This window comes from Phytobacter sp. V69, assembly GCF_965644215.1.
GTDB lineage: Bacteria > Pseudomonadota > Gammaproteobacteria > Enterobacterales > Enterobacteriaceae > Phytobacter.
Window position 1 is genome coordinate 1 of record NZ_CBFFRL010000001.1, and the last position, 55187, is coordinate 55187.

Annotated in this window: 55 protein-coding genes and 1 pseudogene (1 of these 56 running past the window's edge); 30 read left to right on the top strand and 26 right to left on the bottom strand. The window is 56.8% G+C overall.

The genetic code is table 11. The features are described 5' to 3' along the window. Positions 1-149: 149 nt before the first annotated feature. Positions 150-2102: a methyl-accepting chemotaxis protein gene (locus ACSZPU_RS00005; protein WP_498994195.1), complete on the top strand. Its 1953-nt coding sequence runs from the start codon at positions 150-152 to the stop codon at positions 2100-2102. 30 nt (positions 2103-2132) lie between these two features. On the opposite strand, the gene ACSZPU_RS00010 is transcribed toward ACSZPU_RS00005, so the two are convergent. Further along, entirely contained in the window at positions 2133-2264 is a 132-nt protein-coding gene (locus ACSZPU_RS00010; protein WP_498994197.1) for a hypothetical protein, read from the bottom strand. A gap of 16 nt (positions 2265-2280) precedes the next feature. On the opposite strand from ACSZPU_RS00010, the gene ACSZPU_RS00015 reads away from it, so the two are divergent. Next, positions 2281-2409 (top strand): hypothetical protein, encoded by a 129-nt coding sequence (locus ACSZPU_RS00015; protein ID WP_498994199.1) that lies wholly within the window; start codon positions 2281-2283, stop codon positions 2407-2409. A 184-nt stretch (positions 2410-2593) separates the two neighbouring features. After that, positions 2594-3568 carry an AEC family transporter gene (locus ACSZPU_RS00020; protein ID WP_498994200.1) on the top strand — a complete coding sequence of 325 codons (975 nt, stop codon included), beginning with the start codon at positions 2594-2596 and terminating at the stop codon, positions 3566-3568. Positions 3569-3613: 45 nt separating this feature from the next. On the opposite strand, the gene ACSZPU_RS00025 is transcribed toward ACSZPU_RS00020, so the two are convergent. Beyond that, positions 3614-4408 (bottom strand): SDR family NAD(P)-dependent oxidoreductase, encoded by a 795-nt coding sequence (locus ACSZPU_RS00025; RefSeq protein ID WP_498994202.1) that lies wholly within the window; start codon positions 4406-4408, stop codon positions 3614-3616. A 376-nt stretch (positions 4409-4784) separates the two neighbouring features. Here ACSZPU_RS00025 and ACSZPU_RS00030 point away from each other — a divergent pair, with 376 nt between their 5' ends. Genes ACSZPU_RS00030 through ACSZPU_RS00045 form a run of 4 tightly spaced genes read left to right on the top strand, consistent with a single transcriptional unit; the run spans position 4785 to position 9662 of the window. Then, on the top strand, positions 4785-5678 hold the full coding sequence (locus ACSZPU_RS00030; protein ID WP_498994204.1) for an ABC transporter substrate-binding protein: 894 nt from the start codon (positions 4785-4787) through the stop codon (positions 5676-5678). Beyond that, positions 5678-6604 carry an amino acid ABC transporter permease gene (locus tag ACSZPU_RS00035; RefSeq protein ID WP_498994206.1) on the top strand — a complete coding sequence of 309 codons (927 nt, stop codon included), beginning with the start codon at positions 5678-5680 and terminating at the stop codon, positions 6602-6604. Before ACSZPU_RS00030 ends, ACSZPU_RS00035 begins: the two co-directional genes overlap by 1 nt. Continuing rightward, positions 6597-7358, top strand: a complete 762-nt coding sequence (locus ACSZPU_RS00040; protein ID WP_498994208.1) for an amino acid ABC transporter ATP-binding protein — start codon at positions 6597-6599, stop codon at positions 7356-7358. The genes ACSZPU_RS00035 and ACSZPU_RS00040 overlap by 8 nt, the downstream gene beginning before the upstream one ends. Positions 7359-7361: 3 nt before the next feature. Continuing rightward, complete coding sequence (locus tag ACSZPU_RS00045; RefSeq protein WP_498994209.1) at positions 7362-9662, top strand: molybdopterin-dependent oxidoreductase; 2301 nt, start codon at positions 7362-7364, stop codon at positions 9660-9662. On the opposite strand, the gene ACSZPU_RS00050 is transcribed toward ACSZPU_RS00045, so the two are convergent. From ACSZPU_RS00050 to purB, 4 genes are read right to left on the bottom strand one after another with little or no spacing between them, the layout of a single operon-like run. Then, positions 9637-10947 carry an MmgE/PrpD family protein gene (locus ACSZPU_RS00050; protein WP_498994211.1) on the bottom strand — a complete coding sequence of 437 codons (1311 nt, stop codon included), beginning with the start codon at positions 10945-10947 and terminating at the stop codon, positions 9637-9639. The two genes, ACSZPU_RS00045 and ACSZPU_RS00050, sit on opposite strands and share 26 nt — an antisense overlap. Beyond that, on the bottom strand, positions 10944-12089 hold the full coding sequence (locus ACSZPU_RS00055; protein ID WP_498994213.1) for an amidohydrolase: 1146 nt from the start codon (positions 12087-12089) through the stop codon (positions 10944-10946). The genes ACSZPU_RS00050 and ACSZPU_RS00055 overlap by 4 nt, the downstream gene beginning before the upstream one ends. Positions 12090-12099: 10 nt before the next feature. Then, positions 12100-12627: a GNAT family N-acetyltransferase gene (locus ACSZPU_RS00060; protein WP_498994214.1), complete on the bottom strand. Its 528-nt coding sequence runs from the start codon at positions 12625-12627 to the stop codon at positions 12100-12102. Then, complete coding sequence (gene purB / locus ACSZPU_RS00065; RefSeq protein ID WP_498994216.1) at positions 12624-13991, bottom strand: adenylosuccinate lyase; 1368 nt, start codon at positions 13989-13991, stop codon at positions 12624-12626. The genes ACSZPU_RS00060 and purB overlap by 4 nt, the downstream gene beginning before the upstream one ends. 227 nt (positions 13992-14218) lie before the next feature. Here purB and ACSZPU_RS00070 point away from each other — a divergent pair, with 227 nt between their 5' ends. Beyond that, positions 14219-15325 (top strand): iron-containing alcohol dehydrogenase family protein, encoded by a 1107-nt coding sequence (locus tag ACSZPU_RS00070; protein ID WP_498994218.1) that lies wholly within the window; start codon positions 14219-14221, stop codon positions 15323-15325. Here ACSZPU_RS00070 and nikR read toward each other — a convergent pair. Genes nikR through nikA form a run of 6 tightly spaced genes read right to left on the bottom strand, consistent with a single transcriptional unit; the run spans position 15273 to position 20607 of the window. Next, positions 15273-15722 (bottom strand): nickel-responsive transcriptional regulator NikR, encoded by a 450-nt coding sequence (nikR, locus tag ACSZPU_RS00075; RefSeq protein WP_498994219.1) that lies wholly within the window; start codon positions 15720-15722, stop codon positions 15273-15275. The genes ACSZPU_RS00070 and nikR overlap by 53 nt on opposite strands. Continuing rightward, positions 15710-16498 (bottom strand): nickel import ATP-binding protein NikE, encoded by a 789-nt coding sequence (gene nikE, locus ACSZPU_RS00080; protein ID WP_498994221.1) that lies wholly within the window; start codon positions 16496-16498, stop codon positions 15710-15712. The genes nikR and nikE overlap by 13 nt, the downstream gene beginning before the upstream one ends. Beyond that, on the bottom strand, positions 16495-17259 hold the full coding sequence (gene nikD / locus ACSZPU_RS00085; RefSeq protein WP_498994223.1) for a nickel import ATP-binding protein NikD: 765 nt from the start codon (positions 17257-17259) through the stop codon (positions 16495-16497). The genes nikE and nikD overlap by 4 nt, the downstream gene beginning before the upstream one ends. Continuing rightward, positions 17259-18092, bottom strand: coding sequence for a nickel ABC transporter permease subunit NikC (gene nikC / locus ACSZPU_RS00090; RefSeq protein WP_498994226.1), 834 nt, complete (start codon positions 18090-18092; stop codon positions 17259-17261). The genes nikD and nikC overlap by 1 nt, the downstream gene beginning before the upstream one ends. Next, positions 18089-19033: a nickel ABC transporter permease subunit NikB gene (nikB, locus tag ACSZPU_RS00095; protein ID WP_498994232.1), complete on the bottom strand. Its 945-nt coding sequence runs from the start codon at positions 19031-19033 to the stop codon at positions 18089-18091. Before nikB ends, nikC begins: the two co-directional genes overlap by 4 nt. Further along, positions 19033-20607, bottom strand: a complete 1575-nt coding sequence (nikA, locus tag ACSZPU_RS00100; protein WP_498994235.1) for a nickel ABC transporter substrate-binding protein — start codon at positions 20605-20607, stop codon at positions 19033-19035. Before nikA ends, nikB begins: the two co-directional genes overlap by 1 nt. A gap of 186 nt (positions 20608-20793) precedes the next feature. Here nikA and ACSZPU_RS00105 point away from each other — a divergent pair, with 186 nt between their 5' ends. Further along, complete coding sequence (locus ACSZPU_RS00105) at positions 20794-21525, top strand: substrate-binding domain-containing protein (protein WP_498994237.1); 732 nt, start codon at positions 20794-20796, stop codon at positions 21523-21525. On the opposite strand, the gene ACSZPU_RS00110 is transcribed toward ACSZPU_RS00105, so the two are convergent. The 4 genes and pseudogenes from ACSZPU_RS00110 to ACSZPU_RS00125 form a co-directional block, all read right to left on the bottom strand. After that, positions 21505-22254 carry an ABC transporter ATP-binding protein gene (locus ACSZPU_RS00110; protein ID WP_498994240.1) on the bottom strand — a complete coding sequence of 250 codons (750 nt, stop codon included), beginning with the start codon at positions 22252-22254 and terminating at the stop codon, positions 21505-21507. The two genes, ACSZPU_RS00105 and ACSZPU_RS00110, sit on opposite strands and share 21 nt — an antisense overlap. Continuing rightward, positions 22254-23257 (bottom strand): annotated as a pseudogene (locus ACSZPU_RS00115) (FecCD family ABC transporter permease). Before ACSZPU_RS00115 ends, ACSZPU_RS00110 begins: the two are co-directional and overlap by 1 nt. Beyond that, a complete protein-coding gene (locus ACSZPU_RS00120) occupies positions 23244-24239 on the bottom strand; it encodes an ABC transporter substrate-binding protein (protein WP_498994387.1) in 996 nt (331 codons plus the stop codon). The pseudogene ACSZPU_RS00115 and the gene ACSZPU_RS00120 overlap by 14 nt, the downstream one beginning before the upstream one ends. Before the next feature lie 183 nt (positions 24240-24422). Continuing rightward, a complete protein-coding gene (locus ACSZPU_RS00125; RefSeq protein ID WP_498994242.1) occupies positions 24423-25283 on the bottom strand; it encodes a LysR family transcriptional regulator in 861 nt (286 codons plus the stop codon). Between the two features lie 99 nt (positions 25284-25382). On the opposite strand from ACSZPU_RS00125, the gene ACSZPU_RS00130 reads away from it, so the two are divergent. After that, positions 25383-25889 carry a phenolic acid decarboxylase gene (locus ACSZPU_RS00130; RefSeq protein ID WP_498994243.1) on the top strand — a complete coding sequence of 169 codons (507 nt, stop codon included), beginning with the start codon at positions 25383-25385 and terminating at the stop codon, positions 25887-25889. Positions 25890-25895: 6 nt separating this feature from the next. Here the strand turns inward: ACSZPU_RS00130 and ACSZPU_RS00135 are convergent, their stop codons facing one another. Beyond that, positions 25896-26945: an AI-2E family transporter gene (locus ACSZPU_RS00135; RefSeq protein WP_498994245.1), complete on the bottom strand. Its 1050-nt coding sequence runs from the start codon at positions 26943-26945 to the stop codon at positions 25896-25898. 156 nt (positions 26946-27101) lie between these two features. On the opposite strand from ACSZPU_RS00135, the gene ACSZPU_RS00140 reads away from it, so the two are divergent. Then, on the top strand, positions 27102-28304 hold the full coding sequence (locus ACSZPU_RS00140) for an MFS transporter (RefSeq protein WP_498994247.1): 1203 nt from the start codon (positions 27102-27104) through the stop codon (positions 28302-28304). On the opposite strand, the gene ACSZPU_RS00145 is transcribed toward ACSZPU_RS00140, so the two are convergent. Together ACSZPU_RS00145 and ACSZPU_RS00150 are read right to left on the bottom strand one after the other, a co-directional pair. Then, the gene (locus ACSZPU_RS00145) at positions 28305-28865 is read right to left on the bottom strand and encodes a DcrB family lipoprotein (protein WP_498994249.1); all 561 of its coding nucleotides are present in this window, start codon (positions 28863-28865) and stop codon (positions 28305-28307) included. It abuts the gene before it with no gap. Positions 28866-28938: 73 nt separating this feature from the next. Further along, the gene (locus tag ACSZPU_RS00150; RefSeq protein ID WP_498994251.1) at positions 28939-29604 is read right to left on the bottom strand and encodes a 7-cyano-7-deazaguanine/7-aminomethyl-7-deazaguanine transporter; all 666 of its coding nucleotides are present in this window, start codon (positions 29602-29604) and stop codon (positions 28939-28941) included. Positions 29605-29908: 304 nt separating this feature from the next. Between ACSZPU_RS00150 and tusA the strand changes: the two genes are divergently transcribed. Further along, on the top strand, positions 29909-30154 hold the full coding sequence (gene tusA, locus ACSZPU_RS00155; protein ID WP_498994254.1) for a sulfurtransferase TusA: 246 nt from the start codon (positions 29909-29911) through the stop codon (positions 30152-30154). Positions 30155-30394: 240 nt separating this feature from the next. On the opposite strand, the gene zntA is transcribed toward tusA, so the two are convergent. From zntA to rsmD, 4 genes are all read right to left on the bottom strand, one after another. Then, entirely contained in the window at positions 30395-32599 is a 2205-nt protein-coding gene (gene zntA / locus ACSZPU_RS00160; RefSeq protein ID WP_498994257.1) for a Zn(II)/Cd(II)/Pb(II) translocating P-type ATPase ZntA, read from the bottom strand. A 75-nt stretch (positions 32600-32674) separates the two neighbouring features. Further along, complete coding sequence (locus ACSZPU_RS00165) at positions 32675-33301, bottom strand: lysoplasmalogenase (protein WP_498994260.1); 627 nt, start codon at positions 33299-33301, stop codon at positions 32675-32677. Positions 33302-33425: 124 nt separating this feature from the next. Continuing rightward, positions 33426-33701 (bottom strand): DUF1145 family protein, encoded by a 276-nt coding sequence (locus ACSZPU_RS00170; protein WP_498994263.1) that lies wholly within the window; start codon positions 33699-33701, stop codon positions 33426-33428. Further along, complete coding sequence (rsmD, locus tag ACSZPU_RS00175; RefSeq protein ID WP_498994266.1) at positions 33685-34287, bottom strand: 16S rRNA (guanine(966)-N(2))-methyltransferase; 603 nt, start codon at positions 34285-34287, stop codon at positions 33685-33687. Before rsmD ends, ACSZPU_RS00170 begins: the two co-directional genes overlap by 17 nt. Positions 34288-34477: 190 nt before the next feature. Here rsmD and ftsY point away from each other — a divergent pair, with 190 nt between their 5' ends. From ftsY to rpoH, 4 genes are all read left to right on the top strand, one after another. Continuing rightward, positions 34478-35872, top strand: a complete 1395-nt coding sequence (gene ftsY, locus ACSZPU_RS00180; RefSeq protein ID WP_498994268.1) for a signal recognition particle-docking protein FtsY — start codon at positions 34478-34480, stop codon at positions 35870-35872. Between the two features lie 2 nt (positions 35873-35874). After that, positions 35875-36543 carry a cell division ATP-binding protein FtsE gene (gene ftsE, locus ACSZPU_RS00185; protein WP_498994271.1) on the top strand — a complete coding sequence of 223 codons (669 nt, stop codon included), beginning with the start codon at positions 35875-35877 and terminating at the stop codon, positions 36541-36543. Next, complete coding sequence (ftsX, locus tag ACSZPU_RS00190; protein ID WP_498994274.1) at positions 36536-37594, top strand: permease-like cell division protein FtsX; 1059 nt, start codon at positions 36536-36538, stop codon at positions 37592-37594. The genes ftsE and ftsX overlap by 8 nt, the downstream gene beginning before the upstream one ends. A gap of 268 nt (positions 37595-37862) precedes the next feature. Further along, entirely contained in the window at positions 37863-38720 is an 858-nt protein-coding gene (gene rpoH, locus ACSZPU_RS00195) for an RNA polymerase sigma factor RpoH (RefSeq protein WP_498994277.1), read from the top strand. A 62-nt stretch (positions 38721-38782) separates the two neighbouring features. Here rpoH and pdxR read toward each other — a convergent pair whose 3' ends face one another. Beyond that, positions 38783-40321, bottom strand: a complete 1539-nt coding sequence (gene pdxR / locus ACSZPU_RS00200; RefSeq protein WP_498994280.1) for a MocR-like pyridoxine biosynthesis transcription factor PdxR — start codon at positions 40319-40321, stop codon at positions 38783-38785. A gap of 107 nt (positions 40322-40428) precedes the next feature. On the opposite strand from pdxR, the gene ACSZPU_RS00205 reads away from it, so the two are divergent. Together ACSZPU_RS00205 and ACSZPU_RS00210 are read left to right on the top strand one after the other, a co-directional pair. Then, on the top strand, positions 40429-41694 hold the full coding sequence (locus ACSZPU_RS00205; RefSeq protein WP_498994282.1) for a 4-aminobutyrate--2-oxoglutarate transaminase: 1266 nt from the start codon (positions 40429-40431) through the stop codon (positions 41692-41694). Between the two features lie 252 nt (positions 41695-41946). Beyond that, positions 41947-43050 (top strand): branched-chain amino acid ABC transporter substrate-binding protein, encoded by a 1104-nt coding sequence (locus ACSZPU_RS00210; RefSeq protein ID WP_498994285.1) that lies wholly within the window; start codon positions 41947-41949, stop codon positions 43048-43050. A 275-nt stretch (positions 43051-43325) separates the two neighbouring features. Here ACSZPU_RS00210 and panM read toward each other — a convergent pair whose 3' ends face one another. Next, a complete protein-coding gene (gene panM, locus ACSZPU_RS00215; RefSeq protein WP_498994288.1) occupies positions 43326-43718 on the bottom strand; it encodes an aspartate 1-decarboxylase autocleavage activator PanM in 393 nt (130 codons plus the stop codon). Positions 43719-44145: 427 nt separating this feature from the next. Between panM and livK the strand changes: the two genes are divergently transcribed. The 12 genes from livK (at position 44146) to ugpQ (ending at position 54954) form a co-directional block, all read left to right on the top strand. Further along, on the top strand, positions 44146-45255 hold the full coding sequence (gene livK / locus ACSZPU_RS00220; RefSeq protein WP_498994291.1) for a high-affinity branched-chain amino acid ABC transporter substrate-binding protein LivK: 1110 nt from the start codon (positions 44146-44148) through the stop codon (positions 45253-45255). A gap of 173 nt (positions 45256-45428) precedes the next feature. Further along, positions 45429-46355, top strand: a complete 927-nt coding sequence (gene livH / locus ACSZPU_RS00225; RefSeq protein ID WP_498994294.1) for a high-affinity branched-chain amino acid ABC transporter permease LivH — start codon at positions 45429-45431, stop codon at positions 46353-46355. Beyond that, the gene (locus ACSZPU_RS00230; protein ID WP_498994297.1) at positions 46352-47629 is read left to right on the top strand and encodes a high-affinity branched-chain amino acid ABC transporter permease LivM; all 1278 of its coding nucleotides are present in this window, start codon (positions 46352-46354) and stop codon (positions 47627-47629) included. Before livH ends, ACSZPU_RS00230 begins: the two co-directional genes overlap by 4 nt. Next, positions 47626-48393, top strand: a complete 768-nt coding sequence (livG, locus tag ACSZPU_RS00235) for a high-affinity branched-chain amino acid ABC transporter ATP-binding protein LivG (RefSeq protein WP_090083923.1) — start codon at positions 47626-47628, stop codon at positions 48391-48393. The genes ACSZPU_RS00230 and livG overlap by 4 nt, the downstream gene beginning before the upstream one ends. 1 nt (position 48394) lies before the next feature. After that, positions 48395-49108 (top strand): high-affinity branched-chain amino acid ABC transporter ATP-binding protein LivF, encoded by a 714-nt coding sequence (livF, locus tag ACSZPU_RS00240; protein ID WP_354691532.1) that lies wholly within the window; start codon positions 48395-48397, stop codon positions 49106-49108. A gap of 144 nt (positions 49109-49252) precedes the next feature. Next, complete coding sequence (locus ACSZPU_RS00245; RefSeq protein WP_498994304.1) at positions 49253-49474, top strand: type II toxin-antitoxin system Phd/YefM family antitoxin; 222 nt, start codon at positions 49253-49255, stop codon at positions 49472-49474. Next, on the top strand, positions 49471-49839 hold the full coding sequence (locus ACSZPU_RS00250; RefSeq protein ID WP_498994306.1) for a type II toxin-antitoxin system death-on-curing family toxin: 369 nt from the start codon (positions 49471-49473) through the stop codon (positions 49837-49839). The genes ACSZPU_RS00245 and ACSZPU_RS00250 overlap by 4 nt, the downstream gene beginning before the upstream one ends. A gap of 176 nt (positions 49840-50015) precedes the next feature. Next, complete coding sequence (gene ugpB, locus ACSZPU_RS00255) at positions 50016-51332, top strand: sn-glycerol-3-phosphate ABC transporter substrate-binding protein UgpB (protein ID WP_498994309.1); 1317 nt, start codon at positions 50016-50018, stop codon at positions 51330-51332. Between the two features lie 80 nt (positions 51333-51412). Next, positions 51413-52300: a sn-glycerol-3-phosphate ABC transporter permease UgpA gene (gene ugpA / locus ACSZPU_RS00260; RefSeq protein ID WP_498994312.1), complete on the top strand. Its 888-nt coding sequence runs from the start codon at positions 51413-51415 to the stop codon at positions 52298-52300. Continuing rightward, on the top strand, positions 52297-53142 hold the full coding sequence (ugpE, locus tag ACSZPU_RS00265; protein ID WP_498994315.1) for a sn-glycerol-3-phosphate ABC transporter permease UgpE: 846 nt from the start codon (positions 52297-52299) through the stop codon (positions 53140-53142). The genes ugpA and ugpE overlap by 4 nt, the downstream gene beginning before the upstream one ends. A gap of 1 nt (position 53143) precedes the next feature. Next, the gene (locus ACSZPU_RS00270; RefSeq protein WP_498994319.1) at positions 53144-54217 is read left to right on the top strand and encodes a sn-glycerol-3-phosphate import ATP-binding protein UgpC; all 1074 of its coding nucleotides are present in this window, start codon (positions 53144-53146) and stop codon (positions 54215-54217) included. Continuing rightward, the gene (gene ugpQ, locus ACSZPU_RS00275) at positions 54214-54954 is read left to right on the top strand and encodes a glycerophosphodiester phosphodiesterase (RefSeq protein ID WP_498994322.1); all 741 of its coding nucleotides are present in this window, start codon (positions 54214-54216) and stop codon (positions 54952-54954) included. Before ACSZPU_RS00270 ends, ugpQ begins: the two co-directional genes overlap by 4 nt. On the opposite strand, the gene ACSZPU_RS00280 is transcribed toward ugpQ, so the two are convergent. Further along, a protein-coding gene (locus ACSZPU_RS00280; protein WP_498994389.1) for a DUF2756 family protein crosses the window boundary here: on the bottom strand, positions 54951-55187 show its 3' portion. 216 nt of this gene lie beyond the right edge of the window; only the last 237 of its 453 coding nucleotides appear in the window; its start codon lies off the right edge, out of view; the stop codon is at positions 54951-54953. The two genes, ugpQ and ACSZPU_RS00280, sit on opposite strands and share 4 nt — an antisense overlap.

Below are 55187 nucleotides of genomic sequence, written 5' to 3' on the forward strand. Positions count from 1 at the left end.
GGATTCAGGCAACCGTCTGTGGTGTTTGCAGAGCTAAGATTGGCGGCTTAGCGTTGCACTTCGGAGTTGAATCCGCCAAGTGTTAAACGTTTTTTACCGATATATGAAATATGGGTTGGCCGTATTAATCACTAACAGGGAGACGGTCTATGCGAGGCACTGTGCGCGTACGAAAGAAACTCACAGCCAGAACATTGATGCTGGCGTCTATTTTTATCACCATCACCGCCGGGTTCCTGGTCACCATTGGTCTGCTGCTTTGGCAGTCGATGGGACAACAGGAAACGGTCGCCAAAAAACATCTGCAGCAAATTGCCCTCACGGAATCATTACGCGTTCAGCAACAGCTGGACTCGGCGCTGAACGCCGCGCGCGATTTGGGGAATAGCGCCTGGTCACTGCATCAGGCAGGGCTGGCGGAACGCCGTGGCCTGGACCAACTGCTGAGCGATTATCTGCATCATCATCCTGATTTCCTGTCGATGTCGTTGGCCTTTGAAGCCAATACATTTGATGGCAAAGACGCGGAATTCGCCGGTAAAGCAGAGCAGGATCCGGCTGGTCGCTACGCGCGTTACGTTGACCGCGATAACGGCGGCAACACGGCGCTGCACAACCTGGTGGATTATGAAACGCCGGGCAGCGGCGACTACTATCTGCTGCCCCGTCAGCGCCAGAAAGAGGTGATTATCGAGCCGTATATTTACCCCTATAACGGCGTGGATGTGATGCTGACCTCCATCGCGGCACCGATTATCCGCGACGGAAAATTCCAGGGATCCGTGACCTCGGACTTCTCGCTGGAAACGCTGCAAAAAATGATTGGCGCAATCAAGCCGTGGGATGGCGCGGGGTACGCGGTACTGCTCTCGGCCGACAATAAAGTGGTTTCGAGCCCCGATAAGGCGGCAGCGGGTAAACCCTGGACGGGGACCATTGGCGGGGAAGCGGTGGTGCGCGCGGACGATGCAATATTAAAAGAACCGGCATTTGTCACCTGGCGCACCATCGAGATCGGTAACAGCCAGACGCCGTGGAAGCTGGCGATTGTGACGCCGGTGAGCGTGGTGATGGCCGAAGCCTGGCACTACCTGCGTAACGCCATCATCCTGATGATCCTGAGTATTATCGTTGTCAGCGTGGTGGTGGCAATGGTGTTCACCCGTAAGGTTGCGCGCCCGGTGGGCGGCGAGCCGACGGAGGCGTCAGAGATTGCGCTGTCGGTGGCGCGGGGGGATTTGAGCAATCAGATCCCGGTGCGTAGCGGCGATACCAGCAGCATCTTCTATGCCCTGCATACCATGCAAGGCCAGCTCCAGCGCATTGTCGGCAGCATTAACGATGCCAGCCACTCCGTGCGGGCGGGGAGCAGCGAAATCGCGGCGGGCAACCTCGATCTGGCTTCCCGAACCGAAGAGCAGGCGGCGGCGATTGTGCAGACGGCAGCGAGCATGGAGCAAATCTCCGTGACCGTGAAAAACAACGCCGAGAATGCGCATAAGGCGACGTCACTCACCCAGAACGCGGCGCAGATTGCCGGGCAGGGCGAATCGCTGGTGGGCGAAGTGGTGGACATCATCGGCAAGATCGATGAGAGCGCGCATAAGATTGGCGATATCAACAGCATCATCGACAGCATCGCCTTCCAGACCAATATTCTGGCGTTGAACGCGGCGGTTGAAGCAGCCCGCGCAGGCGAGCAGGGCAGAGGTTTTGCGGTGGTGGCGGGTGAAGTGCGTAACCTCGCACAGCGCAGCGCCAGTGCGGCGAAAGAGATTTCGGCGCTGATTGAGGAGTCGTCCGGGCGCGTCAGCAAAGGGGTGGCGCTGGTGAATGAGACGGGGTCGATGATGAAGCAAATCATCGAATCGGTCTCAAGCGTGCATCTGGTGATTGCCGAAATAGTGCAGGCGCTGGATGAGCAAACCAGGGGCGTGAGTCAGGTGAGCGTGGCGGTAAATCAGATGGATAGCGCCACCCAGCAAAACGCCTCGCTGGTGCAACAGATTTCCGCCGCCGCCATGTCGCTCGAGGAGCAGGCGAAGAATCTGGAAGAGACGCTGGCGTTCTTCGCCGATGCGCGGGAAAGCTATTCGCACTGATTGCCCCCGGTGGCGCAGCGCTTACCGGGGCTACGGCTGGTGCGGTTCGTAGCCCGGATAAGGCGCTTGCGCCGCATCCGGGAGAATTCCCCGGTGACGCTGACGCTTACCGGGGTTACGGCTGGTGCGGTTGGTAGCCCGGATAAGGCGCTTGCGCCGCATCCGGGAGAATTCCCCGGTGGCGCTGACGTTTACCGGGGCTACGGTTGGTGCGGTTGATAGCCTGGATAAGGCGCTTGCGCCGCATCCGGGAGAATTCCCCGGTGGCGCTGACGCTTACCGGGGCTACGGCTGGTGCGGTTGGTAGCCTGGATAAGGCGTTTACGCCGCATCCGGGAAATAACCTTCCTGCCACTTCATACATCTGCAATATAACGGCAGGGCATTTATACAGACTGCTTTCACCTCTCTGACTCACTCACATAAAACCCCTATACTGCTAAAAAACATAAAAATGATTCATTTTTCCGATGATACAGGCAGGGTGACGGATGGAAACGGCGAGCTTTCTGGGGCATCTTTCGCAGCAGATGATATTGTCTGCGCCTTTATTTTCATTAATTGCGTTAGGTTATTGTTTGGGGCGTTTTGCGGGCTGGCCTGAATCAGCGAGCAACGTGTTTAATCGGTTCTGTTTCTCCGTTGCGCTACCCTGCATGCTTTTTAAGGTCATGAGCAAGTTCTACCAGAGCCCGCCGGTCGATATGCGTTTGCTAATTGCCTATTTTGGCAGTTGCCTGCTGATTTATATTGTCGGGCGCATTGTGGCAAAAAGCGTTTTTGGCCTGGATGCGATCTCCGCATCGGTATTTAGTCTGGGCGGTATTTTCTCTAATAACGTCATGCTCGGCATTCCCGTCGCGGTTATTTTGCTGGGACCGGCGAGCCTCGCCTCGGTCGCCCTGGTGCTGGTCTTTAACAGCCTTATTTTGTGGACGCTGGTAACGGTCTCTGTGGAGTGGGCGCAGAGCGGTAGTTTTTCCTGGAAAGGTATCGGAAAAACGCTGGTGAATGTGCTGCGTAACCCGCTGATTATCGGCATCTTCTCGGGCTTCGCCTGGAGTGCAACCCACCATCCGCTCCCGCAATTTATTGATGGTCCGGTCTCAATGCTGGGGCAGGTTGCCGCGCCACTTACGCTGGTGACCCTGGGCATGAGCCTCTCCCACTATAAAATCAGCCAGGGACTGCGCGAGAGCTCGGCCATTTGCCTGATCAAACTGGTGCTGATGCCGGGGCTTATCTGGCTTATCGCCTGGATGCTGCATTTGCCGCAGCAGGAAAGCCAGGTGGTGGTGCTGTTGGGTTCAATGGCTGTCGGGGTAAACGTCTATTTAATGGCGCAGAAATTCAAAGTGTTACAAGGGGCGACGGCAACCAGCATGCTGATTTCAACCCTGCTTTCGACCATTACCACGCCGCTGCTGATGATCATGATGTCCCGCCTCTACCCGGCATGGCCGTAGGGTGTTCTCCAGCAGGGCACGACTGCGTGCCCTGCTAAACGCGTATTACAGAATATCGTCCACTACGCCGCCATCCACGCGCAGCGCCGCCCCGGACGTGGCAGAAGCCTGCGTTGAACAGACATAAACCACCATATTTGCTACTTCTTCCACGCTGGCCGCCCGCTGGATAACCGAGCTGGGACGGTGGCTCATCACGAATTCTTTCGCCAGCGTTTCCAGCGACTTGCCGGTTCTGGCGACTTCATCCTGCATCATGGTGGCAAAGCCGTCGGAAATGGTCGGGCCGGGCAGCACGCTGTTCACCGTCACGCCGCTGCCGGCAACGAATTTCGCCAGTCCGCGCGCCAGAGAGAGCTGGGCCGTTTTGGTCACCCCGTAATGGATCATATCGGCAGGAATATTGCGCGCTGATTCTGAGGAGATAAATACCACCCGGCCCCAGCCTTTTTTCACCATCGCCGGCAGCAGTGCACGGGAGAGACGCACGCCCGACATCACGTTGGTTTGCCAGTAATTTTCCCAGGTGGCGTCGTCGGTTTCATAGAAATCCTGCGGCCCGTAAATCCCGGCGTTATTCACCAGAATGTCGGCATCCGTAACCGCGCTCAGCAGGGCTTCCACCCCTTCGGCACCGCTTAAATCGGCGATGGCGGTGCGTAATTTCGCCCCCGGTACACGTTCTTTCAGCGCCTGGAGCGCTTTGTTCACCGACGCTTCGCTGCGCCCGTTGAGGATCACCTCGGCGCCGCTTTCAGCCAGCCCCGTGGCAATGGCAAAACCGATGCCGCCAGTGGAGGCGGTGACCAGCGCAACTTTCCCGGTAAGATCTATTTTCATCCTCTGCTCCTTCATCTTTATGAACACAAACCGTTAAGCGTAGCAGCCAGCTCGCGGGTGAGTGTTTTCGACGCTGACGCCACGTGGGGGCTGACTTATGCAATTCCTGGCATTACTTTTCTGGTTTTATTGGTTCCCTCACATTACCCACTCAACCAGAATAGCAATCACAAAATATATTCCGTGATATACCCATCATTCTTCAAGTTGCAGGTGTGTCGGCTACATTCGTTCACCCGAATCACTTACCGACGTAAGCTCATCGGGACTCTCTCGCTTGCCGCCTTCCTGCAACTCGAATTATTTAGGGTATGCGCCTTCTGATTTAATTTTGCCACCCCGTGCGGGGGGTAATTTTTGGGGACAGAAAAACGAAATGAAAAAACACAGCATCTTAGCGTTATTATTGGCTTTGAGCGGCACACAGCAGGTTATTGCCGCCGAGCAAACTGTCCCGGCAAAAAATAATTTTACCGTTACGGCAGATGAAACATTAAAAGTAAAACTCCCGGCGGAAATCCAAAAGCGTGGATATATTGTCGCCGGAACCAATCCTAATACCCCGCCGACCACCTTTTACCAGGAAGATAATAAAACGCTGGCCGGGCGTGAAATCGATATTATGAGCGCCGTGGCAGAGCGTCTGGGCGTGCAGGTGCAATGGCACGATACCGGTGGCTTTGACAATATCATCCCGGGTCTTAAATCCGGTCGCTACGACGTGGCGCTGTCCAACATCAACGCCACGCAAAAACGCCTCGAACAGGTCGATTTTGTTAGCTATTACGATGCCTCCCGTCTGGGCGTGATTTCCCGTAAAGATGCCAATATTCCCGAGTTCACTGAGCTGACGCAGGTGTGCGGGAAAGAGATTGGTGCAGGCGCGGGTACCACCCAAATTAACCGTCTGAATGAAGCCAGCAAGGCGTGTGAATCCCAGGGTAAATCACCTATCAATGTCGCGGTCTTCCCGGATCGTCCGGCCGGGGTTCAGGCCGTGGTGAGCGGTCGCGTACCGATGTTCTTCGGCCCGTATGAAGGGCTCACCTGGCAGGTCAAAACCGTCAAACCGCTGACCATGAGCGGGCAGATCAGCGTCAACGATGCGCCGGTTTCCATTGCGTTCCCAAAAGACTCGCAGCTGGAAGTGGCGGTACAGGCTGCGCTCAACTCGCTCATCAAAGACGGTACCTATCAGAAAATTTTGGATCACTGGTCAATTGGCTTTGGCGCAGTAAAAGAGTCCAAACGTAATCAGGAAATTTTCTAATGTCGCACTCCACACCTCCCGCTTCTCAGGATGCGCTACGCATCATCGGTAAACGCTACTACGGGCGCTGGTTCAGCGCGCTGGTGGTATTACTGCTGTTGGCCGGGTTGCTGCACTCTATTTTTAATAACCCGCGTTTTGAGTGGCATGTGGTGGCGGAGAGTTTTACCGAAGATTCTATTATTAGCGGTGTGCTGATGACGCTACAGCTCACCGCTATTTCGGTGGTGTTGGGCTTTGCCGGGGGGACGGTGCTGGCGTTAATGCGCCTCTCCTCCAACCCAGTGCTGGTTGCCGTCAGTTGGGGATACACCTGGTTTTTCCGTGGTGTACCGATGCTGGTGCAGCTGTTCCTCTGGTACAACATTGCCGCGCTTTACCCTACCGTCTCATTGAGCCTGCCAGGGATTGGCGAATTCTTCAGCGCGTCATCGAATTCTCTGGTTAGCCCCTTTAGTGCCGCGGTGATTGCGCTGGTGATGCACCAGTCGGCCTATGCGGCAGAGATCATTCGCGCGGGTATTCAAAGCGTCGGGACCGGACAACTGGAGGCTGCCCGCGCGCTGGGCTATACCCGCTCGCAAATCTTCCAGCATACGGTGCTGCCGCAGGCCATGCGCGCCATCCTGCCGCCCGCGGGCAACGAAGTGATTGGTCAGTTGAAAACCACGGCGGTGGTGTCGGTTATCTCGCTGCAGGACGTGCTCTATTCGGCGCAGATTATCTATCAGCGCACCTATGAAGTGATCCCGCTGCTGCTGGTGGCAACCTTGTGGTATCTGGTGTTGACCTCTGTGCTCTCCATCGGCCAGTTCTATGTGGAGCGTTACTTTGCCCGTGGCGTAAAACGTGAAACGGCGAAGGTCTGGTTTGCCCGCAAATTGCCGGTCTATCTGTTCAATGCAAGGAGAGTGAGCAATGGCTGAGACGATTGAATTACGCAACATTACCAAGCGCTTCGGTGGACAGACGGTGGTGGATGCGGTGGATCTGGACGTAGATGCCGGGTCGGTTACGGTGATCCTTGGGCCTTCCGGCTCGGGTAAATCCACGCTGTTACGCTGCATTAATCATCTGGAAAAACTGGATGCGGGCACTATTCGCATCGGCGGAAAGCTGGTGGGTTATGAGCAAAAAGGGCAGGCGCTGTATGAAGTGAGCGACAGAAAAATCGCCGCACAGCGTAGCCGTATCGGCATGGTGTTCCAGCAGTTTAATCTGTTCCCACATCGCACCGTGTTGCAGAACATTATCGATGCCCCCATCCGGGTAAAAAAACAGCCCCGGGCGCAGGCGGTGGCGAAAGCGCGGCTGCTGCTCCAGCAGGTGGGATTATCCGGGCGTGAAAACGACTGGCCGCAACAGCTTTCCGGCGGCCAGCAGCAACGCGTTGCGATTGCCCGTGCGCTGGCGATGGACCCGGAAGTGATGCTGTTTGATGAACCCACCTCCGCCCTGGACCCTGAGCTGGTGGGCGAAGTGTTGCAGGTGATCAAGGCGCTGGCCCATTCTGGGATCACCATGGTGATTGTTACCCATGAAATCGGCTTTGCCCGTGAAGTGGCTGACAACATCGTCTTTATGGAATCCGGCAAAATCATTGCCTCCGGTCCGGCGCGTAAGGTGCTGGAAGAGAATGCCAATGCTCGCGTGACACATTTCCTCTCCACGGTTCTGTAACCTATGTCCTCCCCCGTGACCCATAGCTCCCACTGGGGAGCGTTTACCGCCCAGCGCGTGGCGAACGAGCTGAAAATAACCCCGTTTGCCGCCGACCCGGACCCCAGCCCACTGCTCGACAACTTCACCGATGCCTTAACTCACCCGGCACGCGTGACCCAGCCGATGGTGCGAAAAGGCTGGCTGGAAAACGGCCCAGGCCCGGATACGCGGCGGGGAGCGGATGAGTACATCGCCATTGGCTGGGAGCAGGCGCTGGAACTGGCGGCAAAAGAGTTACAGCGTGTGGCTGAACAGCATGGCCCGCAGGCCGTGTTTGGCGGCTCGTATGGCTGGTCGAGTGCCGGGCGCTTTCACCATGCGCAAAGCCAGGTACACCGTTTTCTCAATACCACTATTGGCGGCTACGTGCGTTCGGTCTGGTCTTACAGTTCGGCGGCGGCATCGGTGATTCTGCCGCATATCGTCGCGCCGCAAGATGAGATCTCCCGACGCGGCGTGAGCTGGCGGGAAATTGCCGAACACAGCGACATTGTTCTCGCCTTTGGTGGTCTGGCGCTGAAAAACGCCCAGGTTGCCAGCGGCGGGATGAGTGAACATACCGAGCGCGGTTATATGCAGCAGGCGGCGCGTCGCGGGGCAACGTTTATTTCCGTTAGCCCGCTTCGTAGCGACCTGCCAGAAGAGGCCGCAGGGGAGTGGCTGTCGATCACGCCCGGTACCGACGCGGCGCTGATCCTCGCGTTACTGCACACCCTCCATCAGCAGCGGCTCACGGACGAAGATTTTCTGGCCCGCTACTGCACCGGATGGCCAACGCTGGTGCGCTATTTCCTCGGTGAAGCCGATGGTACGGTCCGCGATGCGGCCTGGGCTCAGGCCATTTGCGGCATTCCGGCAAGTCGCATTATCGCGCTGGCGCAGCGGCTGCACGGTAAGCGTGTGCTGGTTACCGTAGCGCATGCCTTACAGCGTGCCCAACATGGCGAACAGCCGGTGTGGCTTGGGCTGGTGCTAGCATCCGCATTGGGGCAACCCGGTTTGCCGGGCGGTGGGTATACCTATGCGCTTGGGGCGCTGGGCCATTACGTTAAGGCATTTAATCGCGTCTCTTTCCCGTCGTTGCCGCAGGGCAAAAACGGCGTTGAGGCGTTGATTCCGGTGGCGCGTATTGCCGACATGTTGCTTCACCCCGGCGAACCCTTTCAGTTTAATGGCGTCGAACGGCGCTACCCACATATCAAACTGGCCTGGTGGGCGGGGGGAAATCCGTTTCATCATCATCAGGATCTGGCACGACTGCGCCGCGCGTTTTGCCGCCTTGATACCTTAATTGTTCACGAGCACAGCCTGACGGCCACCGCGCGCCATGCTGACTTGATCCTGCCTGCCACCATGACGCTGGAGCGGGAAGATGTGGGTGGTGCGCCCACCGACCGCCATCTTTTTGCCATGCACCCGGTGGCAAAACCGGTTGGGCAAGCCCGCGACGACTTCGCTATTTTTCGTGATATCGCCGCGCGTCTTGGCAAGGAAGAGGCCTTTACCGAAGGGCGCAGCGTGCGCGAGTGGTTACAACATCTGTACCAACAGATGCAGCAAAAGCTGGCGGAAATAGACTATTCGGTGCCGGACTTTGCCGGGTTCTGGCAACAGGGGGTACTGACGCTCCCGCAGGTGGATGACGGTGGGCGTTTGATGCGTCGTTTTCGCGCCGACCCGCAGGAAAATCCGTTACCGACGCCGGACGGAAAAATCCAGATCTTCTCTGCCACCATCGACAGCTTTGCCTATGCCGATTGCCCCGGCCATCCGGTGTGGCGGGAACCAGATGAACAGCCGGACGCGTTGCATCCGCTCTGGCTTATCGCCAATCAGCCAGCCACGCGATTGCACAGCCAACTGGATTACGCACGACACAGCGCGAAGCATAAACAGCAGGGTAAAGAGGTGTGTCTGATGCACCCGACGGACGCGACGGCACGTGACATTGGTGATGGGGACATTGTGATGCTGCATAACACGCGTGGGGCCTTGTTGGCGGCGGTGAATCTGTCGCAGAACATTAAACCCGGCGTGGTCCAGTTGCCGACCGGTGCCTGGTATGACCCGGTGGACCCGCAGGCGGAACGTCCATTGTGCCGCCACGGTAATCCGAATGTGCTCACGCGCGATATTGGCACCTCTGCGCTTGGCCAGGGCTGCAGCGGGCAGATTACGGTCATTCAGGCGACCCGTTTTACTGGCGATGCCGGGCCGGTTCAGGCCTTTTCGCCACTTATCTCAGCAGTAAGCCGCGAATAGCCGCTAAATCCTCTGGCGTATGCAAACGTGTCTGCTCGCGCCAGCGGGCGCGGGTTGGTTCATCGACGTCAGGCAGGCACTGGCGTAACTTCTCTTCCAGATTTACACACTGAGCCAGCAGCGCCTGGCGTGTTATCTGGCTGATAAGCTGTTCGCCGTTGTGCAGTTGCAGCGTCAGGCGGTGAAAGCGTGCACCGGGATTTTGTGCATCCGGCGGCGCGGATGGATCCGCAGTCCGGGTGACGCGTGCCGCCAGCGCGGCCGTGGTCGGGTCAACGGCGCGGGCATCAAAGCGAGTAAGCGCCAGCTCGCCGTGCAGCAGGCATTCTGCAATGACGTATTCGAGATTAAAACGCGCCTCGACCCCTGTTGATGGTTGACGGACAAAGGCCGCAACATCGCCACCGGGCGGGAAGGCTACGTCGAGACTCTCTATCGCCTGGACTAGCGCGTCGACGGTTTTTCCTGCCGCCAGCCACTGTTTGCGCAGACGCAGTGCCGCCAGTGCCGCGCCGTGTGTGCCGCTACAGGTCGGCCACGGCTTAAACTCAAGGCCTGGCGTGATAATCCGCCACGGTGCGCCCCAGTCAGCAAGAAGCTTCTGTGGTTGCTGCGTGTTGGGGCTGTAGGCCGCGAGGAAACTCTCCAGCGCACCGGTGGTAGAGGCCCTGACATCCTGCCGGGCGAGCTGGATTGCCGTTACCGCTGCGCGTGCGGCAAAGCCCGCATGCAACGGTTTGATATCCGAGCCAAACTGGACGCGTAACCCGGCGGACTGAGTCGCGGCAATGGCAAGGGCGCTGGCGATGTGGGTTGCCTCTGCACCCACCAGCCAGGCCCCCGCTGCCGCGGCAGCGATAACGCCCAACGTGCTGGTGTTGTGAAACCCCTGCACGTAGTGCCCGCCACCGACGGCCAGCCCTAATCTGCCTGCCATTTCAACGCCCACCACAAAAGCATCCAGCAGACGCTGTGGCTCTTTTCCGCTGAGTGCCAGTAGCGTGGGTAAAATTACCGTGCCGGGGTGGCCGCGAAAATCCGGATGGAAATCATCAAAGTCGAGCGCGTGTCCGCAGTAAGCCAGACGCAGCGCCTGTGACTGCGGGTCATCTCCGGGCCAGATTGCGCGTATTGTCTCCCGCGTGGCATCCGGCAGGGTGCCATTGACCACGGGGAGCGCGACGGCAAAAAAGTCCAGCACGCCCTGTCGAGCCTGCTCGCGAGCGGCCTCATCGGGTTCGCTGGCGGCAATTAACCGGGCAAGGTCGACCGTCAGGTTGCTCATGCTGTTGCCTTTGCCAGTGCGGCGATGGCGAGCTGTGCCAGCCAGTCAGCGGTCGGATAGAGCGCGGCGTCGTCCACGCGGAACTGCGGATGGTGCAGGGCGAAAGGTCCCCCGGAGCCAATCATAATAAACGCGCCGGGTAGCTTCTGCTGGTAAAAGGCAAAGTCTTCACCAATCGGATTGGCCGGGATACGGCGCACCTCAAAGCCCGCCTGTTCACCGGTCTCCAGCGCCAGGTCGACCCAGTTTTCACTGTTCACCACCGACGGTGGACCCGGTTGCCAGTCGAGCACGATTTCGGCGTCAAACGTGGTGGCGAGACCGCGCGTGACGTCACGGATACGGCGCTCAATGTTTTCACGAACACTCTGACTAAAGGTGCGCACGGTGCCTTCCAGCCAGGCACTGTCAGGGATAACGTTCCAGGTACTGCCGCTGTGTACCTGGGTAATCGACAGTACGGCGTTTTCATTGGAGGCGACGTTACGGCTGATCAGCGTCTGTAAGGCGCTAATCAACTGTCCGGCAATCACGATAGGGTCGTTACCTTCGTGCGGTCGCGCGGCATGGCTGCCGGTGCCGGTAATATCAATGCGAAAACGATCCACACCTGCGGTCAGGACACCGGCTTTACTGCCCATCACTCCCACCGGAAGCGCCGGGTCGTTGTGGATGCCAAAGATGGCGCTCGCACTGTCCAGCGCGCCGGTGGCGATTACCGCAGGAGCACCCTGGCCGGTCTCTTCGGCAGGCTGGAACAGAATCCGCACCCGGCCCCGCAGCGTGGCTTCCTGGGCTTTGAGTAAGATGGCTGCGCCAAGCGCCGCCGATGAGTGGAAATCATGGCCGCAGGCGTGCATCACGCCTGGGTGCTCGGAGCGGTATTCCACCCCCGATTTCTCTTCAATCGGCAGGGCGTCGATATCGGCACGCAGCACAACCAGCGGGCCGGGATGCTGCCCACCAATTTCGACGACCAGCCCGGTGGGTAAATCCAGCGGCAGAATGTGAATCTGATACTGCTCCAGCACCGCGCGAAGACGGGCGGTGCTGGCGAATTCTTCGTTGGAGAGTTCCGGGAAACGGTGCAGTTCGTGGCGAAATTCGGTGAGCCAGAGGGCTAAATCATGGGTATCTGTCATGGTTTACTCATCAGGGTGTTTGGCGGGCGAGCCAGCGAGTATGGGCTGCCTCATCAAGGATTTTTTTCATAAACAGGGTGATATGGCCTTTCCCCAGATCCGCTGTGTGCTGTGGTGCAAACCCCCAGCCCTGATACAGGGTGATAAGCCAGGGGTGGTGGATGGCCGTACCCAACGAAATCGCGGGGGCGCGCAGCCTGTCGCGTACGATATGGGTCTCCACCCAGTCATATATTTGCTGCCCGCGCTGCTGACCGCGAAAGCGCGGGTGGGCGCCAAACCAGCCGATATGCGGAAGGCAAAAGGGGCCAGGGAGCGGCCCCCACGGGTAACGCAGGGTGACGGAGGCCACCAGTTCATCATCAACAAACAACCCGTACACCCCATGCTGTTGCAGGTGTTGCTCGACCTTCTCCAGCGTGGTGGTGGCGGCATCGAAATGAACCCCCAGCGCCAGCGAAGGCGCATAGGCGGCGAGCATCAGCGACAGGTAGGCCTCGCTATCGGCCAGACCGAGCTGTCGATACTGTTCGCTCATGCCTGCTCCTGTTCCAGCACGAGATCGGCGGCACGCAGGACATCCGAGACTTTTTCCACGGCGCTGCCGAGATAGCGTGCCGGGTCGAACCAGGCGTCGAGGTCTGCGCGGGTGAAGGCATCGGCAAATGCCGGTGTCTCTGCCAGAACACTTTTAAAATCGCGCCCGGTCTCAAAGGCGTTCATCGCGCAGGTATACACCAAATGATGGGCGGTCTGTTTGCCGAGGGTTTTGCCCGCTTCGAACATCACCTTCTCTGACAGCAGCAGCCCGGCCTGGATATCCAGGTTAGCGCGCATTTTGGCGTCGTTGACCGTCAGGCCGCTCAGGATCCCCTGGGCGTTTTGCAACTGGGCAGAGAGATAGAGGCAGATTTCCGGCAACGCCAGCCATTCAGCACGCCAGCTCATTGCATCGCGCTCATGTTCCACGTGCATGGATTCGTAAATCAGCGCGGCGCTTTTGCGAATCGGTGGCGTCAGGCTTGCCAGCCCTTCGATGGCCGCCGGATTACGCTTATGTGGCATGGTGGTGGAGCCGATTTTCCCTTTGCTGAACGGTTCTTCGACTTCGCCGATTTCACTGCGCATCAGGTTGTAAAGCTCATTGCCGATTTTGCCCAGCGAGCCGCTAATCAATACCGCCACCGATGCGAATTCGCTCAGTCTGTCACGAGCAGACTGCCAGCCGATGGTCGGGCACGCCAGACCGAGCAGGCGCAGCGCTCTGCGCTCCACTTCCGGGCCCTGCGCGCCGAGTGCAGCATTGGTGCCGATGGCTCCGTTGATATTACCGGTGAGCACGCGTGGGGTAATTTCCCCGATGCGCGTCAGGTGGCGCAAGAATTCGTCCAGCCAGACGGCAGCTTTAAAGCCGAAGGTGGTGGGCAGCGCCTGCATTCCGTGGGTGCGGCCGACCATCAGCGTGTGCTGGTGACGTTCGGCAAGCTGGCGCAGGGCGCGGGTGACCCCAAGGGCATCACGGCGAATAATGGTCAGCGCCTGGCGCAGTTGCAAAATGGTGGCGGTATCAACGATATCCTGCGTTGTGGCGCCGTAATGCAGATATTCACCCGCCGGTCCGCATTGCTGCTGCAGTGCCGTCAGGGTTGGCATAAACGAGTGTTTCATCTGCCCGGCCTGGGCGGCGATATCGCTTAACTGTAATTTTTCCGGTTGGGCGCGGCGGATAATCTCTTCGGCGGCCTCGGCGGGAATCACGCCCAGCTCGCCTTGTGCCTGTGCCAGCGCAACCTCAACGGCCACTTGTTGGTGAAGGCGATTTTCTTCCGACCAGACGGCACGCATTTCCGGCGTAGCGAAGTTATTGCCAATAATTAAAAAGTCGATGGGATGCGATGCCATTATTTTCGTTTGCCTGTCGATGAAATGAGAAAGTGCAATAATGTGAACCCTTATTTTCTGTAGGTATCTTCACGGATGGATATATCACCGGGCAAGGCATTTGTTGCTTTATCCATTATTCTTCTATCGATATGAAAATAGAAGAAATGGAGATTATTGTTTTTAATTTTTATTTTTGTAGCATGGGGAGATAAAGCGAAATAATTCGCCCACACATGGAAATGCCAATGCTTGCGATAAAAACACCGCAGACCTGGTTTCATCAGTCTGGTATTCGTCATGACGCAGGAAAATATATTGCGCCGCTTACTCAACATATTTTGATTATTACCAGCGTAAAGGCATGGGCGCAGGTGAATCCTGGGCTGGAAGAGAGTCTGCGTGCCAGCGGCATTCGCTGGCAGACGGAGATCATGACCGGCTACTGTACCGAAGATGTGGTGGCCCGCTACGCGCTGCGGGCGAAAAAACTGGGGGTGCAGTTTATTGTTGGCGTCGGTGGTGGACGCGTGCTGGATACCGCCAAAGCCGTGGCCGATGCCCTTGAGGGCGGAGAATCCATCACTATTCCGACCCAGGCAGCAACCTGTGCCGCCTGGTCGCCGCTGGCGGTTTTCTATTCGGAAGAAGGGGCGCAAATTGACAGCCAGGCGCTGCGCACGCTGCCGCGCCTGGTGCTGGTAGACAGTGAGGTCATTGCCCGTAGCGACGTGCGGTATTTAAAAGCGGGTATCGTCGATGCGCTGGCGAAATGGTATGAGTTTCGTCCTTACTTACAGCACACGCCCAATAATCTGTCGCTGCAGCTGAAAGTCCAGAATGCGCGGTTGGCGGTCGATATCTATGCAAAGCATGGCGAGCAGGCGGTTCGCGACAATAAAGCGCAGGTTGTCTCAGAGGCGTTGATCAATGTCATCGATGCCAATATTGCGGTGGCGGGCATGGCCAACAGCGTGCGTGGCGAAATACCGACGCCGGGCGTTGCCCATGCCATTCATAATCGCCTGACGGAGGAACCGGCGCTGCGCAGCTGGCTGCACGGTGAGAAAGTCGGATTTAGCCTGCTGGTGCAGTCGATTCTGGAAAATGACAACACGCAGCCGGACCCTGAGCTGCTGGCGCTGCTGCGTCAGTACGAAATGCCGTTAACGCTGGCTCCGCTTAAGGAGATTCGCCTGGCGGTGATCCAGGCGGTGGCGCGGAGTATTCGCTTCCCCCGCGAGGCGGCGGAATATTTGCCGTTCACGCTTGAGCCTGCGCGCATTGAGCAGGCTCTGCGCCTTACAGAACAATACGTCTCAACCCGTGCGTATGCCCGTGATCTGGCGGGGTAGTGTCATCGGTCACGCACTGGAGATGGCCGTGGCGCACGCCGCGTTGGGCGATGACATCGTCGGCAAATTGCTGCACATCGCCCATTTTGCCTTTTAGCACGGCGATTTCCAGGCAGTCATCATGGTTGATATGCACGTGTAACGTGGCGACCGAGAGGTCGTGATGGTGGTGCTGCGTGGCGACAATGCGGCTCGCCAGGTCGCGCTTTTCATGTTCATACACGTATGACAGCACCGCATAGCCCCGCGTGTCCTGCTTGCGGGCCGCCTGCTGGGTCAGCGCATCGCGTAAAATATCCCGCAGCGCTTCGGAACGGTTGTTATAGCCACGGCGCTGGCTTAGATCGTCGAGGGTGACAAGCAGGTCATCATCAAGAGTAACGGTTACGCGTTGCATGGCAGAGTCCTTTGAGTTCGGGCCTTGGGAAAGGCGGGCAATACGGCCTGTTGCAGCTCCTGTCCGGCCGTGGAGGTAAAGCGCAGCGGCGTGGTGACGCCAACATCTTCGACAATGCCGCCATTTTCCATCACGATAACCCGCTGGCAAAAACGCTCTACCAGCCGCAGGTCGTGCGTGATAAACAGACAGGCGATGCCGGATTGCTGCTGTAACTGTTTGAGTAAACGGATAATCCCCGCCTGTAACAGCAAATCGAGGCTGGAGACCGCTTCATCCAGGATCAGCAATGTGGGCTGAGTGGCCAGTGCGCGGGCCAGACAGACGCGCTGCAACTGCCCACCGCTGAGCTGGGGCGGGCGTTGGTCGAGCAAGTTGCTCTCCAGTTCCACATCGCGCATCAACTGTTCGATGCGGACGAGCTGTTCCGCTTTGCTTAAGGTGAACAGATGGCGAAGCGGTTCGGCGAGAATTTCGCGCACCGTTTTACGCGGGTTGGCGGCGCTGATGGCGTCCTGAAACACCAGTTGAATATCCCGGCGGAAATCTTTTTTCAGCGCCCCCGACATTCTGGCAAGCGAGGTTCCCTGCCAGGTGATGTCGCCACTGACCGGCTTTTCCAGCCCGACCAGCAGCCGCGCCAGCGTGCTTTTGCCGCAGCCGCTACGCCCTAACAGCGCAACGCTTTCGCCGCTGGTCAGCGTCAGGGAGACATTATCCAACACCCTTTGCTGGTGATAGTGGTGCGATACGCCAGCAACATTCAGCAGATTCATTGGGCAAGCTCCATTCCATACAGCGCCAGATGCGCCGCCACCAGGTTGCGCGTCACCGGATGCTGCGGCGCGTTAAACAGCGCCTCGACGCTGCCCTGTTCGACAATACATCCTTCCTCCATCACCGCCACGTCATCGGCCAACCGCGCCACCACGCCCATATCATGGGTGATCAGCAGCATGCCGGAATGACGGGTATGTAAGAGATGCTCCAGCAGATCGAGAATTCTGGCCTGCGCCACGGCGTCGAGGTCGGTGGTCGGTTCATCGGCGACAATAAAGGCCGCATCGCTGAGGAGCGCCATGGCGATCATCATGCGCTGCAACATGCCGCCGCTCATCTCGAACGGGTAGAGCGTCAGCACGCGTTCCGGCGCGTCCAGCCCGACGTCGGTCAGGGCGGCGATAAGCGTCGCGTCATCCGCGGGTTTTCCCAGTGCCAGGCAGGTCTCGCGGGCGTGCGCCGCCATGGTTCGCAGCGGGTTAAAGGCGCTGCGCGGGTTTTGCATAATGGTCGCCACTTTGAGTCCACGCAGATCCTGCGCCGAGATGGGCTGACCATCCGCCAGCATAGTGCCAGCCGTTTGTCGTACACCCGCAGGCAATACGCCGAGTGCGGCGGCGCAGGTCAGCGATTTTCCGCTGCCACTTCCGCCGACCAGCGCCAGCACGCGCCCGCGTTTAAGGGTCAGCGAGACGTCATGGGTGAGGGGACGCTGCGCCTCAAGGGTGAAATTTCGCAGTTCAAGTTGCGCAGGCATCAGTGGGCGTGCTCCATTTCCAGATGAGGATCGAGGCGGTCGCGCAGGGCATCGCCCACCATGTTAAAGGCCATCACGCTGATAAACAGCGCCAGCCCCGGCCAGAACATTTGCAGCGGCTGCGTCCAGATATACTGGCGGGCATCGTTAATCATCACTCCCCATTCGGCGGTGGGGGCGCTGACGCCGAGTCCCAGAAATGACATCCCCGCCACGTGCAGCATCATATGGCCGATATCCAGCGTCGCCAGTACCAGCAGTGAAGGCACCACGGCCCCCGCCAGATGGTCAATAAACACCTGGGTATAACTCGCCCCGCTCATGCGCGAGGCCAGAATGTACTCGCGGCTGCGCAGGGAGATCACCAAGCTGCGCACCATGCGGGCATACCAGGCCCAGTGGGAGAGGGCGATGGCGATGATCACATTGGTTAGCCCGGTGCCAAGCACGCCAACCATAAAGAACGACAGGATCGAGGTGGGGAAAGTCATAAAGACATCGGCCACGCGCATAATCGCCTGATCGATACGCCCACCGGCAAGCCCGGCGCAGCCGCCGAGCGTCAGCCCCAGAACCAGCACCAGCAGCAGACAGGCCATCACCGAGCCTAACGAGACGCGGGTGGCGCTCAGCAGGCGAGAGAAAATATCCCGTCCCAGATGGTCGGTACCCAGCCAGTGTTCGTTGCCCGGCGGCAGCAGGCGGGCGGGCAGGTCGATTGCCTGCGGGTCATACGGCAGCCACCACTGGCAGGTTGCGGCGATGAGCAACAGCAGCGCCAGAATCAGCACGGCAAAACGTACCGACCAGCGGGCAGAACGCAGAAAATTCATGAGTGCGCTCCTTCATGATGGCGAATACGCGGGTCCAGCGCGGCGCTGAGCACATCCACCAGCAGGTTACACAGGGCGAAGACCATCACCATCACCAGCGTAAAACACTGAATAACCGGATAGTCGCGGTTAAAGATGGCCGACACGGCGTAGCGGCCAATCCCCGGCCAGGCAAAGATGCTTTCGATAATCATCGTGCCGCCAATCAGCTCCCCCACGTGCATGCCGAGGGCGGTGATCACCGGCAGCGAGGCGTTACGCAAAATATGCTGACGTTCGGTCTGTTTCTCACTTAACCCGCGCAGCCGTGCCCAGGTGACGTGCCGCTGCCCGGCGGCCTCCAGCATGCTGGCGCGCAGCAGTCGGGCGTTGATGGCGAGCGACATAAAAGCAATCGACACGGCGGGCAGCAGGATATTGCGCCAGCCGCCGTAGCCCATGGCCGGGAGCCATTGCAGATAGACCGAAAAGAACATCACCAGCAAAAATGCCAGCCAGAAGTTGGGCATCGAGACGCCGAGAAAGGCAATCAGACGCACCACATAGTCCGGCAGGCTGTTGCGGTGGCGCGCGGCCCAGATCCCCAGGGGCACAGAGGTCAGCAGAATCAAGATCAGCGCGACGCCCGCCAGCTGTAAGGTGGCGGGCAGGAAGTGCAGAACGTCATCCAGCACCGGGCGCTGGGTGGCGTACGAGATACCGAAGTCGAGATGCAGCGCCTGCCACAGCCAGTGCACATATTGCTGCACCAGTGGCTGATCCAGCCCCAGCATAATTCGCGTCGAGGCCACCATTTCCTGGGTGGGCGGCAGATTTGACAGGCGCAGATAATCCAGCGCCGGGTCGCCCGCTCCCATGCGCAGCAGCAGGAAGATGACCACCGACGCGGCGAGGATCATCGGGATAAGCAACAGTAAACGGCGAAATACGTAGCGTAGCATCAGCGTTTCACCGGGGTAATTTGCTCAAAAGGAATGTCGCTGGCGATAGGCGCGAAAGGAATAGCGCCCAGTTCAGGCTTCGCCACCACCAGCGTTGAGACGTAGCTGATGGGCAGATACACTGCCTCTTCATGCAGCCGGGTCAGGATGTCGCGATACAGCCCCTGACGCCGGGTTTCATCCCGCGTGGTCAGCACTTCACCAATCTCTTTGTCGATATGCGCTTTGTCCGGCAGGCCAAGCTGGGCCTGGTAATCGGCGTGAGACGGTACGCGCATCGAGCTTAAGAAAGCGTGCGGGTCGTACGGCGCGCCCCAGGTGCGGTTGAAAATCATGCCAAAACGGCCATCGCGCTGACGGGCGTAAATGCTGCTTTCTTCCTCGCCGACAAGCGCCGTATCCACGCCGATATCACGCAGGTTGGCCTGGATAATTTCCGCCATCGATTTGCTCATCGCGTCGGTGCCGATAAATGCCAGTTCGACATGCAGCGGCTGGCCCGCTTTTTCACGAATTGTTTTGCCGTTCGCCAGTTTCCAGCCGTCGTCGTCCAGCAGCGCACGGGCTTTTGCCGGGGCGTACTCGCGTGATTTGAGGTCAATATTGGCGTACGGCACGGTGGGGGCGAACAGGGTGTCGGCCACTTTTTGGGTGCCGTACAGCGCGCTATCAATCAGCGTCTTTTTATCGACCGCATAGTTGAGCGCTTCACGAACGGCCTGCTCATTAGTCGGCGCTTTCGCGGAATTTAGCGCCAGCATGACCGTTTCGACCGGGGCGGAAAGCTGGGTGTGTAACGCCGGGTTCTGGCTGAAACGGGCAAAGGTATCAAGCGGCAGCAGCCCTTCATTGCCGTACAGCAGGTCGATATCGCCGGTTTCAAATGCCACCGCGCGGCTGGTCGGCTCCGGAATCACTTTGATGGTGATTTTGCTCAAGGCCGGTTTTTCGCCCCAATAATGCTCGTTACGCACCATCACGTCGTATTGATTCAGCTTTGATTCCTGTAATACCCAGGGCCCGGTGCCAATGGGGGCGACAATGCCGTTCATGGTTTCGTGATTTTTAAACTGTGATGGCGCGATAAAGCGGAAGGGCCGCGGCAGGGCAAGCTCCTGCAGGAACGGGTAGTAGGCGCTTTTGAGGGTGATTTGCAGCTCATAGTCGCTGAGCGCTTTCACATCGGTAATTTGGTTGGCGAGCTCAAGCCAGGCGTGACGCTGGCGGTTATCGAGCACCGCGCGGAAGTTCTCTACCACCGCCTGGGCGTTAAACGGTTCACCGTTGGAGAAGGTCACGTCGCTGCGCAGGGTGAAAACCCAGGTTTTGCCATCTTCGGATGAGGTCCAGCTTTTTGCCAGCCAGGGCTTCACCGTGCCGTCGGCCTGATATTTCACCAGCGGCTCGTAGACCATGCTTTGGGCGAACATCTGGTTTGGTGTGTAGAGATGGGGGTTAAGCGGCCCCACGTTAACCGGCCAGGCGGTGGTTAATTCTTGTTGTGAATCGGCAGCCTGAGCAACGAACGCAGTACAGGCCAGCAGTAACGCACTAAGAGAGCGAAAGAACGACATGGTTTTCCCTGAAAATCTGCTACGAAAGGAGTATGACGATTCTATTGATTCAGCATACGAATACGGTGCGCGGGATCAAAAAAGACATAATAATAATGTGGAAATAGTAAAACGGCGAAATCGTACTGGTCAGCGCGAGGAGGCTGCGGGTAGCATGGGCTTTTTTCTGACGATGCGGAAAATCCTATGTCTTTAACGGTGCTGGCGGCGGGCAGCCTGAAACGCGCGTTTATTCCTTTACTTGAGCACTTTGGTGAACAGCACGGCCTGACGGTGGAGGCCCATTTTGGCCCGGCCGGGCTGTTGCGCGAACGGATTGAAGCCGGGGAACCCTGCTCGCTGTTCGCCTCTGCCAACAAGGTGCACCCGCAGGCGCTGCTGGCGACCGGGCGCGCCCGTGAGACGCACACCTTCGCCAGCAATCAACTGAACCTGACCGCCCGCCGCACGGCGCAGACCGACGGGGATGACTGGCTCACTCTACTGGCAAACCCGGCGCTTAAGTTGGGGACATCGACGCCGGGCTGCGATCCCTCTGGCGATTACACCTGGCAGCTGTTTGATGCCATCGAGCGTGAACGGCCGGGGCTGGGGCAGGCGCTGAAACAGCGCGCGTGCAAGCTGGTGGGCGGGCGCGACACGCTGAGCGTCCCGCCAGGGGAAATCGCCAGCGCGTGGCTGATTCGTCAGGGGCTGGCGGATCTGTTTATTGGCTATCGGCATTACGCGATGGTGCTGGCCAACGAGGCGGATTTGCGGGTGGTGGAAATCCCCGCTCCGTGTAATATCCGCTGTGATTATCAGCTGGCGCTGCTGGATGACGCCCCGGCAACCCAGGCGCTGGCGCAGTTTATTCTTGCCGCTGAGGGACAGGCGTTTCTGCGCGACGCCGGGTTTTTAGCGCCGGATGTCGAATAGCGGCGTGAGGACCGGACAACTGTAATCACCCACCTCAAGTTTGCGCACCGGCAAGCCGTAGGCGCGCTGTAAGTTTTCTTCGCTGAGCAGCGCATGGGTTTCCCCTGCCAGCCACTGTTGGTTGGGCAGCAATAACAGCGTGTGGTGAGCGACCTGTAGCGCATGGGTCGGATCGTGGGTGGTGAATACCACACTGCGCGCCTGGCAATGGGCCAGATCGCTGATCAGTTGTAGCACCACCTGCTGATTCGCCAGATCCAGCGCCGAGCAGGGCTCATCAAGCAGAATATTGTGATTACCGCTGACCAGCGCCCGGGCAATCATCACCAGTTGCTGCTGCCCGCCGGAGAGATTGCGAAACGGCGTGTGTGCCAGATGGCTGATGTTGAGCTGGGCCAGCGCCTGCGCGACCCGCTCCTCGTCATCTTTCGACGGCACGGAAAACAGCGCCACATGCCGCGCGCGGCCCATCAGCACCACTTCATGCACGTTCCAGGCGAAGGCCGGACGGAACGATTGCGGCACAATCCCGATGCCACCCTCAATGGAAAAGGTGCCCGCCAGCGGCGGCAATACGCCGGTGAGGGTATCCAGCAGGGTGCTTTTCCCCAGCCCGTTGGCTCCGAGTACCGCCCAGATATCGCCGGGCTGACAGCAGAAGCTGAGCGGCGAAAACAGCGGCTGGCTATGGCCATAGAGCAGGTTGTCGACGGTTAACGAGGCGGGCATCACTGGCGGCTCCTGCGGCTGTTATGAATAAGCAATCCGGCGAACACCGGTGCGCCGAGCAGCGCCGTGATAATGCCGATGGGGATTTCCGCCTGGGTGAGCGTGCGCGCCAGGTCATCCACCACGATCATAAAGCTGCCGCCAATCCAGAACGCGACGGGCAGCAGGCGGCGGTGATCGGCACCCACCAGCAGCCGCGCCAGATGCGGAATGACCAGCCCCACCCAGGCGATGCTGCCGCTGACCGCCACCTGGGAGGAAACCAGAATGGCGCAACAGACCAGCACGCTGCGGCGCAGGGTTTTGAGCGGAACGCCGAGCGCCAGCGCGTCTTTCTCTTCCAGCGCCAGCAGGTTGATGCGCCAGCGCAGTTGCAGCAGCACGAAAGACACGACGCTAACGGGGATCGCCAGCATCAGGACTTTATGCCAGTTGGCGGTGGCGAAACTGCCCAGCAGCCAAAAGACGATGTTGGGCAACGTCTCTTCGGTATCGGCCATGTACTGCATCAGGCTGACCAGCGCGGCAAAAAAGCCGCTCATAATGATCCCGGAGAGGATCAATACCAGCGTGTTTTCCCGCCCCTGTAGCGCGGCAATCAGCCAGACCAGCATCAGCGCCGCCAGCCCGAAGCTGAACGTTGAGGCGATCATCACCACCGGGCTGAACCCCAGCAGGATAGCCAGCGTGCCGCCAAATGCCGAGCCGGAAGTGACGCCGATAATGTGCGGGTCGACCAGTGGGTTTTGAAAGACCCCCTGCAACACCGCGCCGCACAAACCCAGCGCGCCGCCCGCCAGCAGGGCAATCAGAATAGGGGTAAACGCACCGACCAGACGATTTGCCCGGCCGGACCGTCCGGCGTTGAGAGCGTGAACAGCTGTGAGAGGACATCGCCCACGCTCAGGCGATACTGGCCGAGGCATAGCGAGCCCACGGCCAGTACCAGCGTCAACAGGATCAAACCACCGTGCAGTAACCGGTAGCGATTACTGTTTGGCATCCGGCTTCCAGTCCGTACGGTAGAAGCGTTTGTAGTAAGCCTGTGCCTGCGCATCTACGTCGATGTTTTTGTACTGTTCCGGGTAGAGTTTTTTCGCCATCCACAGTTCGCCAATCGCCAGCGCATCCGGCATCGGGTAGCCCCAGGCTTTGGCGTATTCCGGCATCAGCCAGACGCGATGGTTTTTCACAGCGTCAATTTGCTGCCAGTTCGGATCGGTCTGGATCGCTTTCACCACTTCCGGGTAGCGATCCTGAACGAAGATCACCTGCGGGTTCCACTGCAGAACCTGCTCCAGGGAGACCTGTTTCGCCCCTTTGACGGTAGCGGCGGCCACGTTCATGGCCCCGGCGTGTTCCATCATCAGACCGGTGTATTTGCCGGAGCCGTAGGTGTTCAGATCCGGGTTCGCCATATAGACGCGCACGCGTTTGTCTGCCGGAATGTTAGCGACCGGCGTGTTGAATTTCGCCCGGGCATCGAAGGTGTATTTGATGAGATCTTCCGCCTGCGCTTTGCGGTCAACCACGTCACCAATCAGGCGAATACCCTGTTTCAGGCCGTTGTTGTAGGCCGTCTCTTCATCCGCCATGGTTGGGTTCATTTTGTTTTTCTCGCCCGCTGCGTCTTCACGCAGGGAGACTGCGACAACCGGCACACCGGCGTTTTCAATCTGCTGGATCATATCCGCCGGGGCGTAGTTGGCGATAAACACCACCTGCGGATGCAGGGCCAGTAGGCTTTCAATGTTCACCTGCGTCAGATCGCCCGGCGTGGCCAGTTTTTCAATGCCCGGCATAAAGCGCGCGAACTCCGGCCCGAGCTGTTTTTTCCAACTGCTCAGCACGCCCACCACGTCGTCAGCGGCGTTGAGTTGGACCAGGAGATTCAGGGTCTGGTGTTGTAACACCACCGCGCGGGTGACGTGGTCAGGCAGGGTGACCAGGCGTCCAAGCTGGTCGGTGATGGTGCGGTCTGCCATCGCAGAAGGGAGGGTGAAAAGTGTGGCACAGGCTAGCACGGCACCCAACGCAATACGTTTTAGATTATGGGTCATGGTTATCGCTCTAAGGGGAAAAGGGAAAAAGCGATATATATTAGAGTATACAGCGTTGGCGAAAGTAAACGCCTGTCGGAGAAATACTCCTTTATTGCCCGCCGTTGGCTACTGGGTTTTGAACAGTTGCAGCAGCGTTTCTACCTGTTCATCCAGCGGCATCAAATCTTTTTTCACAATCAGATGCAGCGGCGTTGCGCGGCGCGAGCCGTGGCTTAAGGGCAGGATTTTCAGTACGCCGCTGGCAAGCAGTGGCCCAATGCGCTCTTCCGGCAGCCAGCCGTAACCCACCTGATACTGCACCGCTTCCACGGCGGCATCGATGGTGGAAAAAGTCCATGACTCACCGCTCTCCTGCGGCAGGCGGTTTTCCCGATCGGCGATGCGAATCAGCGGCCAGGCGGCGAGGATATCATCGGTAATCGCCGTTTCAGCACGCAGCGGATGATCCCGATGGGCGACGGCGACAAAGTCGATATTCATCAGCCATTCGCCGCGCCCGGTCATGTCCTGGCGGCGGGTGAGCACCAGCACGTCGGCTTCGGCGTGGGCGGGGCGTTCCACAGAGGCGTTTTCCAGCACTTCGGTCAGATGCACCTGGGTTTGCGGATAGCGCTGCTGGAACTGACGCAAAATGGCGAACAGGCGCGAACGCGGAAAGATGCTGTCGACCACCAGGTCCAGGCGTGTGCGCAGACCGTTACGCAGCGTGGCGGCGCGGGTTTCCACATAATCAAAGGCTTTCAGCAGCGGTTTGACCTGACTGAGGAGCAGCTCGCCCGAGGGTGTCAGGACGGCGCGACGCCCCTCCTGCTTCAGCAATGCCACCCCCAGACGTTCTTGCAGCAGGCTCAGGTTGTAGCTGACGGAAGACTGGCTGCGATGCGTCTCTTCTGCAGCCTTCGCAAAACTGCCCAGCTCCACCACTTTTTGCAGCAGCGACCATTGTTCCAGCGTTGTTTTGTGCATAACACATCTAAAAAATGAATGAATTTGATTCAAACATAGCGTTATTCATTCATTTTTTGAAGCAGTACGATCTCCTCATCGATTAAGAGGAGAAGAGTTATGAGCAGCTTTGATAAACATGACCTGAGCGGTTTCGTCGGCAAACATCTGGTTTATACCTACGATAACGGCTGGAATTACGAGATTTATGTGAAAAACGCCACCACCCTGGATTACCGTATTCACAGCGGTATCGTGGCAAACCGTTGGGTGAAAAACCAGCAGGCGTACATTGTGCGTGTGGGGGAAAGCATCTACAAAATCTCCTGGACCGAACCGACCGGTACCGACGTTAGCCTGATCGTTAACCTCGGCGATCGTCTGTTCCATGGCACGATCTTCTTCCCGCGTTGGGTGATCAACAATCCGGAAAAAACCGTCTGCTTCCAGAACGATCATATTCCGCTGATGGAATCTTATCGTGCGGCTGGCCCGGCGTACCCGACCGAAGTGATTGATGAGTTTGCGACTATCACCTTTGTACGTGACTGTGGCGCAGACAATGACAGCGTCATCGCCTGCGCCGCTAGTGAGCTTCCGGCGGATTTCCCGAATAACCTGCGTTAAGGCAGGCTACCCTGGCAGGCGGCTTTTCGGCCTGCCAGGGCCAAGCAAAATCGCCAGCTTGCTGCCGCCAGCGGTGGTTTCCATCCAGATTTTACACACGCTGGTCAGCGGCACGGAAAGCAGCATCCCCACCGGACCCAGCAGCCATCCCCATATCAGCAACGACAGAAATACCACCAGGGTCGACATGCCCAGCCGGTGACCCATCATCTTCGGTTCCAGAATATTGCCGATAATCATATGCACGACCAGGAACAGGCCGCCGACCAGCAGACATTCATACATACCGTTAAATAGCAACGCCTGAATCATCGGCGGAATGGCCGAAATGACCGAACCGATGTTAGGCACGTAGTTGAGCAGAAACGCCAGCACCCCCCAAATCAGCGCGAACTGCACATCCATAATGGCCAGCCCCGCCCAGACAATCACCCCCGTCCATAAGCTCAGCAGCGTTTTCAGCGCCAGATAGTGGGAAACCCCTTTCAGCGCCCGGTGCAGACCGGCGATATGGATTTGCGGGTTGTTCAGGGCAAAACGCAGTTTGTACGGCACATGGCGCACTTCGAAGAGCATAAAGATGAGCGTCATGAGCAGCAAAACAATGCTTGCCATGGCGTTTGATAACTGGGTCATCAGCGCGGTGGCAAAGCTCATCAGTCGGTCGGAGTCCATCCGTTGCAGCATACGCTCTGGCGATATGTGCAGGTGCAGGAAGGGGAGCGCGTCCTGGAGCTGGAGAAACTTACGCGTGAACTCACGGTTGTATTTCGGGAGCAGGGTCATAAAGTCATTCACCGATGCGGCCAGCACGCCAACCAGCGCGGTGAGGAAGATCAGCATCACCACCACCACAATGGCAATGGCTGCGGGTCGCTTTAATCCCCGGCGAATAAACCAGGTGACCAGCGGGTTAAGTACAATCGCGAAAAAGAGCGCCAGCAAGAGCTGGACAATGATGTCGGCGGCCGCATGGATGCCGGCCAGAATAATGACCAATGAGGCCAGTTTAAGAAGAATGTGTAAACCCGCACGATCGGGCTGGGGTTGAGTCATGGGCAATTCCTTTTTGTATACCGCCCGCTAAGTGTAGGCTAAGTGTAGCTATTGGCGGGCGCTTCGCCTGAGGCAGATATTCTTAATCTGCTTGCTGATTTTCCTGTCGTGACGTGGTAATAGTGAAACATCGTTGTGAATATCTGGTGACCCCACATGCCCGAACAAGCCGCTGAACCGGCGCTAAGCGGATTGCGTCTCAATCTGCGGATTCTGTCCGTCGTTATCTTTAACTTCGCAAGCTATCTCACTATTGGTCTGCCGCTGGCGGTATTGCCCGGTTACGTGCATGACAACCTGGGTTACAGCGCCTTCTGGGCGGGGCTGGTGATCAGTTTGCAATACTTCGCCACGCTAATAAGCCGCCCGCACGCAGGACGTTATGCCGACTCGCTGGGACCGAAAAAAGTGGTGGTCTTTGGCCTGGTTGGCGCGTTTCTCTGTGGCCTGTGTTACTGGCTGGCGGACCTGCAAAGTGCGTCGCCGTTGTTAAGCCTGGTGCTGCTGTGCCTGGGGCGCGTGATTCTGGGTGTCGGGCAAAGTTTTACCGGCACCGGGTCGATGCTCTGGGGCGTGGGGGTGGTTGGTTCGCTGCATATCGCCCGCGTTATTTCCTGGAATGGTATCGCTACCTATGGCGCGATGGCGCTTGGCGCGCCGCTTGGCGTGGTTTGCTACACCTACGCCGGGCTGAGCGGTTTGGGCTGGTTTATCATGGCGGTGGTGTTCATTGCGCTTGTCTGTGCGCTGCCCCGTGCGGAGGTTAAAGCCAGCAAAGGCAAGCCGCTGCCGTTCCGGGCGGTGCTGGGGCGCGTGTGGCTGTATGGCATGGGTCTGGCGCTGGGTACCGTTGGGTTTGGCGTTATCGCCACCTTCATCACCTTCTTCTATGCCGCCAAAGGTTGGGATGGCGCGGCATTCGCCCTGACGCTGTTTAGCCTGGCTTTCGTTGGCGCACGTCTGGTTTTCCCTGGCAGCATCAATCGTTTTGGTGGCCTGAATGTGGCGCTGGTCTGTTTTGCGGTGGAAATCGTGGGGCTGGTGCTGGTGGGCGTTGCCGATTCACCATGGATAGCGAAAGCCGGGGTGCTATTGACGGGGGCTGGTTTCTCGCTGGTGTTCCCGGCGCTGGGCGTGGTGGCGGTGAAAGCCGTGCCGCAACACAACCAGGGTGCAGCACTGGGCACGTATACGGTGTTTATGGATATGTCGCTGGGGATTACCGGGCCAGTTGCTGGTTTGCTGATGAGCTGGACGGGGGTTTCGATGGTCTATCTGCTGACGGCATTGCTGGTAGCGGGGGCGATGGTGCTGACGGTATGGCTAAAAAAACGGCCTCTTGTCGAGGCCGCTTCCTGATTATTTGATGACCAGCGTGTTAACAATGTTTTCCGCTGCGGTCTGTGCCTGCTGCTGGTTATCTGCCGGCAGCGTCACCTGCAGGGTCAGCAGTTTGTTATCCACTTTCCCCAGCACCACGGTAGACCAGGCGGTCTGACCTTTGGCGGAGATAATGCTGTCGAGCTGCTGCAGTTTCTGGCCTTTCAGCTCAATGGATTTGTTGGTGACGACCTGCAACTGCGGGTCGCGGCTGCGCTGTTGGTCTTCCAGACGTTTTGCCAGCGTATCCAGATCTTCTTGTGTATCGTCGCCTACAATCACGATGACCGCTCTCTGACCGGTTGAGTCAGAATAGACGTGCATGTTGTTGGACTGCGTACCCAGTTTTCCACTCTGATTGGTCATCTCAGCGGGCAGCGAGAAGCTGAGTTTGCCATCGAGCAGCGTCACCGGCTGACCGGAGGCGTTGCTTTCTGCTGAGGCACCCTGCGCGGGTGCTTTCGTGCTGTCGCTGTTGTCGCAGGCCGCCAGACCCATTACCAGCAGGCCAATACCGACATATTTAACCAGATTGCGCATTGACTTCTTCCTTTCGATAAACAGCCATAACGGCTCATGCGGCACATCTTACCACAACTGACAACGCGTACTCTTAACTGGCCTGTAACGCCGATATTTCAGATTTGTCTGCCAGCCTTTTCAGCAACATATTCAACAACACACCGTACATCGGCAGGAAGAACGCAATGCTGATAATGACCTTAAAGGCGAAGTCGACCAGTGCGATTTCCATCCAGTGTGCAGCCATAAAGGCATCCGGGCTGTGCCAGAAGGCGATAAAGAAGAACGCGAGAGTGTCGCTGGCGTTGCCAAACACGGTGGACGCCGCCGGAGCAAGCCACCAGCGCTTGTTCTGGCGCAGGCGGTTAAAGACATGCACGTCGAGGATCTGCCCCAGCGCGTAAGCCATAAAGCTGGCGGTGGCGATACGGGCCACGAACAGGTTGAAATGGGTCAGTGCTTCAAAGCCCTGCCAGCTTCCCATGTAAAACAGCGACGAGATACCGTAGGAGATGACCAGCGCAGGCACCATCACGGCGAAAATAATCCGTCGGGCGAGCGGCGCGCCAAAGATACGCACGGTCAAATCTGTCGCAAGGAAGATAAACGGGAAACTGAATGCGCCCCAGGTGGTGTGGAAGCCGAAAATGCTGACCGGCAGCTGCACCAGATAGTTACTGGAGGTGATCACCAGCAGGTGGAAAAGGGATAGCCAGAACAGCGCTTTCATGCGCTGAGTTTGTGAAAACTGCGTCATAGATGACCTTTTTATAGTTGGGGTGAGGGAACCCAATAAATATTTAACACGCTATTTTATTTACCAATTTGACATCGGGCAGTGCTCGCAATCCTCACGTACTCTGTGTACGCTCCGGTTGCTGTGCGCTGGCCTCAATCAAACTGACTGCGCCAATAACGCGTGTTGATACTGTGCAAAGCCGCAGAATGATACTGCAACACTCAGTTGATGCAATGGTTATTTTTAACGCAATCGTTAACCTGGCTTGCGTCACAAAATGGGCAGCGTAAACTAATGCCGTTTTTTCCCGTGTGAGATGAAGATGACCGACCCCTTTACTACCGCCGACCATACGCTGGACGCGCAGGGCCTGCGCTGCCCGGAACCGGTGATGATGGTGCGTAAGACCGTGCGCAATATGCAGCCTGGCGAAACCTTACTGGTGATTGCTGACGATCCGGCCACGACCCGCGATATTCCTGGCTTCTGCCGTTTTATGGAGCATGAGCTGGTTGCACATGAGACCGAGTCGCTGCCATACCGCTATCTGGTGCGTAAAGGGCAGTGACCGTGTTGGGGGGGAGCGGTGCGTGAGTGCGTGCATTTCCCCCTCACCTAACCCTCTCCCTTAATGGAGAGGGGACCGATCGAGCCGTATTTTATTCTCCCTTTTGATGGTGCAAATTTCCGGATGGTGGCGCAAGCGCCTTATCCGGGCTACGACTGTTCTCGGTCATAAAGACTTGCGGTGGGTTTTCTCCCTCTCCCCGTGGGAGAGGGCCGGGGTGAGGGCATCAGGCCGCACCATTCACCCTTTGCGCAGTAACCGCAGCGCATTTGCCGTCACCAGCACCGTCGCGCCGGTGTCCGCCAGCACTGCCAGCCACAATCCTGTTATCCCCAGCAACGTTGTCACCAGGAAAATCGCTTTCAGCCCCAGAGCAATACCAATGTTCTGGCGGATATTGGCCTGCGTCGCGCGGGCCAGATGGATCATCTGCGCCAGCCCGCCGAGCCGGTTGTGGGTTAAGGCCGCATCGGCGGTTTCCAGCGCCACGTCCGTTCCGCTGCCCATCGCAATACCGATCGTCGCGGCTTTCATCGCCGGGGCATCGTTGATGCCGTCGCCAATCATCGCCAGCGGCGAGGCCTGATTGAGCGCCGTAACCGCATTTACCTTATCTTCCGGCAGCAACCCGGCGCGGAAATCCATCTGCAACTCCCCGGCGATGGCGGCGGCTGCTCGTGGGTTATCGCCGGTTAACATCACTCCCTGTACCCCCAGATTACGCAGCGCGGCGACCGCTTCCCGCGCATCGTCACGCAGAGTATCGCGCAGCGACAAGGAGCCGATAACAACGCCATCGCGCAATGTGACAATCACCGTTTCACCCTGGCTTTCACGTGCGTTGATATCGGCCAGCAGCGTGGCATCCAGCACCTCTGGCGGCAGCTTATCCGGCGCGCTCAGGCGGATGTGTTGGCCTGAAACCTGCGCTTCAATCCCTCTGCCGGTCAGCGTGCGCTGTTCCGTTGCGTCTGGCAGGACAAGTTCACGCGCCAGCGCTTCCCGTATGATGGCCTGCGCCAGCGGATGGGTAGAGCCCTGTTCCACGGCGGCGCTCAAAGCCAGCAGTGTCTCCTCGTTAACCCCGTCCAGTGGTCGTACGCCGACAACCTGCGGTTTCCCGACGGTCAGTGTGCCGGTTTTATCAAACGCCACCTGCTGAATACGGCCCAGCTGTTCCAGCGCCGCACCGCCTTTAATCAGCGCCCCACGGCGAGCCGCAGCGGCCAGGCCAGAGGTAATGGCCGCAGGCGTGGAGATAACCAGCGCGCAGGGGCAGCCAATCAGCAGCAGCGCCAGCCCTTTGTAGATCCATTCCAGCCAGCTTGCCGAGAACAGCAATGGTGGCAGAACGGCAACCAGCAGAGCGACAGCCATAATCACCGGGGTATAAATCCGGCTAAATCTGTCGATAAAGCGCTCAATGGGCGCGCGCCGTTCTTCGGCTTCTTCAATCAGTTTCAGGATCCGGTCAATAGCGCTTTCGCCGGGGCGGGACACCACCTCCAGCGTTATCAGACGGTCAACGCTGGTTGCGCCTGCGGGAATGCTGTCGCCGTTGCTGTGTTCGACGGGCAGAGATTCCCCGGTGAGCGCGCTTTCATCAAAGCTGGCGAACGGTGTCAGTAGCTTGCCATCCGCCGGTAAGCGCCCGCCTGCCGGGACTTCAATCACATCGCCGGGGCGCAATTCCTGTGCGGTGACCGTCTGACGCACACCTTCGTGAAGGCGCGTGGCGGTGTCGGGCTTAAGCGCCATTAGTGCGCTTACCCCTTTTCTGGCACGACTGGCTGCCCAGCCTTCAAGCCGCTCGCCCACCATAAACAGCAGCAGTACCATGGCGGCTTCGGCCGTCGCACCGATAAACAGCGCACCCACGGCGGCAACGCTCATCAGCGTTTCGATGGCAAACCAGCTGCCGCTATGCATCAGGCGCAGAGCCTGGCGCGCGATGGGGTAGAGCCCGACCAGCGTGGTCACGATAAAGGCCGTCTGGCCCAGCGGATGGTTAAACTGCTCCAGCAGCCAGCTGATACCCATCAGCACAATCAGCATCAGAAGCGGCATATTTTCCTGCCAGCGCGACGGGGCGGCTTCTTTGGGGGTGTTCTCGTCATGCACAGCGTACCCGGCCTGCTTAACGGCATGTTCCACCTGCTGGCGAATGTCGTTATCGGCAACCACCGTGAGCTTTTCGGTGGCGAAGGCGACCTGAACCTGGTTTACCCCGGCTATCTGGCGGACGGCGTTTTCCACTTTGCGGGCGCAGGCCGCGCAGTCCATCCCCGTGACCAGCCAACTGTAGCGTTCACCGCTGGCGCTTTCGACAGACGCGTCCGGCGTTTCACAGGGGATATCACACGCGCAGGGTGCGGCTTTCTCCGGCAACGGGCGAAGCTTCATGGCCGCAAACTGCGGCGATTTTTTATTGTCGAGGGGTGTCATGACATCCTCCGGTGAATGATAATTTTCTCATTAACCGGAGGATACACTCTGGAGTCGACTCCAGAGTCAAGCGTTTTAAATGTACAGCGAACGCACGATCAAAAAGTGCCCGGCAAAATAGCAGGCAGCAGAGATGGCGGTATCGGCGCGGAAGCGGCGGCGGTAGTGGCTACCCAGCCAGACAACGTTGCCGATCAGCAGTAGCGCCGCGCCAACAAATGCAGACAGCGCCGGGCTGGTGGGACGGAAGAACCACAGCTCACCTGCCAGCCAGACCATTACCAGCGTCATGGCAATAAAGGTACAGACAGGCAAACGCATCTCTTCAAGGCGCGACCAGATCACCGCGATCAGCAGAGCGCCAACCACCAACAGCACGACCGGCAATGGCCAGAAGAAAGAGAGCGACATCTGGGTGGCGAAATAGATGGTGTAGAGCAAGTGTGCGAGGAAGAACGCGCCGATTGCGTAGAGCAGTTGCTGACGTGGCAGTAAGGTTAGGGCATCGCCAATCAGCGAGGCGCACAGCCCGGCGAGAACCAGGTAGCTGATGGCATCAAACATCGGGGCTTGCCAGGCCAGTAATAACAACAGCAGCAGCGTGACAGGTTTAAATACCCAACGCTGCCAGGCAGGCCCACGATAGGATGCGTCTACATACAGCCAGGCGGAAAAACAGACAGCAATAAATGACCAAAGCATATTAAGTCCCTGAATCCGTTATTGTATCGCGAGCACCATGCCCACGGCTCTACTCATGAGTTTAGTGGTCGCGGCAGGTGAATGACAATGTTACAGAAGACAGGGGAATCTTAAAAAAGTGCTTTTATTTTTTTGCTTTCAGTCTCTTTAGCCAGATAAGCAGTTCGAACACGCCGAAGACGAAGATGCGAAACTCCTCGAATCGCGTCATCTGCGGGCCGTCTTTCGGCAGTGTTTTTTTCATCATCGTTGCCTGAATCGCGTGCATAAACACGGTGAAAATGAGGGCTACGTTAACAAAGATGTTTGCTGGATACTTAAAAGGTACAAATAAATTAAAGATCAAAAAAGCCCAGACAAAGAGCATTAACAGCCGTCCCAGATTAATCAGTATGTTCATCGTCCTCTCCTTGTGATTCACGCTGATATAAGCGGTAGGTGACCTGTCCAGCGACTTTCTCCCGATACAGGCTCCAGCTTGCAGGGACCGGCGGCAGGCCATTTTCCACTTCGCTTTCTACATAGATTAGCGCGCCATCGGCCAGCCAGCCGTTGTTTTCCAGTAGGGTGAAGGTCTCTTCGAGCATGCCTTTGCGAAACGGTGGATCGACAAACACGATGTTGTGCGGAGTGCCACTTTGGGCGAGAAACGCCAGGGCATTGCCGGTCACCACCTTGCCGTTGGTTGCTTTCAACGTCGCCAGGTTTTGCTGCAACTGCTGCGCGACGCCGCGTTCCATCTCCAGAAGCGTGGCGCTGGCCGCGTAGCGGGAAAGCGCTTCCAGGCCCAGCGCGCCGCTGCCGGCGAAGCAGTCGAGGCAATGTGCGTCGACCATGGACGGCGCCAGCCAGTTAAACAGGGTCTCGCGCACACGGTCAGTTGTCGGGCGCAGGCCGGGGCTGTCCGGCACGGGGAGTTTACGTCCGCGCCATTGCCCGCCGATTATACGTATCTGGCCGGTGGCGGTTCGATTGGGTTTCTTCATGGTCATCGCTTTGCTCATCATTTCGGCCTGCTATTCTAACGGCGTGCGGCACGGGGCGAAACCTTAATCCGCAGGCGGTGATGCGAGTTAAGGAAAGTGATAGACTATCTCTCTAATTAACCCTAATTTTCAGCCCTGTTGTGCCAGTACGGGCTGCGCCATGAATAAACCGCGAGGAGTGTAGTCGCAAATGGCAGATGAGAAGAAACGTGGCTTTTTTTCCTGGCTGGGCTTTGGGCAAAAAGATCAGGTAAAAGAAGAAAAAGAAGCGGAGCAGGCAGCCGAAACGCAGCAGCCGCATTCCCAGGAAGAGAGCGAAACCTTTGCCGAAGAGGTCGTTGAGGTTACCGAACAGCTGGTTGAAAGCGAAACGCCGCAGCCAGTCGAGGAAGAACCACAGCCTGAAATAGCGGAAGAACCACAACCCGAAGTGGTAGCACGCGAAGAGCTGCCTCTGCCGGAAGAGGTAACTGAGCCGGAGATTGTCGAGGAAGAGTGGCTGCCGGAGCAGGAGCCTGTCGACGAAGACGCACCGCTGAGCGATGAAGAGCTGGAAGCTCAGGCGCTGGCCGCAGACGCGGCTGAAGACGCGCTGGTGGTGGTGCCGGTTGAAGAAATCGATGAACCGGAAGAAGAGGCCGTTGCTGAACAGGAGAAGCCGACGAAAGAAGGTTTCTTTGCACGACTGAAACGCAGCCTGCTGAAAACCAAAGAAAATCTCGGTTCCGGATTTATCAGTCTGTTCCGCGGCAAAAAAATCGACGATGATCTCTTCGAAGAGCTGGAAGAGCAGTTATTGATTGCCGACGTCGGGGTGGAAACCACGCGTAAAATCATTACCAATCTGACGGAAGGCGCGTCGCGTAAACAACTGCGCGATGCCGAAGCACTCTATGGTTTGCTCAAAGAAGAGATGGGTGACATCCTTGCCAAAGTCGATGAACCGCTTAATGTTGAAGGCAAAACACCGTTTGTTATGCTGATGGTTGGCGTTAACGGCGTGGGTAAAACGACGACGATTGGCAAGCTCGCGCGTCAGTTCGAACAGCAGGGCAAATCAGTGATGCTGGCCGCAGGTGATACCTTCCGTGCCGCCGCGGTTGAGCAGTTGCAGGTTTGGGGGCAGCGTAACAATATTCCGGTTATCGCCCAGCACACGGGGGCCGACTCTGCTTCGGTGATTTTCGATGCTATCCAGGCCGCGAAAGCGCGCCATGTGGATGTGCTCATCGCCGATACCGCCGGGCGCTTGCAGAATAAAGCGCACCTGATGGAAGAGTTGAAAAAGATTGTCCGCGTGATGAAAAAGCTGGACGAAGACGCGCCGCATGAAGTGATGCTGACCATCGATGCCAGCACCGGGCAGAATGCGGTAAGCCAGGCCAAACTGTTCCATGAAGCAGTCGGCCTGACGGGTATCACCCTGACTAAGCTGGACGGTACGGCGAAAGGCGGTGTGATTTTCTCGGTAGCGGATCAGTTTGGCATTCCTATCCGTTACATCGGGGTCGGCGAACGTATTGAGGATCTGCGTCCGTTTAATGCGGGCGATTTTATAGAGGCACTTTTTGCCCGAGAGGATTAACAATGATTCGCTTTGAACACGTCAGCAAAGCCTATCTCGGCGGGAGACAAGCGTTGCAGGGGGTGACATTCCACCTGCAACCGGGCGAGATGGCCTTTCTGACCGGCCACTCCGGCGCAGGGAAAAGTACCCTGCTCAAGCTTATCTGTGGCATTGAGCGGCCAAGCGCCGGGAAAATCTTGTTTGGCGGGCACGATATTTCGCGTCTGAAAAACCGTGAAGTGCCGTTTCTGCGTCGGCAGATCGGCATGATTTTCCAGGATCACCATCTGCTGATGGACCGAACAGTGTATGACAACGTGGCGATCCCGTTGATCATCGCAGGGGCCAGTGGCGATGACATCCGTCGCCGTGTTTCTGCGGCACTGGATAAGGTGGGCCTGCTCGACAAAGCGAAAAGTTTTCCGATTCAGCTGTCAGGTGGTGAACAACAGCGCGTGGGCATTGCCCGCGCCGTGGTGAACAAACCTGCGGTACTCCTGGCGGACGAACCCACCGGTAACCTGGACGACGCCCTTTCGGAAGGGATTTTACGTCTGTTTGAGGAGTTCAATCGCGTTGGGGTCACCGTATTGATGGCGACGCACGACCTGGGGCTGATTTCCCGGCGTTCGTACCGCTTGCTGACCCTGAGCGATGGCCATTTGCATGGAGGCCTGGCGGGTGAATAAGCGTGATGCATTGAATCAAATCCGGCAATTTGGCAGCAAACTGGATCGTTTTCGTAAGTCGGCAAGCGGTGCCGGTGACGCAGGCCGTAACACGACGCGTCGTGGTAAAGGGGCACCGAAAGCCAGTTCGCGAAAAACCAACGTCTTTAACGAGCAGGTGCGTTATGCCTTCCAGGGGGCGTTACAAGACCTGAAAAGCAAGCCTTTTGCTACGTTCCTGACGGTGATGGTGATCGCCATTTCGCTGACGCTGCCTAGCGTCTGCTACATGGTGTACAAAAACGTTAACCAGGCGGCCTCGCAGTATTACCCGTCTCCGCAGATCACCGTCTATTTCGATAAGGCGCTGGATGACGACGCGGCGGCACAGGTGGTGGGCCAGCTCCAGGCGGAGCAGGGCGTGGAGAAGGTGAACTACCTTTCCCGCGATGATGCGCTCGGCGAGTTCCGCAACTGGTCAGGTTTTGGCGGTGCGCTGGATATGCTCGAAGAGAACCCGCTGCCCGCGGTGGCGGTGGTGATTCCCAAACTGGATTTCCAGGGTACCGAGTCGCTAAACACCCTGCGTGACCGTATTTCGAAGCTGCACGGTATTGATGAAGTGCGGATGGACGACAGCTGGTTTGCCCGTCTTGCGGCGCTGACCGGGCTGGTTGGCCGGGTATCTGCAATGATTGGTTTGCTGATGGTCGCCGCGGTGTTCCTGGTTATCGGCAACAGCGTGCGTCTGAGTATTTTCGCCCGTCGCGATACCATCAACGTGCAGAAACTGATCGGTGCAACGGATGGCTTTATCCTGCGTCCTTTCCTCTACGGTGGAGCGTTGCTGGGCTTTAGCGGTGCGTTCCTGTCGCTGATTCTCTCTGAGATTCTGGTGCTGCGGCTCTCCTCTGCGGTAAGCGAGGTGGCGCAGGTGTTCGGGACCAAGTTCGACCTGAGCGGCCTGTCGTTTGATGAGTGTCTGCTGTTGCTGCTGGTGTGCTCCATGATTGGCTGGATTGCCGCCTGGCTTGCCACTGTGCAACATTTACGTCACTTTACTCCGCAATAAAAAAAGTCTGATATACTCTTTCCCTGCAATGCAGTATTCCCGTCGCAGGGAAAGCGTATAAAGAATATCTCCTTTCCCTTGCCGCGGTTTTTCATCCTTGTGTCACATTTTGTGCGCAATCTATTCACAATCCAGCCTGGAACTTGTGGATAAAATCACTGTCTGATACAAGAGTGAATGATATTCTCGTTGCTCATTAACGCTGGCATGTTTGTTGCCTGATGGGGACAGACCGCCGCCAGTCGGATGTAAAATTGAGAGGATTTGAATGACCAAAGAAATGCAATCTTTAGCTTTAGCCCCTGTTGGTAACCTGGAATCTTACGTCCGGGCTGCGAACGCATGGCCGATGTTGACGGCTGATGAAGAAAGGGCACTGGCTGAAAAGCTGCATTACCAGGGCGATCTGGAAGCAGCTAAGACGCTGATCCTGTCCCACCTGCGCTTTGTTGTTCATGTTGCTCGTAACTATTCGGGCTACGGTCTGCCGCAGGCGGATCTGATCCAGGAAGGCAATATCGGCCTGATGAAAGCCGTGCGTCGCTTCAACCCGGAAGTGGGTGTGCGCCTCGTCTCTTTCGCCGTGCACTGGATTAAAGCAGAGATTCACGAGTACGTGCTGCGTAACTGGCGTATCGTGAAAGTCGCCACTACCAAAGCACAGCGTAAGCTGTTCTTTAACCTGCGTAAAACCAAGCAGCGTCTGGGCTGGTTTAACCAGGACGAAGTGGAAATGGTTGCTCGTGAACTGGGCGTGACCAGCAAAGACGTGCGTGAAATGGAATCACGTATGGCGGCGCAGGACATGACTTTCGATATGTCGCCTGATGATGAATCTTCCGATAGCCAGCCAATGGCACCGGTACTCTATCTGCAGGATAAATCGTCTAACTTTGCCGATGGCATCGAAGACGATAACTGGGAAGAGCAGGCTGCTAACAAGCTGACGGATGCGATGCAAGGTCTTGACGAGCGTAGCCAGGCGATTATCCGCGCACGCTGGTTGGACGAAGAGAACAAAACAACGCTGCAGGAACTGGCAGATCGATATGGTGTTTCCGCTGAACGTGTGCGTCAGCTGGAAAAGAACGCGATGAAGAAACTGCGTGCCGCAATCGAAGCGTAAGTCTGTGCGTTAAATGATGGGCCGGGTCAGCGAGAGCTACCCGGCTTTTTGTTTTCTGGGGCTCAGGGTTTTGTTTTCAGGGTTGGGTTGTTGAGCGAGGCGCGATCTACGTAGCCCGGATAAGGCGACGCCGCATCCGGGATCAGACAGGCCAGCAAAATCGTAAACGCCGATTCCATCTCTTCTTCTTCCATCGCAGCAAACCCCATCAGCAGACCTTTCAACGGCTTGTCGCCAGAGTAATACCGCGACAACGCCCGCACCAGAATCCCGCGCTCGTTCGCACGTCGGGAAAGCGCAACATCATCACACTCCGTAGGCAGTGAGAGCACCAGGTGCAGCCCGGCATTGTCGTTATATTCACTCAGCGCCTCTTTACCCAGCGCATCGATGATAAGGCTCGCCAGCCGGGCGCGACGGCGGGCATAGAGCAGACGCATCCGCCGGATATGCGCCGTGTAGTGTCCTTCGGTAATAAACTGCGCCAGCGCTTCCTGATCCAGTAAACGTCCGCCGCGATACAATTCCGCATGTGCCGTTTTCAGGGCCTGCATCAATGGGCGTGGCAACACCAGATACCCCAGACGCAGTCCGGGATAGAGCGTTTTGCTGAATGTCCCGGTGTAAATAACCGGTGCGTCATCAACCAGCCCCTGTAGTGCGGGGATCGGCTGGCCGGAAAAACGAAATTCGCTGTCGTAATCATCCTCAACAATCCAGCTTCTCGTCTGCCGGGCGAGTGCCAGCAGGCGTTGACGTCGCTCCAGACTCATCACGCAGCCCAGCGGATACTGATGAGAGGGAGTGACGAAAATCAACCTCGGTGGCGTGTCCCCGGTTTCCGGTGGGTTCATACCGGAAAGATCGACGTCGCTCGCCTGCAGTTCGACGCCGTTCATCGTCAATACGTTACGAATTCCCCAGTAGGCCGGTTCTTCAATCCACGCACTATCGCCGGGATTACACAGCATACGTGAGACCAGATCGATGGCCTGGTGGATGCCTTCGGTTATCAGGATTTGCTCTGCGCTACAGCGCACGGAACGGGTGACGCGCAGATATTCCACCAGGGCCTGCTGTAAGGCCAGGCTGCCGCCGGCATTACTGTAAGAGAGTTGGCTGGCCTGTGGTTTGCGGCTGATTCGCGCCTGGATTTTGCGAAACAGGGCGTGGGGAAAGGCGCTGACATCGGGCACGCCGGGTAAGAATGCTCCCCACTGGCGCGGGCTGGCGCTGCTTTTTTGCAACAGCACCTGGCCACGTGTCGAAAGATGAGACGGAAGATCGCCGGTACCATTTCCTGCTGGAGAGAGGGGGGCCGAAAGCAAGCTGTCCGGCACAGTCTGTGCCACAAAAGTACCGCTTCCCGCACGGGAAACCACATACCCCTCTGCCAGAAGCTGCTCGTAAACCGTCAGCACCGTATTGCGCGACAGGTGAAGTTCCGCCGCCAAATCCCGGCTCGGTGGCAGGCGACTTTGCGGCGGCAGGCTCCCTTCGAGGATCGACAGGCGAATCGCGTTATATAATTTCTTATGCAGTTTGCCTCCGGTTTGTTCGTCCAGACGCAACTGCAGTAAATCACACACAAGCGAACGCAAATTGGATCCCTTAATTATTCAAAACTGGTACTCGATTATAGGACCGCTTGTGTCATTGTTGCAAAAGGTGGTTGCTGCGAAATGAATCAATGACGGGGGAGTTTAAGGTGAAGAATAACGAATTACATCAACGCCGTTTACAGGCGACACCGCGCGGTATTGGCGTGATGTGTGGTTTCTATGCTGAGAAAGCAGAAAACGCGACGCTGTGGGATGTGGAAGGCAACGAGGTCATTGATTTCGCCGCCGGGATCGCGGTGCTCAATACCGGGCATCGTCACCCAAAAATCGTCGCAGCGGTGGAAAAACAGCTGCAGGCGTTTACCCATACGGCCTATCAGATTGTCCCGTACGAAAGCTATGTCTCGCTGGCGGAACGCATTAACGAACGTGTGCCGGTAGACGGCCAGGCCAAAACGGCCTTTTTCTCGACTGGGGCAGAAGCGCTGGAAAACGCGGTAAAAATTGCCCGCGCCTACACCAAACGTCCTGGCATCATTACCTTTGGCGGCGGTTTTCACGGTCGTACCTATATGACCATGGCGCTGACCGGGAAAGTAGCACCGTATAAAATTGGCTTTGGCCCGTTCCCTGGCTCCATTTTCCATGCGCAGTTCCCGAACGCGCTGCATGGCGTCAGCACCGAAGACGCGATGAAAAGCCTGGATCGTATTTTCAAAGCGGATATCGCAGCCGATCAGGTGGCGGCTATCCTGCTTGAGCCTGTGCAGGGCGAAGGTGGTTTTAATATCGCCCCTGATGATTTTATGCAGGCGCTGCGTAAGCTGTGCGATAGCCACGGTATTTTGCTGATTACCGATGAAGTGCAGTCCGGCTTTGCGCGTACCGGTAAACTTTTTGCGGTGGAGCATTACAGTGTCAAACCGGATCTTATCACCATGGCGAAAAGCCTGGCGGGCGGCCTGCCGTTGTCTGCGGTGGCGGGGCGCGCGGAGGTTATGGATGCACCGGCACCGGGTGGTTTAGGCGGTACCTATGCCGGTAACCCACTGGCCGTTGCTGCTGCACATGCCGTAATGGATGTGATTGAAGAAGAGAACCTGTGCGAACGCGCGAACCATCTGGGCAAACATCTGGTGGAAGTGCTGACGAAAGCGAAGAGCGAGTGCGCATATATTGCCGATATCCGTGCGCAAGGTTCCATGGTGGCCGTGGAGTTCAACGACCCGCAAACGGGCGCGCCGTCTGCCGAGTTCACGAAGCAGGTGCAGGATAAAGCGCTGGCCGCCGGGCTGTTGCTGCTGAGCTGCGGTGTCTACGGCAACGTGATTCGCTTCCTCTATCCGCTGACGATTCCGGAAGTTCAGTTCCGTAAAGCGTTGGATATTATCTACCAGTCGCTGACCCACTAATTGCCCTGCCGAATGAAAGCCGCCGCCTGGCGGCTTTCTGACAAACTGTCATCCGCTTGTTATATAACCTTCAAAATTGTTGTTCCAAATTTCAGAAAATGGGGTATGTTTTAGCAGAGAATGCTGCTAAGACACGGGCAGCATCCCTGCTGACTACTATCATATTCTTTGTTTATGACCGCCAGCAAAATAATGTGTCAAACAACAACATCACAACAAATGCAATCACCATAAACAATGGGGAATCTCAGGATGAAAATGAAGGGTAAAGCGTTACTGGCAGGATGTGTCGCGTTAGCGATGAGCAACATGGCATTCGCGAAAGATATCAAAGTTGCTGTCGTGGGTGCGATGTCTGGCCCGGTTGCGCAATATGGAGATCAGGAATTTACTGGCGCTGAGCAAGCTGTTGCGGATATCAACGCGAAAGGCGGTATCAAAGGCGACAAACTGGTTATCACCAAATACGATGATGCGTGTGACCCAAAACAAGCAGTTGCGGTAGCGAACAAAGTGGTTAACGACGGCATCAAATACGTTATTGGTCACCTGTGCTCCTCTTCCACTCAGCCTGCATCCGACATCTATGAAGACGAAGGTATTCTGATGATCACGCCAGCAGCGACCGCACCGGAGCTGACTGCACGTGGTTATAAGCTGACCCTGCGTACCACCGGTCTGGACTCTGACCAGGGCCCGACGGCTGCAAAATACATTCTGGAACACGTTAAACCGCAGCGCATTGCCGTTATCCATGACAAACAGCAGTACGGTGAAGGTCTGGCGCGCGCAGTACAGGATGGCCTGAAAAAAGGCGGCGCGAACGTGGTGTTCTTTGACGGTATCACCGCTGGCGAGAAAGACTTCTCCACGCTGGTTGCGCGTCTGAAGAAAGAAAACATCGACTTCGTTTACTACGGTGGCTACCACCCGGAGATGGGCCAGATCCTGCGCCAGTCTCGTGCTGCCGGTCTGCAAACCAAATTCATGGGCCCGGAAGGCGTAGCGAACGTTTCTCTGTCTAACATCGCAGGCGATTCTGCCGAAGGTATGTTAGTGACCAAACCGAAAAACTACGACCAGATCCCGGCGAACAAACCTATCGTAGACGCGATCAAAGCGAAGAAACAGGATCCGAGCGGCGCGTTCGTGTGGACCACCTACGCTGCGCTGCAGTCTCTGGCCGCTGGCCTGAACCAGTCTTCTGACCCGGCAGCTATCGCGACCTGGCTGAAAGGCAACTCTGTTGAGACCGTTATGGGGCCGTTGTCCTGGGATCAGAAGGGTGACCTGAAAGGCTTTGAGTTCGGCGTGTTCACCTGGCATGCTGATGGCACCGCCACCGACGCAAAATAATTTGACCTTCGCCTTTCGCACCACAAGTGCGTTGGCTGTATCCGTTATCCCCGGTCACTTACTGATGTAAGCTCCCGGGGATTAACGTCTTTGCCGCCTTCTTGTAGCACGAAATTCCTGGTCAAATCTGCACGATAATAAAAGCAAAATGGCAACCTCAGGGTTGCCATTTTTAGTGGTTGCTCCCTCTCCCCGTGGGAGAGGGTTGGGGTGAGAGCATCAGGCCGCACAGAGCTAGTTTCCCGGATGCGCTACGCTTATCCGGGCTACTTTTCTCAGGCGCTCACGCTTTTTACCCAGCCATCTTGCTCAGCCGTAAAGCCCATTGCCTGGGCGAAGGCCGCCATAATATTTCGGTCTTCTACGCCTGCTTCGGTAATCCACCAGGTGGTAACAAACGGGTTCTCGCGGATCACTTCTTCCAGCAAGTATTGGCCAACGCCGCGGCGGCGGGTGACATCACGCACGCGCAGTGAGTCGAGCGCAGCCTGGGTGCCGCTGAGGGTCACGCGAACCGCGCCTAACAGGCGGTCATTAAAGCGTGCCGCATAAATACGATGTGTTTCGTCAACGTGCAGCGATGCAGGGGAATACTCCGGCCAGACTTTAGCTAAATCAATATGATCCTGATCGGTAAAGGTTACCAGACGGATGATGGTCAATTTCATTTACAGCTTGTCCATGTCTCAAAAGATAATTGCAGTGTAAACAATTTCACCTGAAACGGGCTGTTACTTTTTTAGATTTCGATTTGCAGGCGATTACTTTTGAGGCAAGCGTTGCGGCAGATTTAAACATTAGGGATCGAAAAGCAGGCAGTATTTTTAACTGAAAGGTAGTGATTTATTCCGCTATTTGTACCATTATTTTATGCTAGCGGCTGGACTTTTTTTGTTTATCTCCCGGTTAATACAGAATATTATCTCTGCTTAATCGCATGAAATATAGAGATATTAGTCTGGTTTTTGCCAAAAAACTGCGCTAAATCATTCATGGCATTGGTAAAAATAGCGTTGTCTATAAAAAGTACAGAATGCTTTTTAACCATAAAAAAACAATATATTTACACACGACATCACGAACGAGGATTTCAGCATGAGAAGGAACGCGAAGACATTAATCGCGGGGATTGTTGTACTTGCGATGTCTCACGCGGCCATGGCGAAAGATATAAAAGTTGCGGTTGTGGGGGCGATGTCCGGTCCGATTGCTCAGTGGGGCGATATGGAGTTCAACGGTGCGCGCCAGGCTATCAAAGATATCAACGCTAAAGGCGGCGTTAAGGGCGACAAACTGGTCGCTGTAGAATACGACGACGCCTGTGACCCGAAACAAGCCGTTGCAGTGGCGAATAAAGTCGTCAACGACGGTATTAAATACGTTATTGGTCATCTCTGCTCATCGTCAACGCAGCCCGCGTCTGACATCTACGAAGATGAAGGCATTTTGATGATCTCCCCCGGCGCGACCAACCCGGAACTGACCCAGCGCGGCTACCAGCACATTATGCGTACTGCGGGCCTGGACTCTTCGCAGGGGCCGACCGCGGCGAAATATATCCTCGGCACGGTTAAACCGCAGCGTATTGCGATCATTCACGACAAACAGCAGTACGGTGAAGGTCTGGCGCGTTCCGTTCAGGAAGGCCTCAAATCCGGTGGCGCGAATATTGTCTTCTTCGACGGCATTACCGCCGGTGAGAAAGACTTCTCCGCACTGGTTGCGCGTCTGAAGAAAGAAAATATCGATTTTGTCTACTACGGTGGCTATTACCCGGAAATGGGGCAGATTCTGCGTCAGGCCCGTGCAAATGGCCTGCAAACCCAGTTTATGGGGCCGGAAGGCGTCGGTAACGCATCCCTGTCCAATATCGCGGGCGATGCGGCGGAAGGCATGATGGTGACGATGCCGAAGCGTTACGACCAGGACCCGGCTAACCAGGCCATCGTCGACGCGTTAAAAGCCGAGAAGAAAGACCCGAGTGGTCCGTATGTCTGGATCACCTATGCCGCAGTACAGTCCCTGGCGCAGGCAATGGAGCGTTCTGGCAGCAGTGAACCGCTCGCGCTGGTGAAAGATTTAAAAGCTAACGGAGCTAAAACCGTGATTGGGCCGCTGAACTGGGATGAGAAAGGCGATTTGAAAGGATTTGATTTCGGAGTCTTCCAGTGGCATGCCGATGGTTCGTCCACGGTAGCCAAATAAGGCAACCACTCATCATACTTCGCGCCGCAGATGCGTTGGCTGCGTTTATCCACCCCGGTCACGTACGACTTGTACGCTTCCGGGGATGAACAAACTTGCCGCCTTCCTGCAACTCGAATTATTTAGAGTGGGGGTTCAACATCCCGGCTTGTCGGGTTTAGAAAGGTTACGTTATGTCCGAGCAGTTTCTCTACTTCTTGCAGCAGATGTTTAACGGCGTGACGCTGGGAAGCACCTATGCATTGATCGCCATTGGTTACACCATGGTGTACGGCATTATCGGCATGATCAACTTCGCCCACGGCGAGGTATATATGATCGGCAGCTATGTCTCCTTTATGATTATTGCCGCCCTGATGATGATGGGCATCGACACCAGATGGCTGTTGGTTGCCGCAGGTTTTGTCGGCGCTATCGTCATTGCCAGCGCCTACGGCTGGAGTATTGAGCGCGTGGCCTATCGCCCGGTGCGCAACTCCAAGCGTCTGATTGCACTTATCTCCGCTATCGGGATGTCTATCTTCCTGCAAAACTATGTCAGCCTGACCGAAGGTTCACGTGACGTGGCGTTGCCGAGCCTGTTTAACGGCCAGTGGACGGTAGGGAGCAGTGATAACTTCGCTGCCACCATCACCACCATGCAGTTGGTTATCTGGATAGTGACCCTGGTGTCGATGCTGGCCCTGACCGTGTTTATCCGCTATTCCCGTATGGGTCGCGCCTGCCGCGCTTGTTCGGAAGATCTGAAAATGGCGAGTCTGCTCGGCATCAACACTGACCGCGTGATTGCCCTGACCTTCGTGATCGGTGCAGCGATGGCGGCAGTGGCGGGCGTGCTGCTCGGCCAGTTCTATGGCGTAATCAACCCCTATATCGGCTTTATGGCGGGGATGAAGGCCTTTACCGCAGCGGTGCTGGGCGGTATCGGTAGCATTCCGGGTGCGATGATCGGCGGCCTGATTCTGGGCATCACCGAAGCACTCTCCTCGGCGTACCTGAGTACGGAATATAAAGACGTAGTGGCGTTCGCACTGCTGATCGTGGTGCTGCTGGTGATGCCGACCGGTATCCTGGGTCGCCCGGAGGTTGAAAAAGTATGAAACCGATGCATTTTGCGATGGCGCTGTTCTCCGCCTTCATGTTTTTCGTGCTGGCGGGCGTCTTTATGGGCGTGCAGTTAGAGCTCGATGGCACGAAGCTGGTGGTCAACACCGCAGCGAGCATTCGCTGGGAGTGGGTATTCATTGGCACCGCAGTGGTCTTTTTCTTCCAGTTGCTGCGTCCTGTTTACCAGAAGACCCTGAAAAACGTTTCGGGTCCAAAATTCGTCCTGCCGGCGATTGACGGTTCGACCGTGAAGCAGAAGGTGTTCCTGGTGGCCCTGCTGGTGGCTGCCGTGGCATGGCCGTTTGTGGTCTCTCGCGGTACGGTGGACATCGCCACCATGACCATGATTTACATCATCCTCGGCCTCGGGCTGAACGTGGTGGTAGGTCTGTCCGGCCTGCTGGTGCTGGGTTATGGCGGTTTCTATGCGATCGGTGCTTACACCTTCGCGTTGCTGAACCACTATTACGGTCTCGGTTTCTGGACCTGTCTGCCGCTGGCGGGGCTGGTATCGTCGGCGGCGGGTTTCCTGCTTGGCTTCCCGGTACTGCGTTTGCGCGGTGACTATCTGGCGATTGTGACCCTCGGTTTCGGTGAAATCGTCCGTATTCTGCTGCTGAACAATACCGAAATTACCGGTGGTCCGAACGGGATCAGCCAGATTCCAAAACCAACGCTGTTCGGTCTGGAGTTCAGCCGTAGCGCACGTGAAGGCGGCTGGGATACGTTCAGCAACTTCTTTGGTGTACCTTATGACCCCAGTGACCGTGTTGTCTTCCTTTATATGGTTGCGCTGCTGCTGGTGGTGGTCACCCTGTTTGTGATTAACCGTCTGCTGCGTATGCCGCTGGGCCGTGCCTGGGAAGCGCTGCGTGAAGATGAGATCGCCTGTCGCTCTCTGGGTCTGAACCCGACCCGTATCAAACTGACCGCGTTCACCATCAGCGCCGCGTTTGCCGGTTTTGCCGGTACGCTGTTTGCCGCACGTCAGGGCTTTGTCAGCCCGGAATCCTTCACCTTCGCGGAATCCGCGTTTGTGCTGGCGATTGTGGTACTGGGCGGTATGGGTTCGCAGTTTGCGGTTATCCTGGCGGCGATTCTACTGGTGGTTTCCCGCGAGCTGATGCGCGATTTCAACGAATACAGTATGTTGATGCTGGGTGGTTTGATGGTACTGATGATGATTTGGCGTCCTCAAGGCTTGCTGCCGATGACCCGTGTGCAACTGAAACTGAGAAAAGGTCAGGCGAAAGGAGAGCAGGCATGAGCCAGCCATTGTTATCCGTAAACGGCCTGATGATGCGTTTTGGCGGCCTGCTGGCCGTTAACAACGTGGCGCTGGATTTACATCCGCAGGAAATCGTCTCGCTGATTGGCCCGAACGGGGCCGGCAAAACCACCGTCTTTAACTGCCTGACCGGTTTCTACAAACCGACGGGCGGTACCATCATGCTGCGCGACCAGCACCTGGAAGGGCTGCCGGGCCAGCAAATCGCGCGTATGGGCGTGGTGCGTACCTTCCAGCATGTGCGTCTGTTCCGTGAAATGACAGTGATTGAAAACCTGCTGGTGGCACAGCATCAGCAGCTGAAAACCGGAGTTTTCTCCGGCCTGCTGAAAACGCCGTCCTTCCGCCGTGCGCAGAGCGAAGCGCTGGACCGCGCCGCCACCTGGCTTGAGCGTATTGGTCTGCTTGAGCATGCCAACCGTCAGGCAAGCAACCTTGCTTACGGCGACCAGCGTCGACTGGAAATTGCCCGTTGCATGGTGACGCAGCCGGAAATCCTGATGCTGGATGAACCGGCGGCAGGCCTGAACCCGAAAGAGACCAAAGAGCTGGACGAGTTAATCGTTGAGCTGCGTAACAACCACAACACCACCATCCTGCTCATTGAGCACGATATGAAGCTGGTGATGGGGATCTCCGACCGTATTTATGTCGTCAACCAGGGGACGCCGCTGGCTAACGGTACGCCGGAAGAAATTCGTAACAATCCGGACGTGATCCGTGCATATCTTGGTGAGGCATAAGATGGAAAAAGTCATGTTGTCTTTTGACAAAGTTAGTGCCCACTACGGCAAAATTCAGGCGTTGCACGATGTCAGCCTGCACATCAATCAGGGCGAGATTGTCACCCTGATCGGTGCCAACGGTGCGGGTAAAACCACGCTGCTGGGGACCCTGTGCGGCGATCCGCGTGCGACCAGCGGGCGTATTGTTTTTGATGACAAAGACATTACCGACTGGCAGACGGCGAAGATCATGCGTGAAGCGGTGGCGATTGTGCCGGAAGGGCGTCGCGTCTTTTCCCGTATGACCGTGGAAGAAAACCTGGCGATGGGCGGCTTCTTTGCTGATCGCGACCAGTTCCAGGATCGCATCAAGTGGGTCTACGAACTGTTCCCGCGTTTGCATGAACGTCGTATTCAGCGTGCGGGCACCATGTCCGGTGGTGAACAGCAGATGCTGGCGATTGGCCGTGCGCTGATGAGCCAGCCGCGTCTGCTGCTGTTGGACGAACCGTCACTGGGCCTTGCGCCGATCATCATTCAGCAGATTTTCGATACCATCGAACAGCTGCGCAAAGAAGGAATGACCATCTTCCTCGTCGAGCAGAACGCCAACCAGGCGCTGAAACTCGCCGACCGCGGCTATGTGCTGGAAAACGGTCACGTGGTTCTGGAAGATACCGGCGATGCGCTACTGGCAAACGAAGCGGTGCGTAGCGCGTATCTGGGCGGCTAGGTAAAAGCAAAAAGGCAACGTAAGTTGCCTTTTTTAATGTTTGTACTCATATGAAAGGGCTGGGTAAGGCGAAGTAGCCACCCGGCTTTTTTGTTTTCTGTACGCTATAGTTGTACAATTAGAACGTACAGCTCCGGAGGCGTTATGCGCACAATGAACTACAGTGAGGTGCGGCAGAATCTGGCTTCTGCACTGGAAACCGCTGCAACAGGTACCCCCGTTACCATTACGCGTCGGGGGCATAAATCCGCGGTGATTATTAGCGCTGAGGAATTTGAACGCTATCAGGCCGCGAAGCTGGATGCAGAGTTTGATGCCATTATGTCGGTCCATGGCAATGAAATAAGGGAACTGGCTGATAAATGACGATCCAGTTTATCTCAGCGGAAGAGATAATCCGTCTTCACGACAAGCTGTTACAGGTTACGCCTGGTGTGGCGGGTATGTCCGATCCGGGCCGTGCTGAGGCACTGCTCTACCGTGTCCTGAATAAATATGAGTATGAAGGGGTCACTGACATCTGGTTGCTAGCGGCGATGCATTTAATGGCTATCTCGCGTGGGCACATTTTTAATGATGGCAACAAACGTACTGCGTTATTTGTCACACTCGTTTTTCTCAAGCGCAATGGTATAGATCTGGCTGCAAACCCTGCTTTTGTTGCCTTAACGGTAGAGGCTGCGGCAGGTAGACTCTCGCTGGAAGATATTGCTTCTGGTCTTCGCGGGTAAACGTGCCCGCCATCTAACCTTCATCAATCCATCATCCCCCCGCCATCTTCCTGACGCCTGGCTGTAACTCTATTGTAATTAAAAGGTTATTTTTCTGTCATTCGAGCATGTCATGTTACCTCGCGAGCATAAAACGCGTGATATCGCGCATCCGGCACAACAAGAGAGAAAACCGAATGACACCGTTACGACACACAGCTTTAGGACTGGCTCTTGGGTTGATCTTTGCAGGCAACGCAATGGCTGTCACTACAATCCCATTCTGGCATTCCATGGAAGGGGAGTTAGGCAAAGAAGTTGACTCCCTGGCGCAACGTTTCAACGAAACCCACCCGGATTACAAAATTGTGCCGGTGTACAAAGGCAACTACGAGCAGAGCCTGAGTGCGGGTATCGCCGCGTTCCGTACCGGTAACGCACCTGCCATGCTGCAGGTTTACGAAGTGGGTACGGCGACCATGATGGCGTCGAAAGCCATTAAACCGGTCTACGAAGTATTCAAAGACGCGGGCATCAACTTTGATGAATCCCAGTTCGTGCCGACCGTTTCCGGTTACTACACCGATTCTAAAACTGGCCACCTGCTGTCTCAGCCGTTCAACAGCTCTACGCCGGTGCTGTACTACAACAAAGATGCCTTCAAAAAAGCAGGCTTAGATCCCGAGCAGCCGCCGAAAACGTGGCAGGACCTGGCGGCTTACACGGCTAAGCTGAAAGCAGCTGGCATGAAATGCGGCTACGCCAGCGGCTGGCAGGGCTGGATTCAGATTGAAAACTTCAGCGCATGGCACGGTCTGCCGGTTGCGACCAAAAACAACGGTTTCGATGGTACTGATGCGGTTCTGGAGTTCAACAAACCAGAGCAGGTGAAACACATCGCCATGCTCGAAGAGCTGAACAAGAAGGGCGATTTCAGCTACTTCGGTCGTAAAGACGAGTCTACCGAGAAGTTCTATAACGGTGACTGCGCCATTACCACCGCCTCTTCTGGTTCTTTGGCTGACATCCGTCATTACGCCAAATTTAACTACGGTGTCGGCATGATGCCTTACGACGCTGATGTGAAAGGCGCACCGCAGAACGCCATCATCGGCGGGGCCAGCCTGTGGGTTATGCAGGGCAAAGACAAGCCGACCTATACCGGCGTTGCACAGTTCCTGGAATTCCTGGCTAAACCGGAAATCGCTGCTGAATGGCACCAGAAAACCGGCTACCTGCCGATCACCACTGCTGCGTATGAGTTGACCCGTAAAGAAGGCTTCTACGACAAAAACCCAGGTGCAGACATCGCGACGCGCCAGATGCTGAACAAGCCGCCGTTGCCGTTCACCAAAGGCATGCGTCTGGGCAACATGCCGCAGATTCGTACCATTGTGGATGAAGAGCTGGAAAGTGTGTGGACCGGTAAGAAAACCCCGCAGCAGGCGCTGGACGCGGCTGTAGAGCGTGGTAATCAGTTGCTGCGCCGCTTCGAGCAGTCGACTAAGTCTTAATAGTTTACACCCTCACCCCCGCCCTCTCCCTGAAAGGGAGAGTGTTAGGGTGAGGGGAAAATACAACTCAGAGCTTAATTATGTCCTCATCCCGTCCGGTGTTTCGTTCGCGCTGGTTGCCCTATCTGCTGGTTGCGCCTCAACTGGTTATCACCGTTATTTTCTTTATCTGGCCCGCTGGCGAAGCGCTGTGGTACTCGGTGCAAAGCGTTGACCCGTTCGGTTTGTCGAGTCAGTTTGTCGGTCTGGATAACTTCGTGGCCCTGTTCCACGACAGCTATTACCTCGACTCTTTCTGGACGACGATGCGCTTTAGTGCGCTGGTGACCTTTTTTGGTCTGTTATCGTCCCTGTTCTTTGCCGCGCTGGTGGATAACGTGGTGCGTGGCAGCCGCGTCTATCAGACGCTGATGCTGCTCCCGTACGCCGTCGCCCCGGCGGTCGCCGCTGTGCTGTGGATCTTTCTCTTTAACCCCGGACGCGGTTTGATCACCCACTTTCTCGAGCAGTTTGGTTACGACTGGAACCACGCGCAAAACAGCGGCCAGGCTATGTTCCTGGTGGTGTTCGCGTCTATCTGGAAGCAGATTAGTTACAACTTCTTATTCTTCTTCGCTGCACTGCAATCCATTCCCCGTTCTCTGGTGGAAGCCGCGGCGATTGATGGCGCAGGGCCGATTCGCCGCTTCTTCAAGCTGTCGCTGCCGCTGATTGCTCCGGTGAGTTTCTTCCTGCTGGTGGTCAACCTGGTTTACGCCTTCTTTGATACCTTCCCGGTGATCGATGCGGCGACGGCGGGCGGCCCGGTACAGGCGACGACGACGCTTATTTACAAGATTTACCGCGAAGGTTTTGTCGGGCTGGATCTTTCTGCCTCCGCCGCGCAGTCGGTGGTGCTGATGTTCCTGGTCATTGTGCTGACCGTCGTTCAGTTCCGTTATGTTGAAAGTAAGGTGCGCTACCAATGATTGAGAATCGCCCCGGGCTAACTTTGTTCTGTCATATCATACTGATTCTGGGCATTGTGACGATCCTGTTCCCGATGTATGTCGCCTTTGTGGCCGCGACGCTGGATAACAAAGCCGTTTTTGAAACGCCCATGACCCTGATTCCCGGCACGCACCTGCTGGAAAACATGAAAGCGATTTGGGTTAACGGCGTAGGGGTTAACAGCGCACCGTTCTGGCTGATGATGCTTAACAGTTTCATCATGGCGTTTGGCATTACGGTGGGCAAAATCGCCGTGTCGATGCTGTCAGCCTTTGCCATTGTCTGTTTCCGTTTCCCGCTGCGTAATCTCTTCTTCTGGATGATTTTTATCACCCTTATGCTGCCGGTCGAAGTGCGTATCTTCCCGACGGTGGAAGTGATCGCCAACCTGAAAATGCTCGACAGCTACACCGGGTTAACGCTACCGCTGATGGCTTCCGCCACCGCGACCTTTCTGTTCCGCCAGTTCTTTATGACGCTGCCGGATGAGCTGATGGAAGCGGCGCGTATTGATGGCGCATCGCCGATGCGCTTTTTCTGGGACATCGTGTTGCCGCTGTCAAAAACCAATCTGGCGGCGCTGTTTGTCATTACCTTCATCTACGGCTGGAACCAGTATTTATGGCCTTTGCTTATCATCAGCGACGTCAATTTGGGCACCGCTGTTGCAGGCATTAAAGGCATGATTGCCGCAGGTGAGGGCACTACACAGTGGAACCAGGTGATGGCGGCAATGCTGCTCACTCTGATTCCCCCGGTCGTTATCGTTTTTGCCATGCAGAGAGCCTTCGTGCGTGGCCTGGTCGACAGTGAGAAATAACATGGCAGGTCTTAAATTACAGGCAGTTACTAAGAGCTGGGATAACGGCAAAACGCAGGTCATTCAACCGCTGACGCTGGACGTCGCGGACGGTGAGTTCATTGTGATGGTTGGGCCATCCGGTTGCGGTAAGTCGACGCTGCTCCGCATGGTTGCCGGCCTCGAGCGTGTCAGTACGGGCGATATCTGGATTGATAGCCAGCGTGTGACGGAAGCGGAGCCAAAAGATCGCGGTATCGCGATGGTGTTCCAGAACTATGCGCTGTACCCGCATATGAGCGTGGAAGAGAACATGGCCTGGGGGCTGAAAATCCGCGGTATGGGCAAAGAGCACATTGCCGAGCGCGTTAAAGAGGCGGCCCGTATTCTGGAACTCGACGGCCTGCTTAAGCGTCGTCCGCGTGAACTCTCCGGCGGCCAGCGCCAGCGTGTGGCGATGGGGCGTGCGATTGTGCGCGATCCGGCGGTATTCCTGTTTGATGAACCCTTATCGAATCTGGACGCGAAACTGCGCGTCCAGATGCGTCTGGAGCTGCAGCATTTGCATCGTCGCCTGAAAACGACCTCGCTCTACGTGACCCACGATCAGGTGGAAGCGATGACCCTGGCCCAGCGCGTGATGGTGATGAATAAAGGCGTCGCGGAGCAAATCGGCACGCCTGTCGAAGTCTATGAAAAACCGGCCAGCCGCTTTGTTGCGAGCTTTATCGGTAGCCCGGCAATGAATTTACTCGATGGGCGTATCAGCAACACCGGTACCCATTTTGAACTCGAAAGTGGTATGGCGCTGCCCATTAACTGGTTCTATCGCGGTTATGCCGGACGTAAAATGACGCTGGGTATCCGCCCGGAACATATTGCGTTAAGCTCTCAGTCCGCAGGTGGTGTACCGCTGGTGATGGATACGCTTGAGATGCTCGGTGCGGATAACCTGGCCCACGGTCGCTGGGGCGATCACAAGCTGGTGGTTCGTTTACCGCACCAGGAGCGCCCGGCGCAGGGCAGCACCTTATGGTTGCATATGCCGGAAAATCACCTGCACCTTTTTGACGGTGAAACAGGACAACGTGTATGAGTAACTGGCCTTACCCCCACGTCGCCGCCCATCGTGGCGGCGGTAAACTCGCCCCGGAAAATACGCTGGCGGCGATTGACGTGGGTGCCCGCTGTGGTCACACGATGATCGAGTTCGACGCAAAGTTGTCGAAAGATGGGCATATTTTTTTGCTGCATGACGATAACCTGGAACGCACCAGCAACGGCTGGGGTGTTGCCGGGGAACTGGAATGGAGTGACCTGCTGAAAGTGGATGCGGGCGGCTGGTTTAGCGGGGAGTTCAAAGGCGAACCGCTACCGCTACTGTCGCAGGTTGCAGACCGTTGCCGTCAGTATGGCATGATGGCGAACATCGAAATTAAACCGACGACCGGCACCGGCCCGCTGACGGGCAAAGTGGTGGCGCTGGCCGCGCGTGAACTCTGGGCTGGCATGACCGCACCGCTGCTGTCGTCATTCGAAATTGATGCGCTGGAAGCGGCGAAGGCGGCGGTACCCGAATTACCGCGCGGGCTGCTGCTGGATGAATGGCGTGATGACTGGCAGGAACTGACCTCTCGTCTGGAGTGTGTCTCCATCCATCTTAATCACGAGCTTCTTGATGAAGAGCGGGTGGACATGCTGCGGGATGCCGGGTTACGCATTCTGGTCTATACCGTCAACCGCCCGCAGCGCGCATCTCAGCTGCTACGCTGGGGCGTTGATTGCATCTGCACCGACAACATTGAATCCATCGGCCCGGATTTTCAGCCTTAAGGCGTGACGTTTTTCAGCGGAATATTGGCCTGTGGCGTGCTGACATTGCTCTGATTCAGCATGCTGCTGCCTGTCTGATTAGCGGGCAACATGTGTTGCTGCTGGCCCAGCGTGGCGTTGCTGTTAACGCTTTGGTTCAACATGCTGCCGTTTGTGTTCGGGAGCACCTGCTGGGTGCTGGGATCGAGCTCCCCCGGCTGAGCCTGCCTTACCCGTTGGGAGTTATTGTTAAT

Excerpts from the sequence above, each read along its gene's own strand:
- livH (WP_498994294.1), top strand. The coding sequence starts at position 45,429 with ATGTCCGAGCAGTTTCTCTACTTCTTGCAGCAGATGTTTAACGGCGTG.
- ACSZPU_RS00050 (WP_498994211.1), bottom strand. The coding sequence starts at position 10,947 with ATGAGCAACCTGACGGTCGACCTTGCCCGGTTAATTGCCGCCAGCGAA.
- nikC (WP_498994226.1), bottom strand. The coding sequence starts at position 18,092 with ATGAATTTTCTGCGTTCTGCCCGCTGGTCGGTACGTTTTGCCGTGCTG.
- ACSZPU_RS00055 (WP_498994213.1), bottom strand. The coding sequence starts at position 12,089 with ATGACAGATACCCATGATTTAGCCCTCTGGCTCACCGAATTTCGCCAC.
- ugpB (WP_498994309.1), top strand. The coding sequence starts at position 50,016 with ATGACACCGTTACGACACACAGCTTTAGGACTGGCTCTTGGGTTGATC.
- livK (WP_498994291.1), top strand. The coding sequence starts at position 44,146 with ATGAGAAGGAACGCGAAGACATTAATCGCGGGGATTGTTGTACTTGCG.
- nikR (WP_498994219.1), bottom strand. The coding sequence starts at position 15,722 with ATGCAACGCGTAACCGTTACTCTTGATGATGACCTGCTTGTCACCCTC.
- ACSZPU_RS00130 (WP_498994243.1), top strand. The coding sequence starts at position 25,383 with ATGAGCAGCTTTGATAAACATGACCTGAGCGGTTTCGTCGGCAAACAT.
- ACSZPU_RS00270 (WP_498994319.1), top strand. The coding sequence starts at position 53,144 with ATGGCAGGTCTTAAATTACAGGCAGTTACTAAGAGCTGGGATAACGGC.
- ACSZPU_RS00145 (WP_498994249.1), bottom strand. The coding sequence starts at position 28,865 with ATGCGCAATCTGGTTAAATATGTCGGTATTGGCCTGCTGGTAATGGGT.
- ACSZPU_RS00170 (WP_498994263.1), bottom strand. The coding sequence starts at position 33,701 with ATGAACATACTGATTAATCTGGGACGGCTGTTAATGCTCTTTGTCTGG.
- zntA (WP_498994257.1), bottom strand. The coding sequence starts at position 32,599 with ATGACACCCCTCGACAATAAAAAATCGCCGCAGTTTGCGGCCATGAAG.
- ugpQ (WP_498994322.1), top strand. The coding sequence starts at position 54,214 with ATGAGTAACTGGCCTTACCCCCACGTCGCCGCCCATCGTGGCGGCGGT.
- ACSZPU_RS00150 (WP_498994251.1), bottom strand. The coding sequence starts at position 29,604 with ATGACGCAGTTTTCACAAACTCAGCGCATGAAAGCGCTGTTCTGGCTA.
- ACSZPU_RS00030 (WP_498994204.1), top strand. The coding sequence starts at position 4,785 with ATGAAAAAACACAGCATCTTAGCGTTATTATTGGCTTTGAGCGGCACA.
- rpoH (WP_498994277.1), top strand. The coding sequence starts at position 37,863 with ATGACCAAAGAAATGCAATCTTTAGCTTTAGCCCCTGTTGGTAACCTG.
- ACSZPU_RS00040 (WP_498994208.1), top strand. The coding sequence starts at position 6,597 with ATGGCTGAGACGATTGAATTACGCAACATTACCAAGCGCTTCGGTGGA.
- rsmD (WP_498994266.1), bottom strand. The coding sequence starts at position 34,287 with ATGAAGAAACCCAATCGAACCGCCACCGGCCAGATACGTATAATCGGC.
- nikA (WP_498994235.1), bottom strand. The coding sequence starts at position 20,607 with ATGTCGTTCTTTCGCTCTCTTAGTGCGTTACTGCTGGCCTGTACTGCG.
- ACSZPU_RS00005 (WP_498994195.1), top strand. The coding sequence starts at position 150 with ATGCGAGGCACTGTGCGCGTACGAAAGAAACTCACAGCCAGAACATTG.
- purB (WP_498994216.1), bottom strand. The coding sequence starts at position 13,991 with ATGGCATCGCATCCCATCGACTTTTTAATTATTGGCAATAACTTCGCT.
- ACSZPU_RS00110 (WP_498994240.1), bottom strand. The coding sequence starts at position 22,254 with ATGCCCGCCTCGTTAACCGTCGACAACCTGCTCTATGGCCATAGCCAG.
- ACSZPU_RS00125 (WP_498994242.1), bottom strand. The coding sequence starts at position 25,283 with ATGCACAAAACAACGCTGGAACAATGGTCGCTGCTGCAAAAAGTGGTG.
- ftsE (WP_498994271.1), top strand. The coding sequence starts at position 35,875 with ATGATTCGCTTTGAACACGTCAGCAAAGCCTATCTCGGCGGGAGACAA.
- nikD (WP_498994223.1), bottom strand. The coding sequence starts at position 17,259 with ATGCCTGCGCAACTTGAACTGCGAAATTTCACCCTTGAGGCGCAGCGT.
- ACSZPU_RS00020 (WP_498994200.1), top strand. The coding sequence starts at position 2,594 with ATGGAAACGGCGAGCTTTCTGGGGCATCTTTCGCAGCAGATGATATTG.
- ACSZPU_RS00140 (WP_498994247.1), top strand. The coding sequence starts at position 27,102 with ATGCCCGAACAAGCCGCTGAACCGGCGCTAAGCGGATTGCGTCTCAAT.
- ACSZPU_RS00045 (WP_498994209.1), top strand. The coding sequence starts at position 7,362 with ATGTCCTCCCCCGTGACCCATAGCTCCCACTGGGGAGCGTTTACCGCC.
- ACSZPU_RS00250 (WP_498994306.1), top strand. The coding sequence starts at position 49,471 with ATGACGATCCAGTTTATCTCAGCGGAAGAGATAATCCGTCTTCACGAC.
- ugpE (WP_498994315.1), top strand. The coding sequence starts at position 52,297 with ATGATTGAGAATCGCCCCGGGCTAACTTTGTTCTGTCATATCATACTG.
- ACSZPU_RS00070 (WP_498994218.1), top strand. The coding sequence starts at position 14,219 with ATGCTTGCGATAAAAACACCGCAGACCTGGTTTCATCAGTCTGGTATT.
- ACSZPU_RS00025 (WP_498994202.1), bottom strand. The coding sequence starts at position 4,408 with ATGAAAATAGATCTTACCGGGAAAGTTGCGCTGGTCACCGCCTCCACT.
- tusA (WP_498994254.1), top strand. The coding sequence starts at position 29,909 with ATGACCGACCCCTTTACTACCGCCGACCATACGCTGGACGCGCAGGGC.
- ACSZPU_RS00010 (WP_498994197.1), bottom strand. The coding sequence starts at position 2,264 with ATGCGGCGCAAGCGCCTTATCCGGGCTACCAACCGCACCAGCCGTAAC.
- ACSZPU_RS00135 (WP_498994245.1), bottom strand. The coding sequence starts at position 26,945 with ATGACTCAACCCCAGCCCGATCGTGCGGGTTTACACATTCTTCTTAAA.
- ACSZPU_RS00245 (WP_498994304.1), top strand. The coding sequence starts at position 49,253 with ATGCGCACAATGAACTACAGTGAGGTGCGGCAGAATCTGGCTTCTGCA.
- ACSZPU_RS00165 (WP_498994260.1), bottom strand. The coding sequence starts at position 33,301 with ATGCTTTGGTCATTTATTGCTGTCTGTTTTTCCGCCTGGCTGTATGTA.
- ACSZPU_RS00105 (WP_498994237.1), top strand. The coding sequence starts at position 20,794 with ATGTCTTTAACGGTGCTGGCGGCGGGCAGCCTGAAACGCGCGTTTATT.
- ACSZPU_RS00120 (WP_498994387.1), bottom strand. The coding sequence starts at position 24,239 with ATGGCAGACCGCACCATCACCGACCAGCTTGGACGCCTGGTCACCCTG.
- ugpA (WP_498994312.1), top strand. The coding sequence starts at position 51,413 with ATGTCCTCATCCCGTCCGGTGTTTCGTTCGCGCTGGTTGCCCTATCTG.
- ftsY (WP_498994268.1), top strand. The coding sequence starts at position 34,478 with ATGGCAGATGAGAAGAAACGTGGCTTTTTTTCCTGGCTGGGCTTTGGG.
- ACSZPU_RS00210 (WP_498994285.1), top strand. The coding sequence starts at position 41,947 with ATGAAAATGAAGGGTAAAGCGTTACTGGCAGGATGTGTCGCGTTAGCG.
- nikE (WP_498994221.1), bottom strand. The coding sequence starts at position 16,498 with ATGAATCTGCTGAATGTTGCTGGCGTATCGCACCACTATCACCAGCAA.
- panM (WP_498994288.1), bottom strand. The coding sequence starts at position 43,718 with ATGAAATTGACCATCATCCGTCTGGTAACCTTTACCGATCAGGATCAT.
- ACSZPU_RS00035 (WP_498994206.1), top strand. The coding sequence starts at position 5,678 with ATGTCGCACTCCACACCTCCCGCTTCTCAGGATGCGCTACGCATCATC.
- livF (WP_354691532.1), top strand. The coding sequence starts at position 48,395 with ATGGAAAAAGTCATGTTGTCTTTTGACAAAGTTAGTGCCCACTACGGC.
- livG (WP_090083923.1), top strand. The coding sequence starts at position 47,626 with ATGAGCCAGCCATTGTTATCCGTAAACGGCCTGATGATGCGTTTTGGC.
- nikB (WP_498994232.1), bottom strand. The coding sequence starts at position 19,033 with ATGCTACGCTACGTATTTCGCCGTTTACTGTTGCTTATCCCGATGATC.
- ACSZPU_RS00230 (WP_498994297.1), top strand. The coding sequence starts at position 46,352 with ATGAAACCGATGCATTTTGCGATGGCGCTGTTCTCCGCCTTCATGTTT.
- ACSZPU_RS00060 (WP_498994214.1), bottom strand. The coding sequence starts at position 12,627 with ATGAGCGAACAGTATCGACAGCTCGGTCTGGCCGATAGCGAGGCCTAC.